This window comes from Mesorhizobium shonense (genome assembly GCF_040545255.1).
Lineage (GTDB): Bacteria > Pseudomonadota > Alphaproteobacteria > Rhizobiales > Rhizobiaceae > Mesorhizobium > Mesorhizobium shonense.
The window spans coordinates 57672-115066 of record NZ_JBEPLM010000018.1; the positions used below are offsets into that span (position 1 = coordinate 57672).

The 57395-nt window shown below is 59.3% G+C and carries 51 protein-coding genes and 8 pseudogenes (2 of these 59 cut by a window edge); 36 read left to right on the forward strand and 23 right to left on the reverse strand.

Annotated features, from left to right (window positions below; translation table 11 throughout):
- A protein-coding gene (locus ABID26_RS31065) for a cytochrome-c peroxidase (protein WP_354417459.1) crosses the window boundary here: on the forward strand, positions 1-965 show its 3' portion. It extends 118 nt beyond the left edge of the window; the window shows 965 of its 1083 coding nt (coding positions 119-1083); its start codon lies off the left edge, out of view; the stop codon is at positions 963-965.
- Positions 966-1021: 56 nt separating this feature from the next.
- Here the strand turns inward: ABID26_RS31065 and rpoN are convergent, their stop codons facing one another.
- Positions 1022-2470, reverse strand: coding sequence for an RNA polymerase factor sigma-54 (gene rpoN / locus ABID26_RS31070; RefSeq protein WP_354417461.1), 1449 nt, complete (start codon positions 2468-2470; stop codon positions 1022-1024).
- A 70-nt stretch (positions 2471-2540) separates the two neighbouring features.
- Entirely contained in the window at positions 2541-3074 is a 534-nt protein-coding gene (locus tag ABID26_RS31075; protein WP_128371851.1) for a peroxiredoxin, read from the reverse strand.
- Between the two features lie 1625 nt (positions 3075-4699).
- Here ABID26_RS31075 and ABID26_RS31080 point away from each other — a divergent pair.
- The 4 genes from ABID26_RS31080 (at position 4700) to ABID26_RS31095 (ending at position 6867) form a co-directional block, all read left to right on the forward strand.
- Complete coding sequence (locus ABID26_RS31080) at positions 4700-5041, forward strand: hypothetical protein (RefSeq protein ID WP_189407090.1); 342 nt, start codon at positions 4700-4702, stop codon at positions 5039-5041.
- Entirely contained in the window at positions 5013-5693 is a 681-nt protein-coding gene (locus tag ABID26_RS31085; protein ID WP_354417464.1) for a nucleotidyl transferase AbiEii/AbiGii toxin family protein, read from the forward strand. The genes ABID26_RS31080 and ABID26_RS31085 overlap by 29 nt, the downstream gene beginning before the upstream one ends.
- An 869-nt stretch (positions 5694-6562) precedes the next feature.
- Positions 6563-6775 carry a DNA-processing protein DprA gene (locus tag ABID26_RS31090; protein WP_354417544.1) on the forward strand — a complete coding sequence of 71 codons (213 nt, stop codon included), beginning with the start codon at positions 6563-6565 and terminating at the stop codon, positions 6773-6775.
- A 2-nt stretch (positions 6776-6777) separates the two neighbouring features.
- Positions 6778-6867, forward strand: coding sequence for a hypothetical protein (locus ABID26_RS31095; RefSeq protein WP_354417465.1), 90 nt, complete (start codon positions 6778-6780; stop codon positions 6865-6867).
- 311 nt (positions 6868-7178) lie between these two features.
- On the opposite strand, the gene ABID26_RS31100 is transcribed toward ABID26_RS31095, so the two are convergent.
- Complete coding sequence (locus ABID26_RS31100) at positions 7179-8093, reverse strand: nucleotidyl transferase AbiEii/AbiGii toxin family protein (protein ID WP_354417545.1); 915 nt, start codon at positions 8091-8093, stop codon at positions 7179-7181.
- Positions 8083-8709 carry a type IV toxin-antitoxin system AbiEi family antitoxin domain-containing protein gene (locus ABID26_RS31105; protein ID WP_354417467.1) on the reverse strand — a complete coding sequence of 209 codons (627 nt, stop codon included), beginning with the start codon at positions 8707-8709 and terminating at the stop codon, positions 8083-8085. The genes ABID26_RS31100 and ABID26_RS31105 overlap by 11 nt, the downstream gene beginning before the upstream one ends.
- A 547-nt stretch (positions 8710-9256) precedes the next feature.
- On the opposite strand from ABID26_RS31105, the gene nifH reads away from it, so the two are divergent.
- The 18 genes and pseudogenes from nifH to ABID26_RS31195 all read left to right on the forward strand — a co-directional run bounded on the left by nifH (position 9257) and on the right by ABID26_RS31195 (position 28082).
- A complete protein-coding gene (gene nifH / locus ABID26_RS31110; RefSeq protein WP_040971496.1) occupies positions 9257-10150 on the forward strand; it encodes a nitrogenase iron protein in 894 nt (297 codons plus the stop codon).
- Between the two features lie 98 nt (positions 10151-10248).
- Positions 10249-11751 carry a nitrogenase molybdenum-iron protein alpha chain gene (nifD, locus tag ABID26_RS31115; protein WP_354417469.1) on the forward strand — a complete coding sequence of 501 codons (1503 nt, stop codon included), beginning with the start codon at positions 10249-10251 and terminating at the stop codon, positions 11749-11751.
- A gap of 134 nt (positions 11752-11885) precedes the next feature.
- On the forward strand, positions 11886-13427 hold the full coding sequence (gene nifK / locus ABID26_RS31120; RefSeq protein WP_354417470.1) for a nitrogenase molybdenum-iron protein subunit beta: 1542 nt from the start codon (positions 11886-11888) through the stop codon (positions 13425-13427).
- Positions 13428-13487: 60 nt separating this feature from the next.
- Complete coding sequence (gene nifE, locus ABID26_RS31125) at positions 13488-14978, forward strand: nitrogenase iron-molybdenum cofactor biosynthesis protein NifE (protein WP_354417472.1); 1491 nt, start codon at positions 13488-13490, stop codon at positions 14976-14978.
- Positions 14979-14987: 9 nt separating this feature from the next.
- Positions 14988-16370: a nitrogenase iron-molybdenum cofactor biosynthesis protein NifN gene (gene nifN, locus ABID26_RS31130; protein WP_354417474.1), complete on the forward strand. Its 1383-nt coding sequence runs from the start codon at positions 14988-14990 to the stop codon at positions 16368-16370.
- Positions 16336-16839 (forward strand): nitrogen fixation protein NifX, encoded by a 504-nt coding sequence (gene nifX / locus ABID26_RS31135; protein ID WP_354417476.1) that lies wholly within the window; start codon positions 16336-16338, stop codon positions 16837-16839. Before nifN ends, nifX begins: the two co-directional genes overlap by 35 nt.
- 12 nt (positions 16840-16851) lie before the next feature.
- The gene (locus ABID26_RS31140) at positions 16852-17331 is read left to right on the forward strand and encodes a NifX-associated nitrogen fixation protein (protein WP_354417478.1); all 480 of its coding nucleotides are present in this window, start codon (positions 16852-16854) and stop codon (positions 17329-17331) included.
- Positions 17332-17439: 108 nt separating this feature from the next.
- Positions 17440-18126, forward strand: a complete 687-nt coding sequence (locus ABID26_RS31145) for a response regulator transcription factor (protein WP_435528622.1) — start codon at positions 17440-17442, stop codon at positions 18124-18126.
- A gap of 98 nt (positions 18127-18224) precedes the next feature.
- Positions 18225-19091, forward strand: a complete 867-nt coding sequence (locus ABID26_RS31150) for a universal stress protein (protein WP_354417482.1) — start codon at positions 18225-18227, stop codon at positions 19089-19091.
- A 1369-nt stretch (positions 19092-20460) separates the two neighbouring features.
- On the forward strand, positions 20461-21687 hold the full coding sequence (locus ABID26_RS31155) for a TlpA disulfide reductase family protein (RefSeq protein WP_354417484.1): 1227 nt from the start codon (positions 20461-20463) through the stop codon (positions 21685-21687).
- 277 nt (positions 21688-21964) lie between these two features.
- On the forward strand, positions 21965-22435 hold the full coding sequence (locus ABID26_RS31160) for a DUF269 domain-containing protein (RefSeq protein WP_435528623.1): 471 nt from the start codon (positions 21965-21967) through the stop codon (positions 22433-22435).
- 26 nt (positions 22436-22461) lie between these two features.
- Positions 22462-22665, forward strand: coding sequence for a CCE_0567 family metalloprotein (locus tag ABID26_RS31165; protein ID WP_112101695.1), 204 nt, complete (start codon positions 22462-22464; stop codon positions 22663-22665).
- Positions 22662-22979, forward strand: a complete 318-nt coding sequence (gene fdxB, locus ABID26_RS31170; RefSeq protein WP_354417488.1) for a ferredoxin III, nif-specific — start codon at positions 22662-22664, stop codon at positions 22977-22979. The genes ABID26_RS31165 and fdxB overlap by 4 nt, the downstream gene beginning before the upstream one ends.
- A 27-nt stretch (positions 22980-23006) precedes the next feature.
- The gene (locus tag ABID26_RS31175) at positions 23007-23330 is read left to right on the forward strand and encodes an exopolysaccharide production repressor protein (RefSeq protein ID WP_354417490.1); all 324 of its coding nucleotides are present in this window, start codon (positions 23007-23009) and stop codon (positions 23328-23330) included.
- A 326-nt stretch (positions 23331-23656) separates the two neighbouring features.
- Positions 23657-24670 (forward strand): 1-aminocyclopropane-1-carboxylate deaminase, encoded by a 1014-nt coding sequence (locus ABID26_RS31180; RefSeq protein WP_354417491.1) that lies wholly within the window; start codon positions 23657-23659, stop codon positions 24668-24670.
- A gap of 966 nt (positions 24671-25636) precedes the next feature.
- Positions 25637-26326, forward strand: a complete 690-nt coding sequence (locus ABID26_RS31185) for an OmpW/AlkL family protein (protein WP_354417547.1) — start codon at positions 25637-25639, stop codon at positions 26324-26326.
- A 145-nt stretch (positions 26327-26471) separates the two neighbouring features.
- A pseudogene (locus ABID26_RS31190) lies at positions 26472-26773 on the forward strand (HoxN/HupN/NixA family nickel/cobalt transporter); the annotation flags it as partial.
- Positions 26774-26861: 88 nt separating this feature from the next.
- Positions 26862-28082, forward strand: coding sequence for a metal-dependent hydrolase family protein (locus ABID26_RS31195; protein WP_354417493.1), 1221 nt, complete (start codon positions 26862-26864; stop codon positions 28080-28082).
- Between the two features lie 190 nt (positions 28083-28272).
- Here ABID26_RS31195 and larB read toward each other — a convergent pair whose 3' ends face one another.
- From larB to ABID26_RS31220, 5 genes are read right to left on the reverse strand one after another with little or no spacing between them, the layout of a single operon-like run.
- Complete coding sequence (gene larB, locus ABID26_RS31200; protein WP_354417495.1) at positions 28273-28956, reverse strand: nickel pincer cofactor biosynthesis protein LarB; 684 nt, start codon at positions 28954-28956, stop codon at positions 28273-28275.
- A complete protein-coding gene (larE, locus tag ABID26_RS31205) occupies positions 28953-29759 on the reverse strand; it encodes an ATP-dependent sacrificial sulfur transferase LarE (protein WP_354417497.1) in 807 nt (268 codons plus the stop codon). The genes larB and larE overlap by 4 nt, the downstream gene beginning before the upstream one ends.
- Positions 29746-31068 carry a nickel pincer cofactor biosynthesis protein LarC gene (gene larC, locus ABID26_RS31210; protein ID WP_354417499.1) on the reverse strand — a complete coding sequence of 441 codons (1323 nt, stop codon included), beginning with the start codon at positions 31066-31068 and terminating at the stop codon, positions 29746-29748. The genes larE and larC overlap by 14 nt, the downstream gene beginning before the upstream one ends.
- Before the next feature lie 3 nt (positions 31069-31071).
- Positions 31072-31602 (reverse strand): nickel pincer cofactor biosynthesis protein LarC2, encoded by a 531-nt coding sequence (larC2, locus tag ABID26_RS31215; protein ID WP_354417501.1) that lies wholly within the window; start codon positions 31600-31602, stop codon positions 31072-31074.
- Positions 31602-33386 carry a hypothetical protein gene (locus ABID26_RS31220; protein ID WP_354417503.1) on the reverse strand — a complete coding sequence of 595 codons (1785 nt, stop codon included), beginning with the start codon at positions 33384-33386 and terminating at the stop codon, positions 31602-31604. Before ABID26_RS31220 ends, larC2 begins: the two co-directional genes overlap by 1 nt.
- A gap of 88 nt (positions 33387-33474) precedes the next feature.
- Here ABID26_RS31220 and ABID26_RS31225 point away from each other — a divergent pair, with 88 nt between their 5' ends.
- Positions 33475-33633 carry a hypothetical protein gene (locus ABID26_RS31225; protein WP_354417505.1) on the forward strand — a complete coding sequence of 53 codons (159 nt, stop codon included), beginning with the start codon at positions 33475-33477 and terminating at the stop codon, positions 33631-33633.
- A 266-nt stretch (positions 33634-33899) separates the two neighbouring features.
- Entirely contained in the window at positions 33900-34238 is a 339-nt protein-coding gene (locus ABID26_RS31230) for a carboxymuconolactone decarboxylase family protein (RefSeq protein ID WP_354417549.1), read from the forward strand.
- Positions 34239-34564: 326 nt separating this feature from the next.
- Here the strand turns inward: ABID26_RS31230 and ABID26_RS31235 are convergent, their stop codons facing one another.
- From ABID26_RS31235 to ABID26_RS31260, 6 genes are all read right to left on the reverse strand, one after another.
- Positions 34565-35356 (reverse strand): amino acid ABC transporter ATP-binding protein, encoded by a 792-nt coding sequence (locus ABID26_RS31235; RefSeq protein ID WP_435528624.1) that lies wholly within the window; start codon positions 35354-35356, stop codon positions 34565-34567.
- A gap of 5 nt (positions 35357-35361) precedes the next feature.
- A complete protein-coding gene (locus tag ABID26_RS31240; protein WP_354417509.1) occupies positions 35362-36651 on the reverse strand; it encodes an amino acid ABC transporter permease in 1290 nt (429 codons plus the stop codon).
- Position 36652: 1 nt separating this feature from the next.
- Positions 36653-37894, reverse strand: a complete 1242-nt coding sequence (locus tag ABID26_RS31245) for an amino acid ABC transporter permease (protein ID WP_354417511.1) — start codon at positions 37892-37894, stop codon at positions 36653-36655.
- 115 nt (positions 37895-38009) lie between these two features.
- Positions 38010-39026 (reverse strand): amino acid ABC transporter substrate-binding protein, encoded by a 1017-nt coding sequence (locus ABID26_RS31250; protein ID WP_354417513.1) that lies wholly within the window; start codon positions 39024-39026, stop codon positions 38010-38012.
- Positions 39027-39134: 108 nt separating this feature from the next.
- Entirely contained in the window at positions 39135-39608 is a 474-nt protein-coding gene (locus ABID26_RS31255; protein ID WP_354417514.1) for a RidA family protein, read from the reverse strand.
- Positions 39609-39618: 10 nt separating this feature from the next.
- Entirely contained in the window at positions 39619-40857 is a 1239-nt protein-coding gene (locus ABID26_RS31260) for a MalY/PatB family protein (RefSeq protein ID WP_354417516.1), read from the reverse strand.
- Positions 40858-40975: 118 nt separating this feature from the next.
- Between ABID26_RS31260 and ABID26_RS31265 the strand changes: the two genes are divergently transcribed.
- The gene (locus tag ABID26_RS31265; RefSeq protein WP_354417518.1) at positions 40976-41863 is read left to right on the forward strand and encodes a LysR family transcriptional regulator; all 888 of its coding nucleotides are present in this window, start codon (positions 40976-40978) and stop codon (positions 41861-41863) included.
- Positions 41864-41951: 88 nt separating this feature from the next.
- On the opposite strand, the gene ABID26_RS31270 is transcribed toward ABID26_RS31265, so the two are convergent.
- The 3 genes from ABID26_RS31270 to ABID26_RS31280 all read right to left on the reverse strand — a co-directional run bounded on the left by ABID26_RS31270 (position 41952) and on the right by ABID26_RS31280 (position 43260).
- Positions 41952-42632 carry a cupin domain-containing protein gene (locus ABID26_RS31270; RefSeq protein WP_354417520.1) on the reverse strand — a complete coding sequence of 227 codons (681 nt, stop codon included), beginning with the start codon at positions 42630-42632 and terminating at the stop codon, positions 41952-41954.
- Positions 42619-42831, reverse strand: coding sequence for a hypothetical protein (locus ABID26_RS31275; RefSeq protein ID WP_354417522.1), 213 nt, complete (start codon positions 42829-42831; stop codon positions 42619-42621). Before ABID26_RS31275 ends, ABID26_RS31270 begins: the two co-directional genes overlap by 14 nt.
- A 147-nt stretch (positions 42832-42978) precedes the next feature.
- Positions 42979-43260, reverse strand: coding sequence for a hypothetical protein (locus ABID26_RS31280; protein ID WP_354417524.1), 282 nt, complete (start codon positions 43258-43260; stop codon positions 42979-42981).
- Positions 43261-43472: 212 nt separating this feature from the next.
- Here ABID26_RS31280 and ABID26_RS31285 point away from each other — a divergent pair, with 212 nt between their 5' ends.
- Together ABID26_RS31285 and ABID26_RS31290 are read left to right on the forward strand one after the other, a co-directional pair.
- A complete protein-coding gene (locus ABID26_RS31285; protein WP_354417526.1) occupies positions 43473-46190 on the forward strand; it encodes a molybdopterin-dependent oxidoreductase in 2718 nt (905 codons plus the stop codon).
- A 245-nt stretch (positions 46191-46435) separates the two neighbouring features.
- On the forward strand, positions 46436-46792 hold the full coding sequence (locus ABID26_RS31290; protein WP_354417551.1) for a 2Fe-2S iron-sulfur cluster-binding protein: 357 nt from the start codon (positions 46436-46438) through the stop codon (positions 46790-46792).
- A 681-nt stretch (positions 46793-47473) separates the two neighbouring features.
- Here ABID26_RS31290 and ABID26_RS31295 read toward each other — a convergent pair.
- Positions 47474-47696, reverse strand: a pseudogene (locus tag ABID26_RS31295) (RNA polymerase factor sigma-54); the annotation flags it as partial.
- A gap of 89 nt (positions 47697-47785) precedes the next feature.
- Positions 47786-48517, reverse strand: coding sequence for a methyltransferase (locus ABID26_RS31300; protein WP_354417527.1), 732 nt, complete (start codon positions 48515-48517; stop codon positions 47786-47788).
- Positions 48518-48702: 185 nt separating this feature from the next.
- On the opposite strand from ABID26_RS31300, the pseudogene ABID26_RS31305 reads away from it, so the two are divergent.
- The 6 genes and pseudogenes from ABID26_RS31305 to ABID26_RS31330 all read left to right on the forward strand — a co-directional run.
- Positions 48703-48886: pseudogene (locus ABID26_RS31305) on the forward strand (IS630 family transposase); the annotation flags it as partial.
- A 316-nt stretch (positions 48887-49202) separates the two neighbouring features.
- Positions 49203-50182: pseudogene (locus ABID26_RS31310) on the forward strand (IS110 family RNA-guided transposase).
- 232 nt (positions 50183-50414) lie between these two features.
- Positions 50415-50678 (forward strand): annotated as a pseudogene (locus ABID26_RS31315) (transposase); the annotation flags it as partial.
- 581 nt (positions 50679-51259) lie between these two features.
- Positions 51260-52342, forward strand: coding sequence for a D-alanine--D-alanine ligase family protein (locus tag ABID26_RS31320; protein WP_354417529.1), 1083 nt, complete (start codon positions 51260-51262; stop codon positions 52340-52342).
- A complete protein-coding gene (locus tag ABID26_RS31325) occupies positions 52339-53247 on the forward strand; it encodes a LysR family transcriptional regulator (RefSeq protein ID WP_354417531.1) in 909 nt (302 codons plus the stop codon). The genes ABID26_RS31320 and ABID26_RS31325 overlap by 4 nt, the downstream gene beginning before the upstream one ends.
- Positions 53248-53447: 200 nt before the next feature.
- Positions 53448-53606: a hypothetical protein gene (locus ABID26_RS31330; RefSeq protein ID WP_354417533.1), complete on the forward strand. Its 159-nt coding sequence runs from the start codon at positions 53448-53450 to the stop codon at positions 53604-53606.
- 268 nt (positions 53607-53874) lie between these two features.
- Here ABID26_RS31330 and ABID26_RS31335 read toward each other — a convergent pair.
- Positions 53875-54953, reverse strand: a pseudogene (locus ABID26_RS31335) (IS1380 family transposase); the annotation flags it as partial.
- Between the two features lie 37 nt (positions 54954-54990).
- Here ABID26_RS31335 and ABID26_RS31340 point away from each other — a divergent pair.
- Positions 54991-55243 (forward strand): annotated as a pseudogene (locus tag ABID26_RS31340) (transposase); the annotation flags it as partial.
- Positions 55236-55502: pseudogene (gene tnpA / locus ABID26_RS31345) on the forward strand (IS200/IS605 family transposase); the annotation flags it as partial. The pseudogenes ABID26_RS31340 and tnpA, both read left to right, overlap by 8 nt.
- A gap of 76 nt (positions 55503-55578) precedes the next feature.
- Here tnpA and alr read toward each other — a convergent pair.
- Together alr and ABID26_RS31355 are read right to left on the reverse strand one after the other, a co-directional pair.
- Positions 55579-56697 carry an alanine racemase gene (gene alr / locus ABID26_RS31350; protein WP_354417535.1) on the reverse strand — a complete coding sequence of 373 codons (1119 nt, stop codon included), beginning with the start codon at positions 56695-56697 and terminating at the stop codon, positions 55579-55581.
- Between the two features lie 331 nt (positions 56698-57028).
- On the reverse strand, positions 57029-57395 hold the 3' portion of the coding sequence (locus ABID26_RS31355; protein ID WP_354417552.1) for an arginine deiminase. The gene runs 851 nt beyond the window's last position; only the last 367 of its 1218 coding nucleotides appear in the window; the start codon falls outside the window, past its right edge — the gene reads right to left on this strand; the stop codon is at positions 57029-57031.

Consider the following 57395-nt stretch of genomic DNA (forward strand, 5'->3'; position numbering starts at 1 on the left):
TGCTGGATGTTGCGAGATCGCTGTTTAGCCCCATTCCCAAGCGTGCTGCAGACCTGGACGGCAATCCGGCGACCTTAGAGAAGCTCGAGTTGGGCAAGATGCTCTATTTCGAACCGCGGCTCTCGCAAGCTCACAACATCAGCTGCAACACCTGCCATCAAATCGGCCGTGCTGGCGGCGATGGCCGCTCCACCTCTATTGGCCATAACTGGCAGCGCGGCGGCCGCAATGCGCCAACTGTATTCAACGCGGTGTTCAACATCGCTCAGTTTTGGGACGGACGGGCAGCGGATCTGACGGAGCAGGCCGGCGGCCCGATTTCCAACCCGACGGAGATGGGGACCACTCCCGGGCACGCCGTCGAAGAGCTCAAGAGCATTCCTGGGTACGTTGAGGCGTTCGGCAAAGCCTTCCCTGATGAAATCGATCCCCTCAGATATGACAACATCGCGAGAGCCATCGCCGTGTTCGAGGCGACGCTGATCACGCCTAACGCACCCTTCGACAGGTATCTCGAGGGTAACGAGAACGCACTCACCACTGAACAGAAGGAGGGGCTCAGGCTTTTCACCGACAAAGGATGCTCGTCTTGCCACAACGGCATCAACCTCGGTGGGAGCATGTACGCTCCTTTTGGGGTGGTCGAAAAGCCCGGCTGGGAGTTCCTGCCGCCTGACGACAAGGGACGCGTCGAGGTGACACGGAAGGTGGATGACGACTATGTCTTCAAGGTCCCTACGTTGAGGAACGTCGCACTCACCGCCCCCTACTTTCACAGCGGCCATGCATGGGATCTAGAGCAGGCCGTGGCGGTGATGGGCACGACCCAGCTTGGTACGCAGCTGAGCCCTGAGGAAGTCGACAAGATCACCGCTTTCCTACAGGCGCTCACCGGGGACCAGCCGAAGGTAACCTATCCAACCTTGCCGCCGAGCGTCGCGACGACACCCCGGCCGGCGCCGTGACCGCATAATCCTGAAAGGGCGGCTAATAGACGCCGAGAAGGGGCCGGACGCCTGCTTCAATCTTGATCGCCAATGAGCCATAGCCGCTTTTCCCGGCGCCGTCCCACGGAGGAGGGGATGTTCATCGCCTCGCGATATTTTGTGACGGTGCGGCGCGCAACATTGATGCCGGTTTCCTTCAGTCGGACGGCGATCTCGTCGTCGGAAAGCACGTCACCGGGCGATTCTTGAGCAATTATCGCTTTGATCCGATGGCGGACAGCTTCGGCGGAGTGCGCGTCGCCGCCCTGGCAGGAGGCAATCGCGACTGTGAAAAAATACTTCAGTTCGAACACCCCGCGCGGGGTAAGCATATACTTGTTCGAGGTCACCCGGCTCACCGTCGACTCATGCACATTGATCGCCTCAGCGACAGTCCTGAGATTGAGAGGCCGCAGATGAGCCACGCCATGTTGGAAAAAGGCATCCTGTTGGCGCACGATTTCAGTCGCAACTTTAAGAATCGTCTTGGCACGCTGATCCAGGCTGCGGATTAACCAATTCGCGTTTTGCAGGCATTCGTTCAGAAACGCTTGATCTTTCGGATTCTGGACGGCGTGGCGCGAGATTTCGGCGAAATAGGTTTGGTTGATCAAAACCTTGGGCAATGCGTCCGGATCTAGTTCGATCTGCCATCCACCTCCGGGCGAGGGCGTGACCCAGACGTCGGGTATGATGGATTCCGGCGCTCCGGATTGGAATCGGTTGCCAGGCTTGGGATCGAGCGCACGGATTTCATGCAACATCTCGAGAAGGTCTTCTTCATCGACGCAGCAGTGCTGCTTCAACGCCTGGAAATCGCGTCTGGCAACCATCTCAAGGTTCGCAACCAAGGCGGCCATTGCCGGGTCGAACCGGTCTCGCTGACGCAACTGGATCTCGAGACATTCGCTGAGAGTGCGAGCAAAAATTCCCGGTGGATCAAACTGCTGCAAGGTTGCGAGAACCCGTTCCACATCCGTCTCGCGGGCGTTCAGTTTGCCGGCCAGTTCCACAAGGTCCACCCGAAGATAGCCCGTATCGTCCAGATGGGCTGCGAGCTCGCCGGCAATCAGCCGCTCCTGTGGTGTGAATGCAGTGAGCGCGATCTGACCAGCGACGTGGTCGTGCAATGTTTCGGTGCAGGCGGCAAACTCGTCCAGGGCAGGGCGACTATCCGCAGGGGTGTTCGTCGTGTTGCGCAGCGATTTCCATTCCCCCGGTCGCTCTGCGGCCGCCGCGCTCGTCGGCCTATCCATGTCTTTTTCGCGTGCGCTGGTGGACTGGTCTGCCGAAATCGGCACGTCGCCAAGAGCCTCACCGTCGTTTGAAGCTGGCTCCAAAAGCGGATTTTTCTCGAGTTCCTGCTCCACGAATTGATGCAGTTCGGCGCGCGCCAGTTGCAACAGGCGAATCGACTCAATGAGCTGAGGCGATGCCACCATAGATTGCTTCTGGCGTTGAAGCAGCCTTGCCGAGGACAGCATGTTGAGCGCGAAACTCCGATCGAGGAGGCTCTTGGCCGTGCGTTAATGGGATTGCCAGACGCTCACTTGATCATGCGGCGGCCTGCAGTGTTTCAAGAACGTTCTGCGGGGATGAGACGGCATAGGGATCGCTCTCGCAGTTGTCGGAGAATCCTTCTTCCTCAAACCATTGCTCCACCGCACCGTCGTTGATCAGGGCGGCGTAGCGCCAGGAGCGCATTCCGAAGCCGAGATTGTCCTTCGCAACCAGCATACCCATTTTGCGCGTGAACTCGCCTGAGCCGTCCGGGATAAGCTCGACCTTCTGCAGCCCCAAGGCCTTGCCCCACGCATTCATGACGAAGGCATCGTTGACGGAGATGCAGTAGATTGCGTCAATGCCTTCCTTCTTGAACTCGTCATAGAGCTTTTCGAAATCGGGCAGTTGGTAGGTCGAGCAGGTCGGGGTGAAGGCGCCAGGCAGCGAGAACAGGATGACGCACTTGCCATCGAAATAGTCGTCGGATGTCTTGTCTTGCCAGCGGTATGGATTTGGCCCCTCGACGGACTCATCGCGAACACGCGTGCGAAAGGTAACGAAGGGGACCTTCTTCGTGACGGTCATCAAATAGCTCCTTTTACAAGAAAACTGGCATGGCTTCTCGGTTTGGGCCGACGCAACGTCGACTCGGCAGGCATGCCGGACATGAGATGAAGGCCTTCGCGGCTTCCAAATCGCTCTTCCATCCGGTGGTACGGGAAGGCCTTGGCCCACCCTCTTCGTCATCCGAATGGCCGGCCCAATATGAGTGATTTGGGCGGGATCAAGCAACCCCTTGGCGGCAAGTGGCGCTGGAAGGGATGTCAATGACCGCCTGGCTGTCCCCGAAGAGAAAGTGGTGGCGATCGACAGTGTCAGTGTCGAAATAGGCGTGTGGCGCCGCAACGTTGCGGTTGCGCAAGAATCTCGCTTCACGAAAGTGCTTCTGCGTATTGTAGGTTGCCCATGGCGCGCCGACGTCGGTTGGGTGACCCTTCGATGCGGTGCTTCGGCATTCACATGCTGATGAGGACCGGCAAGCAGCATTTGGGCGCATGCCGCGCTGTCGGATGTCGGCCTCCAACAACACCTGCGCAGAAAAGCTAGCGAGCACTGACGTCTGGAGGGGACGACCTCCCGATGTTTATCCGCAATTGTCACCGTCGCCTCAAGCGCTTGTCTGGAGTCACCAATGATTCACTCGTCGCTTTGTTGGTGGTTCGATGGTTCTAATGAGCCGTCGCAAATGCCGTGCCATCTGACTTGCAGCAGGGATGGAAGCGATTTTTACCTTGAGTAGAGAGACCTGCTTTCGGGGTCGCCATGGAGGAACGGCTTCCGTCTAAGACGGCGATCTCATCGGGCTGAACTTGTAACATCTCAAGCAGCTAATGCTCGGGAAACATACAAGGCGTTTTCACGTGACGTCTCGACGAACCTTCTTGTGTCAGAAGGTGGACGAAAATGTCGGAAGCTCTACCAAGGACAGGCTGGGCCGCGAGAAGGAAGAAGTGGTGGAACGGAGACGATACTCATGCTGAACCCGAAGCGCAGCTTCTTCCTCCTCGTCAATCCGACGAGGTCCTGTGTCCGTCCGCGCGTAGCCGAATGGGAAAGGGCCGAAATAAGCTCGTTCATGTCAATGAACTCTGCGCTCTTTTCGGCACGTCTGTAGGAACTCGCGGCGGCAGCCGGAGCACTTGAAAGCGCGCCTGAGCGCGTAGCAGCCGAGAAGGCCGCGGCAGACGGGCTCGCCATTCGTCTTTGGCCAGCGGAAATGGCAGAGCGTCGTGTAGGCGCGGCATGCCGGGAACATCAGGAAATGCTGCCCGTTCGGATTTCACAATCCCGCGTCTCGTGTCGGATCGCGACGGCTATATTCCAACCACTCCGGACGCTCCAGAAACGTGGAGGGCAGGCGGTGCGAGGAAGATTGAGAGTCCTGGGGTTCATGTTCAGGCTCCTGGGCTGGCAGTCGTCGATACGCAATGGCGAAGCGGCGGCCCGTGGGAGGCCCAACCAGCGTCATGTGCTTATCCCCTCAACATTGGGTGGGCCCTTGGTGGCTATTTCCGCGGGAGTCGATCGGTCCCTCACATTGGGGCTGACAGGCGGAACGGGCCGTTGCGCTGCGGTGAATTCTATTATGAGGCGCGATGCCAAATTGCCCGTGGGTCGACTCTGTCGGGCGAAAGAACTATATACCCAGAATGGTTCGCGCGATTACGAAAACCCATATCATTGGCGCTGCTGAAGGTTTTTCAGCAGTGGACGGGCTTGTATTGGCTACGGTCAACGCGCCCTACAAGCGGGATATCAGCGTAGCGGCGCTGCGGGAGTGTATTGCCAAGGCCAAACTGGACGATTGGCCCGTCCATGTCGCCACTTTCTTCACAGACGTGGAGCCTTTTCTCGTTTTTCAATTTGCAAGCGCTCACGGTATCTCTAAATCCAAGCTCGCCAAGGCTTACATGGCAACGAAGGCCGCGACGGGCGAGTACAATCCGGATTTGGAGAGCGAACTTGTCTCACTGGCTCCTTCTCCTCGATAGAGCAGTAGCAGGCCTCGATCGACTCCGCGCGAAAGGGCAACCCGTCCCCGATTGGGTGCTCGGGGGCGGTACCGCTCTGATGGTCCACACTGGTCATCGCCTGAGCAAGGACATCGACGCTTTCATCGATGACCCCCAGTATTTGTCGATACTTTCACCCCGATTGGGTGGCGAAGGCATCTGGGAACATCAGGCATACGATGAGGCGCCAAACTACCTCAAACTGATCTACCCAGAAGGCGAGATCGATTTTATCGTCGCTTCTTACATTACTAATGTGCCAACGGCGCGCAAAATCATTGACCTGAGGGAGCTTAGTCCGGAACTTTCCCATTCGATTGAAATAGAACATCCAGTGGAGATAGCCTTAAAGAAGCTTAATTATCGTGGCACTTTGTTGAAGGTCCGCGACATATTCGATATCGCAGTAGTGGACCATCTATTCCCGGATTTGCTGCAGGACAACTTACGCTTCGTGTCGCATTTGAAAGCGGCTATTGGCACCAGGTTGATCAACCTCCAAGAGGGTCATGTTCGCAGTGAATTGCAAGAACTCGATATTGCTGAAGAATGGAGACCCTTTGCCGCTATCTGCCTCGATCGCGTGAGGGAGATTGCGGAGGCTATTCCTGAGCCGATATCCACGCCATAGCCAAAGCTTCCAGGTAACTGGCCCTTCGAAGGAGACGCGTTGCCTGCGGCTGAATAATGCCGATAAGGGATTTGGTGGCGTTGCTACCGAATAGCGCGAATTCCTAGGGTCTGCCGCTCATTAAGGAGCTGAAAATTATTGTATTTTCCGGCGAACCTCATCTTGCCTTGAGCGATATCTCCGCCGAGAGGGCTTCGGTGTACAGCGTAACGCCGGAGTTCAATAACTGCCGGATCGCCAGAAATTCAACTCGAAATTCTGCGCTCGAATTGACGGCGGCACCGTGATTGGCCAAGAGGCAGCCTTGGAGAGAAAAGGCCCGCTGCCGGGAGGAGGTGGCAACGGGCCCGATTCGAAAACGGCACTAGAGGGGGTGTGCCGCATTCAAGGTCGGCATCGCATCTAGAGAGTTGATGGCCGACACCCTCATAGTAGCTTCCACGTCAGATATTGCAACGCACAAATGTCATTCCGCAACGCAAGACCGGCATCTGCCTGCCACAAAAGAGCCCGCAATCGGGGCGACCATGACCTTATCCCACAAGACACCGACAGGTGAAAATCGAGCCGCAGCAGGCGACCCGTGCCGACAGGTGACGCTCTTCCAGTCACGTTACCGGTTGTAACAAAGCGCGCTTGACTGTGCCTCCTATCCGCAAAAGCTGCGAGACGCCAAGCGTCCAATCGAGCTTTTGTATTCCAAGGCATCTGGGAACTCACGGTGACGCGCTGCATAGCCATGGTCGGCGCCCACGAAGCGACCGACGACGAAAAGCAGGGATGCAAGACAGCTGGCGCGCGACCTCACCGTCCGCAAGCGCGCGCTTCGGAAGGACGGCTTCACTATCGTTTCGGGCCTAGCCGCCGGAATCGATCGTGTCGCCCACGAACCGGCCATCACTAACGGCGGACGCACGATTGCGGTAATCGGTACGCCTCTCAGCACCTACCATCCGAATGAAAACAGAGACCTCCAGGAGCGCATCCCCAAGGAGTTTCTGCTGATTTCGCAAATTCTGCTTTTACGCGATGCCGCTCAGGCCGGTCCGCAAATCTGCTCTTCTTCCCTCAACGAAACGTGACAATGAGCGCTCTCACCGAGGCCACGATAATTGTCGAGGCAAGCGATACGTCAGGCACGCTCACGCAGTCGCATCACCCAATTCTATCTTAGCAACTTAACTTAATTCAAAAAAGGAATAGTTTTTCAAACTTTTTAAGGCAAGCCAGAAAGACAATCAAAAACTTAACCATTTGAAAAATAAGGTTCATGCTTCAAAAGTTCTGGAATTGACGTCTCTATATCCATCATATTCCATGATCGCGAAGAGTACAGCGAAAAAATGGCTAAAAATGCGCTTCGAAGTGCTATGTCGACAGGTCGACACCTCCGCGCCCTAAGCTGATCCGCTGCCGTGGCAGACGACCGATCCGCAACGATTTCGAGAGCCGTGATCCGCCCATGGAGCAAAGCAAGTCAGAGCTTTACGTCCAAGGGCCGCCGGCCGGCCAATGACGCTCGAAACCGTCGCCTAAGGCTGCAGCCTGGAGCGGCGGAAAAACGAACTTGCCAATCGCGACGATCACGGCCGGGAGATTCGATGGCTGCAAGAGAAGCGGTTCCCTTCCGACGAACGCCGTCCATTGCCTTGCCTTCTCGATGTCCTCGGCAAAAGCGGCACTGAGTCCAAGCGGAGTCTCTGTTGGCAGTAGCGTGTCACGGCGCTCAAATGTCGCTCGGATTGCCTGGACCAGCGATCCACCTTCGAACGCGAACAGCCGCGACAGCGCCAGCAGGTCGTAAAAATCCTTCATGCGACTGTTCGCCTGGCCAAGCACGACGATTGCCTGGAGTTTTTCGGCAACCACGGTTTCCCTGGGATAGGCTCTCAGTCGAGGACCCTCGGCCGACAGAAGCGACGGAAACTCCAGCTCCTGCGCCGTCGGCGTAACAGCGTCACCAAAGCCGATGTCAACTTGTACCGGGATCCGGGTCCTCCCGAGAGACGCTGTCGTCTGCACCCTGACGCCGCCATATTGCTGGCCTTCACGGATCGCCTCGACGCTTAGGCCGTTCGCATCGTACGCCAGTCCGTCTTCTTCGGCCTCGATCCGGCAGATCGTTTCGAAAACGGATCGGATCGCCGCTACGGCCGGATTGCCGAATCCGAGAAGATCGAGGTCCTGCGTAGGGCGAAACGGATCGTTGAGCCACGCTGTGAAGAGCATCGCGCCCTTCAGGATGAACTGATCGCGATGCGGGGAGATGCTCAGCCGATAAAGCAGCCTCTCGATGGCGTATCGCCTCAGGATGAGCTGATTGTCCGTCTGCTTGTCCCGCGCGATGTTGCGGAGCCGAGCAAGAATCGATGCTGGAAGATTCGCCGGCCTATCTTTCATCAGCAACTGTGCTTTCAAGATAAGGACGAACGACACTCCAGATGCGAAGGGCCTGCGCATATCGGGCAATGTCGTCGGGCCTGACCTTTCTGGCCCGCCAGCCCATGCGGAGCGCTTCCATTGCAACGTCGAGGCCGACGGCCTTGCGGAAGCGGAAGCAGTCCACGATCGACTTGGCCGGATCAAAGATCCGGACAGGCACCGAATCGATGGTGTAGGTCTTGACGCCAATGGTGAGCGCCTTTTCGCCGAAGCGAGCAACCCGGATCGGCGGATAGTCGATCGTCGGCTTGCGGTCCTTGGAGCCGATTGCGATCCAGACGCTGCGCGGAAGCTGCAGCGTGATCTCATGAAACTGGAGCGCCGATACGAGGCAGATCACGCCTTTCGGAACTCGAGTTGCGATCTCGGCCAGGGAATGAGAAATGTCGACGTCGGCATCCGCGCGTTCGTAGAGCCCACGTGAGGGGCGATGGAGGATGCCCTCGTCTACCAGACGCGCAAGTGTAGCCGGATTGATGCCTCGGCGTTTCAGATCCGACAGGCGCATGATCCCGTGGTGCTCAATCAGACTGACGGCAAGGTCGCGCTGAGAGGTTTCAAGGGATTCGATCATGTATCAAAATGTCGGCAATTACAGGTAAGTTACGACATTCTATTACACCGGAGAGGGGAAGTCGGCAAGCAGCCCTTCCACCGTTCTGTAAACGTGGCGCGAGACATCGGCGCGTCAGCATCGTAGCGCGATGAGAACATAGCGTTCCCGGCGCATGTCCTGCGTTAGCTTCCGAAAAAAGACCGTCATCGGCCGAATTGGGCTGACGGTATTGCGATTTTGGGCGCTCGGACACAATCCTGCATGGCGAGAAAGTGCCAAACCCGGCCGAAGATGTTGGTCCGGCCTCGATCGGTTAATGGCTGTCATATTTAACGCTGTCTGACATGTTTCGTTGGTCTTGTCAGGTTCGCGACATAGGCTCGGCTAGCCATTCCTTTATTTTGCTCAGGTCAAATATCTGAAAAGGAAGAACAAAAAACTTTCTTCGATCGGTCAATAAAATTGGCATGAGTTTTGAGCCTTGCTTTACGAGGCGGCGAAAGCTGCCGACCGGCATTCATATCGCGGGCAGCCGCGATGAATGGAACGAAGGAAGGAAAGCTACATGTCAGGTCTGCGTCAGATCGCCTTTTACGGCAAGGGCGGCATCGGCAAGTCCACCACCTCCCAAAATACGCTCGCCGCCCTTGTCGATCTTGGGCAGAGGATACTCATCGTCGGCTGCGACCCCAAGGCCGACTCCACCCGCCTGATCCTGAACTCGAAGGCGCAGGATACCGTGCTGCACCTTGCTGCAAAGGAAGGTTCGGTGGAAGACCTCGAACTCGAGGACGTGCTCAAGATCGGCTACAAAGGCATCAAGTGCGTGGAGTCGGGCGGCCCCGAGCCGGGTGTAGGCTGCGCCGGCCGCGGCGTCATCACCTCAATCAACTTCCTCGAGGAGAACGGCGCCTACGATGATGTCGACTATGTTTCCTACGACGTCCTCGGGGACGTGGTGTGCGGCGGTTTTGCAATGCCGATCCGCGAGAACAAGGCCCAGGAAATCTACATCGTCATGTCCGGCGAAATGATGGCGCTCTATGCCGCCAACAACATCGCCAAGGGCATTTTGAAATACGCCCATTCAGGCGGCGTGCGGCTCGGCGGCCTGATCTGCAACGAGCGCCAAACCGACCGCGAGCTCGATCTCGCCGAAGCACTGGCTTCCAAGCTCAATTCCAAGCTCATCCATTTCGTGCCGCGCGACAATATCGTCCAGCACGCCGAGCTCAGGAAGATGTCGGTGATCCAGTATGCGCCGGACTCGAAGCAGGCCGGAGAATACCGTGCGCTGGCCGAGAAGATCCATGCCAATTCGCGCCAGGGCACCATCCCGACCCCGATCACCATGGAGGAGCTCGAGGACATGCTGCTCGACTTCGGCATCATGAAGACAGACGAGCAGATGCTTGCCGAACTCCAAGCCAAGGAAACGCCGAAGGCGGCCGCACTGTAACGAGCGTTGTCGACTTGAGGCGCGGCCTTGACCAAGCGTGCCTTTCGAATAACGGCGCCTCGCCAGTGAGGCGTCACACGAACCTTGAAAGGGGTCCCATGAGCCTGGAATACGAAAATGACGGTGCTCTCCATGCGAAGCTTATCGAGGAGGTGTTGTCGCAATATCCCGACAAAACGGCGAAGCGCCGCAAAAAGCACCTCAACGTCGCAAAGAGCGGGGAGGAGGCCGGCGAGGAAGGGGAGGTCCTTTCCGAATGCGACGTCAAATCGAATATCAAGTCCATTCCCGGCGTGATGACCATTCGCGGCTGCGCCTATGCCGGCTCAAAAGGCGTGGTGTGGGGCCCGGTCAAGGACATGGTCCATATCTCGCATGGCCCCGTCGGCTGCGGGCAATACTCCTGGTCGCAGCGCCGCAACTACTACGTCGGCACGACCGGTATCGATACGTTCGGGACAATGCAGTTCACCTCCGATTTCCAGGAGAAAGACATTGTTTTCGGCGGCGACAAAAAGCTGGAACAGATCATCGATGAGATTGAAGACCTTTTTCCGTTGAACAAGGGCATCACCGTGCAGTCCGAGTGTCCGATCGGCCTCATAGGCGACGACACCGAAGCTGTTTCGCGCAAGAAGGCCAAGGAGATCGAAAAGACGATCGTGCCGGTGCGCTGCGAGGGCTTCCGCGGGGTCTCGCAGTCGCTCGGCCACCACATCGCCAATGATGCGATCCGCGACTGGGTGTTCGAGAAGAAGGCCGTCGAGTTCGAGGGTGGCCCGTACGATGTCAACGTGGTCGGCGACTACAATATCGGCGGTGACGCCTGGGCTTCGCGAATCCTACTTGAGGAGATCGGCCTGCGCGTCGTCGGCAACTGGTCGGGCGACGCCACGCTCGCCGAGATAGAGCGTGCGCCGAAGGCCAAGCTCAATCTCATCCATTGCTACAGGTCTATGAACTACATCTGTCGGCACATGGAGGAAAAGTACGGCATCGCTTGGATGGAGTACAATTTCTTCGGTCCCTCCCAGATCGAAGCCTCCCTGCGCAAGATTGCCAAGCATTTTGGGCCGGAAATCGAGGAGAAGACCGAAAAGGTGATCGCCAAGTACCGCCCCTTGGTCGAAGAGGTAATCGCCAAATACCGACCGCGCCTCGAAGGCAATACGGTGATGCTCTATGTCGGCGGCCTGCGCCCCCGCCACGTCATCACAGCCTACGAGGACCTCGGCATGGTGATCGTCGGCACGGGTTACGAGTTTGGCCACAACGACGATTATCAACGCACCGCCCACTACGTGAAGAACGGCACGCTGATCTATGACGACGTGACCGGTTATGAGTTGGAGAAGTTCATCGAGGGCGTCCGACCTAATCTCGTAGGCTCGGGGATCAAGGAAAAATACCCCGTGCAAAAGATGGGCATACCGTTCCGTCAGATGCACTCCTGGGATTATTCGGGGCCCTATCATGGCTATGACGGCTTTGCCGTTTTCGCCCGTGATGTGGATCTTGCCATCAACAACCCGGTCTGGGGCCTATTCGAGGCGCCTTGGAAAAGACGTCCGAGCCATGGACGGGCGATGGCTGCCGAATAAATGCCAGGCCCTCAGCCTGGCCTCCCCCAAGGAGACGATAAACCCCGCGACCCCGTGATCCGCGGAAGACCAGAAACGTTTGATGTTCCTGTCCCGCCGTATGGCGCGATCAGATAGAAAAAGAGGTAACCACCATGCCGCAGTCGGCCGAAAAAATTCTCGACCATGCGCCCCTCTTCCGCGAGCCGGAATACAGGCAGATGCTGGCCGAGAAGAAGCTGAATTTCGAATGTCCGCACCAGGATCAGGTCGTTACCGATCAACGCGAGTTCACCGAGACCTGGGAATACCGGGAAAAAAACTTCGCTCGCGAAGCGCTTGTCATCAACCCCGCCAAGGCCTGCCAGCCGCTCGGCGCGGTGTTCGCGGCCACGGGCTTCGAGCGAACTATGCCCTTCGTGCACGGTAGTCAGGGTTGCGTGGCCTACTACCGCTCGCACCTGTCGCGCCATTTCAAGGAACCTGCTTCGGCGGTTTCTTCCTCAATGACCGAGGACGCGGCAGTGTTTGGGGGCTTGAAGAACATGGTCGACGGGCTCGCCAACACGTATAAACTCTATGACCCGAAAATGATCGCCGTATCGACCACTTGTATGGCCGAGGTCATCGGCGACGACCTGCACAGCTTCATCGAGAACGCCAAGGAAGAAGGCTCGGTCCCGCGCGACTTCGACGTGCCCTTCGCACACACGCCGGCCTTCGTCGGCAGCCACGTCGACGGCTATGATGTTACGGTCAAGGGCATTTTGGAGCACTTCTGGAAAGGCGAGGAGCGAACGGAAGCCCCAGGAACGATCAACATCATTCCGGGCTTCGACGGCTTTTGCGTTGGCAACAACCGGGAACTCAAACGCCTGCTCGATCTGATGGGCGTGTCCTACACGTTCATCCAAGATGCCTCCGACCAGTTCGACACACCATCGGACGGTGAATACCGCATGTATGACGGCGGCACGAAAGTCCAAGACGTGAAGAATGCACTCAACGCCGAGGCGACACTTTCGCTACAGCATTACAACACCCGAAAGACGCTGGAATATTGCGAGGAGGTCGGCCAGGCCACAGCCTCGTTCCATTACCCGCTGGGTGTCCAGGCGACCGACGAATTCCTGGTGGAGGTCTCCGCGATCTCCGGCAAGGAAATCCCCGAGGCAATCCGACTGGAGCGTGGCCGACTTGTTGACGCCATGGCGGACAGCCAATCCTGGCTGCACGGCAAGAAATACGCACTCTACGGCGACCCGGACTTTGTCCACGCCATGGCCCGCTTCATCATGGAGACAGGCGGCGAGCCGACTCACTGCCTCGCCACCAACGGCACGAAGGCGTGGGAAGACGAGATGAAGGAGCTGCTTGCATCCTCGCCCTTCGGCAAGGGGGCTCAAGTCTGGGCGGGCAAGGACCTGTGGGCGATGCGATCGCTGCTCTTCACCGAGCCCGTGGACCTGTTGATCGGCAATTCCTATGGCAAGTATCTGGAGCGCGACACCGGCACGCCGTTGATCCGGCTGATGTTTCCGATCTTCGACCGGCACCATCACCATCGCTTTGCGCTCATGGGCTATCAAGGCGGGTTGCGCGTACTGACGACAATCCTCGACAAGATATTCGACAAGCTCGATCGCGAGACAAGCGAGACGGGGGTGACGGACTATTCTTATGACCTCACCCGCTAGGAGCGGCGGCCGGCTTTTAGGGCCGGTCCGTCTTCTCGATGGACTTTGGAGACCGACGCAATGTCCTCGCTCAATGCCAAAATCCAAGATGTCTTCAACGAGCCTGCCTGCGAAAACAACCGCGGCAAGGATGCCAAGGCGCGCAAACAGGGCTGCTCCAAGCCGCTGACCCCCGGGGCGGCAGCCGGCGGCTGTGCCTTCGACGGCGCAAAAATCGTGCTGCAGCCGATCACCGATGTCGCGCATCTGGTCCATGCACCGCTCGCCTGCGAGGGCAATTCCTGGGACAACCGCGGCACGGCTTCGTCCGGGCCAACGCTATGGCGTACAAGCTTCACGACCGATCTCACCGAACTCGACGTGATGATGGGGCAGGGCGAGCGGAAGCTTTTCAAAGCGATCCGCGAGATCAAGGAAGCTTACGCGCCGCCCGCGATCTTCGTCTATTCGACCTGTGTGACGGCGCTGATCGGCGATGACATCGAGGCCGTGTGCAAACGCGCGGCCGAAAAGTTCGACCTGCCGGTGGTGCCGATCAATGCGCCGGGCTTCGTCGGGTCCAAGAATCTCGGCAACAAGCTTGCCGGCGAGGCGTTGCTCGACCATGTCATCGGCACGGCGGAGCCCGACGATGCCGGCCCTTACGACATCAATATCCTTGGCGAATTCAACCTCTCGGGCGAATTTTGGCTGGTGAAGCCGCTCCTCGATCGGCTCGGCATCCGGGTGCGCGCCTCGATTCCGGGCGACGCGCGCTACCTCGACGTTGCATCAGCGCACCGCGCCCGGGCCACCATGATCGTGTGCTCGACCGCCCTCATCAATCTGGCGCGCAAGATGGAGCAGCGCTGGGACATCCCGTTTTTCGAAGGCTCCTTCTACGGCATCACCGACACTTCTGAGGCGCTCCGGCAGATAACTCGACTGCTCGTGCAAAAGGGCGCCGATCCGGAGATCCTCGGCCGCACCGAGGCATTGATTGCTGAAGAGGAGGCGATTGCCTGGAAGAAGCTCGCGGCCTACCGGCCGAGGCTCGAAGGCAAGCGCGTGCTTCTCAACACTGGCGGTGTGAAGTCCTGGTCGGTCGCCCACGCACTGATGGAGATCGGCATCGAGATCGTCGGCACCTCGGTCAAGAAATCAACGCCCGAAGACAAGGAGCGCATCAAGAAGATGCTCAAGGACGAGAACCACATGTTCGAGTCTATGGCACCGCGGGACCTTTATGCCATGCTCTCGCAACGCAAGGCCGACATCATGTTGTCGGGCGGGCGCACGCAATTCATTGCACTGAAGGCAATGACTCCCTGGCTCGATATCAACCAGGAGCGTCACCAGCCCTATGCCGGCTATGACGGCATGGTGGAACTCGTACGCCAGATCGACCTCGCCATCCACAACCCGATCTGGCGCCAGGTGCGGGAGCCACCACCGTGGGAGTGCCAGCTCGCCACAGGGGACGAACCGCCGAGCACAAAGAGTGAGACCGCGATCGTCCAAGGTTTTAAGAAATTCGCCGGCACGACGGCCGACGATTTCGGCGAGTGTTGAGGAAAGCCGATGGTCCGCATCCTTCCCCAGACAAAAGCCGCGGCGGTCAATCCACTGAAGTCTTCGCAGCCGCTGGGTGCAGCCTTGGCCTTTCTTGGGATCGATGGTGCGATGCCGTTGTTCCACGGCAGCCAGGGGTGCACCAGCTTCGCGCTCGTGCTCTTCGTGCGGCATTTCAAAGAAGCCATCCCCCTGCAGACTACCGCGATGGACGAAGTGGCGACGATCCTGGGCGGAGCGGATCATTTGGAAGAGGCGATCCTCAATCTCAAGACTCGCACAAAGCCAAAGCTGATCGGGGTCTGCACGACGGCGCTAACAGAAACCCGAAGCGAGGATTTCGCAGGGGATGTCACCAATATCAGGCAGAAGCGCGCGGAAGAACTCGCGGGTACGGAGGTCGTGCTGGCCAACACGCCGGATTTCGAGGGGGCGATCGAAGAGGGCTGGGCCAAGGCTGTCACGGCGATAATCGGAAGGATCACGCGGCCCGGCGAGCAGGCGCGGCAATCGAAGAAGATCGCGATCCTGCCTGGCTGGCATCTCACTGTGGCCGATATCGAGCATTTGCGTGACATGGTCGAAAGCTTTGGTGTCGAGCCGGTGATTGTGCCGGACGTCTCCGGCTCGCTCGACGGCACAGTGCCAGACCGCTGGATCACGACCACCTATGGCGGTACCAGCGTCGAGGACATCCGCGAGCTCGGCACGGCCGAACGATGCATTGTCGTCGGTGAGCATATGCGCCGCCCGGCCGAGCTGCTGCACAGGTTGACCGGCGTGCCTTACACAATCTTCCAGTCACTGGCTGGATTGAAGGCCGCAGACCGGTTCGTCTCGCTGCTATCAGCGATTTCGGGCGCGCCGGTGCCGGCCGGGGTCCGCCGGCGCCGGGCGCAGTTGCAGGACGCGTTGCTCGACGGACATTTCCATTTCGGAGGTAAGAAAATTGCGATCGCTGCCGAACCAGACCAGCTCTACCAGCTCGCGACTTTCTTCGTCGACATGGGCTCCGAAATCGCGGCGGCGGTCACCACGACCAATATGTCGAAAATTCTGGAAAAAGTACCGGCGGACTCGGTCCAGATCGGCGATCTCGGCGATTTGGAAGCTCTTGGCGCTGGCGCTGATCTCCTCGTCACCCATTCCCACGGCCGCCAGGCGGCGCAGCACCTTGGCATCCCGCTCATGCGCGTCGGCTTCCCGATCTTTGACCGGCTCGGCAGCCAACACAAGCTCACAATCCTCCATCAAGGTACCCGCGATCTGATCTTCGAGGTTGCCAACATCTTCCAGGCCAAACGGCATGCGCCGACGCCTGAGGCGCTTGATCCATTCACCCACCGAGAAATGCCAGATGAGCTCCGTTCGTCGCCTCTCGCTCGTCTCTGACGAGGTTCACGCATCGATGCCTCTACGGCAAGCCGGCGCTTTGCGCGTGGCGATCGCTACGCAAGACATGAAGAACCTCAATGCCCATTTCGGGTCGGCCAAGCGCTTTGCTGTCTACGACGTGACGCGCGAGGAATGGCAACTTGTGGAAGCCGTGGCCTTCGACGACGTTTCCGATGAGAGCGGGACGCATCGCAGCGAGGGCGACGATCGCATCACTCCGAAGGTGGAGGCGCTGACGGGCTGTCACCTCCTGTTTTGCCTGGCTATTGGTGGACCTTCGGCAGCCAAGGTTATTTCGGCGAAAATCCATCCGATCAAAGTGCCGCAGCCCCAAACCATCCAAGAGGTGCTGTTGCGCACGCAGACGATGCTCAGGAAGGCTCCTCCCCCCTGGCTGCGCAAGGTGCTGGGCCAGGCCGGCGTTGCCGAAAAGAAACCGTGCTTCGAAGACGAGGACTTCAAATGAGGAGTAGGCGAAATGCTTGACGCCGTGGTCAGCCCTGATGTCGCCGAGGATGAGGCGGCCCTTGCCACCCCGTTCGTCAAATGCCTCGTGCGGCTCATCCGTGCCCAGGATTCCTACGGGTCGTGGGAAGGCAAATCGGACGCCGAGCTCCTGGGCGACTTCATCATCTCAAAGGAACAGCGCCGTGCGATCCCGATTATCGGCGATCCCGATCCTGACCTCCTGTGGAGGCTCGACATGTTTTACACCGCCGTCGGGCTCGCGATCGAGGAGCGCTCCGGCCTGATGGCATCGCCGATGATGGAGATAAGCCATGAGGGCTTCGGGCGCGTGCTTTTCACGGCCGGGCGTTTGGTCGTTCTGTCGAAGACGCTGCGCGACGTCCACCGCTTCGGCTTCGAGACGTTCTGGAAACTCGCGGCGGCGGGTACGAAACTGGCCGGTGATGCGATCGCGGCCATTGAAGCCTATCCCGAGGTGGCGCGGGCGTGATGACCGCGATTTTCGAGCAAGGGGATCATGCCGGGCGTTGAAGACATACCATGGCCAGCCCACCCAACCGAGGCGGTCGATGCCGATTTGCTTCTTGGGGTAGCGCCGATGAAGCCATTGATCCTGATCTGTTCGCAAGATGCGGAGTTGTATCTGTTCCTGAGCCACATTCTGGGGGTGGACGGCTTCACGAGTGAGCCGGCAGGCGGCGTGAAGGAAGCACTTGCAGCGGCCGATGAACGAGAGCTCCAGGCGGTGGTGCTGGATTGCGGGCCAGCAAGCGCGACGGCCTCCACAATTTGCGCCAGGCTCAAGAGAGAGCCCCGGACCGGCGACCTTCCCGTGATTGCCCTGATCGCCCACGGCGCCGAGAACCAGCAACTCGATCTCTTGAAGGCAGGTATTGACCAGAGCTTTGTGCGGCCGATCGCGCCGGCCACGCTGCTTGACTGTCTGCGCACGAAGCTGGCGCTACCGAAGCCGAACGGCAGCTGGCTCTGCTGCGGCGGCCTTGAGATGAAGCTCGATGCCTACCGAGTTCGCGGTAATGGCCAAGACATCCATCTCGGACCGCTCGAGTTCAACCTGCTGCGCCATTTGCTTGAGGCTCCGGGCAAGGTCTTTAGCCGAGACGAGCTGATCGACGCGGCCTGGCCCGACAATATCCATATCGGTGCGCGCACCGTCGACGTCCATATCAGCCGGATCAGAAAGGCGCTGAAGGCGGCCTCGCCCGACAGCGTCATTCGTACCGTCAGATCGGCAGGTTACTCGCTGGAGAAGCCGGATGGTTGAATGGCAAGCCGGTTTGCCATTTCCCATCTCCCTCGCGAGGGCAAGTCTTGCGGCTTCGAAACGCCTGCAGGCACAACATACTCGAAAAGAAGCAGTCCATGGCCTTCAAAAGCGTACTCAGTGTGACGGGAGCTGACCACTCCGATAAGGACGTCACAATAGCTGCCGGCTTGTGTGCTGAGGGCGGTGCGAACCTTTCGGTACTTATTATGGCGTCTCCGCCGCTAGGCGGTTCCATCCCCGAGTGGCCAAAACGACGTGCAGCGGCCATTGCCAGACTGGAAAAGCGGTACAGGCAAATCGAGAAATTTTCACACGACATGGCCATTCTGGAAAAGACGTCCAGGGATATTCAAAAACTGCTGGCAGCCCTGTGGACTTGCTATGACGTCGACACCGAATACTGCGATCAGGCCAGCGTCGGCGACGCGGTGCGACAGCGGGCGCTCTGCAGTGACCTGACCATCCTCGGCCCCGCACTTCTCAACGACATCGACCTCGGACCTCTTGTTATCAACGGCAGCTTGTTTGATACCGGAAAGCCGGTGCTCGTCGTACCGAAAGGTGCCGAGGCGACTCTGTCGCCGCGGCGCGTGCTGGTCGGCTGGGATTCGCGCGTCGAGGCGTCCCGCGCGGTTCGGGAAGCGCTGGATTTGCTATCCGGAGCCGAGGAAGTTCGCGTCACCTTAGTCGATCCGGAGGTGACCTGCACCGGAAACGGCACCGAGCCGGGAGCCGACGTCGCTGCCTATCTGACCCGGCATGGTGCTCGGGTATCGGTCGACCGGCTGCCGAGCGCCGGCAAGCCGGCGGCAACGGTGCTCGCGCAGCACGCAATCGACACGTCTGCCGACATGATTGTCATGGGCGCTTATGGAAGCCGGCGGCTGCGGGAGCGGCTCTTCGGTGGCGTGAGGAGATGGATAGAAGCAAAGCCGCCATTGCCGCTGTTTTTGGCGCGGTGACGATTCCGAAGACGCACCGATGCTGTTCGAAGCTCTGCTTCCCTGGGTCGCCTATCCTGATGCCAAGTCGGCCAAGGTCGCGGCAAACGCGCAGGTTTTCGCGGAGCGCCTCGAGACAATTTACAAGCGCCTCGGCCCGAGGCATACCGCACGTCTCCAGTGTGCCCTTAGGATGGCTTCTGCTCGCTCGAGAAGATCCGTGAGCGGAACTTAAAGGCCGCGCCGACGTACTGGGCTTCTCAATGCAGTCAAAACTCAAGGGTTGCAGGTCGGCGTCAGGTCGAAAAAGAGAATCCTTTCGACGCGGCACGCCGTTCGGACCCGCATTGGCACCCGCATGGGCGAAATCACGGATCGCCCTCACTACTGGCTTGGGGCTGAACAACGCAATCATAGTGCCGCGGCCAAGACCCTCGACTTCGAGTCTGGACAGTCGGGCCCTTGCCGGATTGGGCGGCAAGCGATGGCATCAATCATAATGTCATTGGCTGAGATAGTAGAGCGGCGAGGACGGCCGCATCTTCAGTATATTCAGTCGGTCCGGCCCGATCCGCGAGGCGGTCGAATGGTTGTGGGCTGATCAAATCCGACAACGCTCGCATTCGCACCCCGGACGCGGGCGCCGCAGCGCCCGGGCGCTGGAAACACACAAGGTAACACAAGGCAGGAATGCCGCAGAGTTCACCGGCCGGCACCAATCACTCCCGGCCAGTCCGCCATGATCGTCATAGTCAATCTGACAATGGTGGCATTGGCGATGGCGGTAGTGGCGGGCCGCAGTTGGACAGGCGTCGTCGTGCAGGACGGCCATGTCACCAGCCGGGAAATTCAATCGCAAGGCGGGCGAGGGGGCACAGCGGCACGGGCTTCGAGCGGCCCCTTGCAATCGCAAATGCCGAGTTCCGCTACCGCTTGAGGGGCCGAACGGCACAAAGCTCAACCCAATGGGCGCAAAGCGGACGAACGATGATGACGAGCCTGGCGATAGCCGACGCAGTCATGATGTCCATCTGCTCATCCCTATGTTGAGTGGTCCGTGGCCAGGCTCTGCTGGCCGCGCACAGCGCGACGCATGTTCGAAACCCGACAACGGCGGCAAACATGTCGGGTTCAATACAACCGGCCGTCTTCGTCGCATGGTGGGTTTCAAACGAAATCACCCCTTACAGCACGCTGAGCACACTGGCACAGCCTTTGCTGGTGGAGATTCGGCAACACTGGATGCGGCAAGACTGAGTAAACGCTCAAGGCGCGCAGATGCGCGAGACGAGTGATGCTCGCTTTCCTTGAAACCGTGTGCCCCTCGCTTAGAGGGAAACAAGCTCGCGCGCAAAGTCGCGCAACCTTTGGCAATAGCCTGGAGAGCAACATGGCATTGCAGATGGAGTCACAGGCTCCCCCGATCAAGGTCGAGACCTGGCTGCGTGGCGAGCCGCTTGCGAGTTTCCAGCCCGGCAAAGTGTACGTCGTCGAGTTTTGGGCGACTTGGTGCGGACCATGTGCAGCGACGGCACTCCAACTGGTGCAACTGCAGGAGAAATACAAGGACGCCGGACTTGAGGTCGTCGGAGTCGCGGCCGATGAAGACGATCTCTCGCCAGTTGAGGCCCGAGCCAAGTTGGGCGCGTGGTTGGCCGAAAAGTGCCCGGATCTGAACTATCGGATCGCGTTCGACCCTATAGGCGAAATGAACAAGCTTTGGAGGGAGCCCAGCTTTTCGATCGGAATTCCGACCTCGTTCGTGATCGACCGGGACGGTCACATCGCCTTTATCGGCCATCCGAGGCACCTCGACGAGGTTTTGCCGAAGGTGCTGAACGGCAGCTGGCGCGCCAGCGATGAAGCGAAGAGCGCCGACACTGCGAGGATCGCCAGAAGCGGCGCACTAGCGCGCGAACAGGCCTTGAAGAAGCCGATCAATGACAGATTCTGGGCGGCGATAAAGGCAGAACATTGGGCGATGGCGCTCTCGGCGATCGAAGAGGGCATCGCCTTGGTTCCGGACGATATCAATTTTCGCCTGGCTCATGTTCATCTGTTACTTCACAGAATGCACGACATGCAAAAAGGCATGCCCGTCATGCGCCAATTGGTTCGCGACGCAATCGATAGAAACTCCGAGAACTGGATGCTTGCAGCGCTAGGCCAGCTCTTCGGTCCGGCGTACGACCATTCGCACTTTCCATCTGCTGAGCGCTTCGCGATGGGCAAAAAACTGTCCGAACACATCCTGGCACTCAATCCCCCGCAAGGCGACGGCGCTAAGTCCCGGTCCTATCCGGCGGTCGCTAGGTACTATTACGACAGCGGCAATAAGGATCGCGCGATCGAGTTGCTCAGGTTGGCACTGAAGTCGCTTGACGGTCCGGAGCTTATTCCAGACGACCTGAAACAGCACCTTCTACCGGATTTGCTGCAGGCCCTAGCCAGCTACAAGGGTGGGAGGGCCGTTACAGCGCTCTCTACGCGGCTCCGCAAAACATTTTCCGGACGGCACCAAAGCGCAATCGGCCGGGGAAAATACATAAAAAGGGGCGTCAATCTGAATGTTTACTGGCCAATTCGCCCATTTACCTGGCGTGACCGCAGCAAGTAGGCCCCATGCAGCACCGGGTGGATCGTTTGCGGCAGGTTCAAAGCTCGAATTTTGCGATGACCCGCGGCCGCGCAGCGGCGCAAGTGATGTTGGACGCGAATTCTCGCCGTGGTGGAAGGCCTCGCGGTCGAAGACGCGTCCAAGGCCGCTCACCGGGACATCGATTGCTTGGAATTGCCCGCTCCGAGCCGGGCATCGGCCGCGCACGTGCGCCCGAGCCAGGCGTTGCCGAAAAAAGAAATTCGAGGAAGAGGCCTGAACTGGGGAGAATATGAAATTGCCCGAAGCCGCGATCTGCGCTGCTATCAACGAGGACGAGGCGGCCCTTGCCACCCCGTTCGTCCAATGCCTCGTGCGGCTGATCCGTGCTGAGGAGTCCTACTGCTTATGGGAAGGCAAATCGGACGCAGCGCTGCTGGCCGGCTTCATCGTCACCAGAAAAACGCGCCGCGCGATCCCTGGCATAGGCTATGCCGATCCCCACGCGCTGTGGAGGCTCGACATGTTTTACAGCGCCGTCGGGCTTGCGATCGCGGAGCGTTTCCGCCTGGTGACATCGCCAATTGTGGAGGCCAAATCCGTGAGGCCTCTGGGCGCGGGCTTTTCGGTGCCAGGCGTTGGGTCGTTCTGTCCGGACATCTACCGGTTCGGCTTCGAGACGTTCCGACAACTGGCGGAAGCCGGTACGAAACTGGTCGACGATGCGACCGCAGACACCGAAGTCAGTCCCGACGTCGCGCTGGTGTGATGGAAGCCGTTTTCGAGGAAGGATTAATGTCAAACCATGAGGAATTGCGGAAGAAGGTCCGCAAGCTGCAGTCACGTGCGGGAACCGCGAAGATGGAGTTGCACGACCTTGCCGAAGACCTCCCGGTCAACTGGACCGAGATTAAGGTGATTGCCGAGAGAACGTTCACCGTTTTTGCCGAGTGGGACGCTGCCAAGAGAGATCTCGCTGCATCGGAGAATGCGCGATGACGAGCGCCTTCGTCACCCGCGACGGCTCCAAATGGATGCCGCAATATCTCACCGTTATCGATGGCACGACCTGCATCGGCTGCGGACGCTGCTTTAAGGTTTGCTCGCGCGAGGTCATGCACCTTTACGGGGTCGATGACGCAGGCGAAATCCTCGGCCCCTGCAACGGCGAAGACGACGACTTCGATGGCGAGCTCAATCGCATGATCATGGTCGTCGATCATGCCGGCCGCTGCGTCGGCTGCGGAGCCTGCGCCCGCGTATGCCCGAAGAACTGCCAGACACATGCTGCCGCCGACAAGGTCGCTGCATGATGTGGCGAGAAAACCAGGAGAACGGCGTTGCCCTTCAGAATCTTTTATCGCGCTTTTTGGGTGGTCCTGTGCAGCAACGCTTTGGCTGTCTATTTTGCTTCTCATTCCATCCGCACGGTAGTCGTCACAACGCTGGCTTGTTCGCTGCTCCTCCAAATAGTCTATTTCGCAAGCGTGCTCTTTCTGATCTGGCGATCTGGCGGCGCTAGCAAATCTGGCCAAAGGACTGAACATTTCGGAGTTGCGACGCCGTTGGAATATCAGCCGCCAGACGATGATGAGGTGGTGAGGACCAAATCTTCCGATGTGCCTCCGGTCTTTCCGATGGGCGGCATATCGCTGCTCCACTGAGGCGCGATGACGAGATCAAAGCCAGATTCATGCCACTTCGGATCAACCGTGACATCCGGGTGGATCTTTCAAGGAATCCTATGCTTGGTGCGGTCGACGGCGACCGCATTCCGTCGTTCCAATCCCGGCGATGCAGTTTTCGGTGCGACAGGCATTGGTAGGGACGCCGGCGTGGCCGCTGCGGGCCGGGACGGCGAATGAGGCGCTGGAATAGTGACGAAGCTCTTCTAAGACGTCGGACAACGCAGCTGACCGCAGACCAAACACGCCCCTTAAGCTGATGTGCATAGCTAGCCTCGGCTCATTCACGCATCGCCGGAGAGAACATGCTGGAAAAGTTCGAACGCTATCCGCTTACTTTTGGACCGACGCACATCGAGAAGCTCGACCGGCTCAGCAAGCATCTAGGTGGAAAGGTGGAAATCTACGCCAAACGCGAGGACTGCAACTCCGGACTCGCGTTTGGCGGAAACAAGCTGCGCAAGCTCGAATATATCATCCCCGACGCCATCGCCTCAGATGCCGATACGCTTGTCTCCATCGGCGGCGTGCAGTCCAACCACACGCGAATGGTCGCCGCGGTCGCCGCCAGGATCGGCATGAAATGCCTCCTAGTTCAGGAGAGCTGGGTTCCACATGAGGATGCCGTCTACGATCGGGTCGGCAACATTCTCTTAAGCCGCCTCATGGGCGCAGAAGTGCATCTGGTCGACGAGGGCTTTGACATCGGCATCCGCCGCAGTTGGGAAAAGGCGCTCTACGAGGTCAAGGCAAGGGGCGGCCGACCCTATGCGATACCAGCTGGCGCGTCCGTTCACCCGTATGGTGGTCTCGGCTACGTGGGGTTCGCAGAGGAGTTGCGCGCTCAGGAGAAACAGCTTGGGTTTGCATTTGACTTCATCGTCGTTTGCACCGTCACGGGCTCGACGCATGCCGGCATGCTCGTCGGATTTGCCAATGACGGTCGACATCGCAACGTCATCGGTATCGATGCCTCTGCCACTCCCTCGCAAACCAAGGCGCAAGTGCTGGATATTGCCCAACATACAGCGGAGCTCGTCGATCTCGGAATGGAACTGGTCGAGGATGATGTGGTGTTGCTCGAGGAGTACGCTTACCCATGTTATGGCATACCGTCCCCGGAAACTAAGGATGCCATCCGTCTGTGCGCGCGGCTCGAAGGTATGATCATCGATCCCGTTTACGAAGGCAAATCGATGCAAGGAATGATCGACCTGGTCCAGAAAGGCTTTTTTGCCGAGGGATCGAGGGTTCTTTTCACGCATCTCGGCGGTGCGCCGGCGATCAACGGCTACGGTTACACCTTTCGAAACGGCTGACCCGTACGGGCCGTGCCAGCAGCGACCCGGCTGGGAGTCGCCGCGACGGCTGCCGAGTGCGGAGTTAGTGCATCTGGAGCGGTTGGCGCAGCCGCCTATTGATATCGCCACGAACCGCAAACACTTGGCGACGCTGGCGGGCAGCGCCCAAATTCCAGGACCGCTTTGGGCCCGGCATCTGGGCGGTTACTCGACGGCGGTCACTCGGCCGGAGCGGGCTGGCCCGCTCCGCCCGCGTCGGCCGCGGCGGGTTTGTCGATCATGAAGGCAAGAAGAGCGCTGGCTAGGATGTCCCGTGAATAAATATGTTTCCGAGTTTCCATCGCCCGAGTGCGGGTGGATGATCGCGCGGCTCAAGCCATGTGAGAAATCCAGCGCCAGCCGGTGCTGGAGAGTTCGCTGCGTGGGCGATCTCCGGCGAGAGCCAGCGCATCGAATCCGACGTGCGGCCTTATCTTCTCGATCGCATTCGAAGAGAGTTTCCAGCCTGGCGTGACCCGCTGGGAGAAAGATCACATGCTCGATATGACCATGCTGGGCCGGATCAGCGATAGCGCGCTAACGCGAGAGATTGCGATCACCTCAAGCCTGATTGGCAGGCCAAACACTGTCGCATGAGACATCGAAGTTGTGGATGGAAGAGTCCGCCTCGCATGACCAGCGTCGCGACCACTTCGAGAGGTATTGTCTCCTTCATCCTCTGCCCAATGTGTCAGAGACAGCTCTCGCGTGCTTTCGGTCGTTAGTCCGTTTGTGCAAAACACGACAATATCAGTTCGAACACGACAGCATCAGCTCCGAGACACGAGTGTGTCGGAGCGAATCTTGCGGTTTCCCAATGTTCTTCTCGTTGGCACGACAAATGCAGCGCTCTTTGCAGAGCGTCTGTACCAGCGAGTGATGAGAAATCATCCCGCGCGCACAAACGACAGAGTCTACAGTTATCAGATACCAGGAGAGAACATGATGACAAAAGTGCGGATGGTTGCGGCGCATGGTGCGATAGCGCTCATCGTCCTTATGGGGGTGGGTCAGCAGGCTTTGGCGGCAGACCCTGCGCAACGCTACATCGCACAGGACCAGGGGACAGTGGAGGCGTCGAGCCCGTGGCAGATCCGCGTGCGCGCGTTGGGAGTGAAAACCAACGATTCAGGTTACGTCGGTGGAATTGCCGGTTCCAATCTCTCCTATTCAGACACCGTGACGCCAGAATTCGACATCTCCTATTTTTTCACCGAAAACATTGCTGCCGAACTCATACTCGCCACTACCTACGCCAACGTTGATGGCACCGGAGCAATCGGCGCGCTGGGGAATGTCGGCAAGGTATGGATACTGCCACCCACGCTCACGCTGCAGTATCATATCACCGACCTCGGGGCCTTCCGACCCTATGTCGGCGCCGGCCTGAACTACACCATCTTTTACAATCAAAGTGTCGGCAGCGCCGATGCTCTCCATGTGAAGAACACGTTTGGTGCCGCGCTGCAGGTCGGCTTCGACTACATGCTGGATCAGCACTGGGGGGTCAACGTCGATGTCAAGAAGCTTTTCCTGGAACCAGATTTTACCGTCAAAGTGGCCGGCACCGATCTGAAAGGCAAGGCCAAGCTAGACCCCTGGTTGATTGGTGCAGGCGTCACTTACCGCTTCTAACGGGTCGGCGATCCTTCGGCTCGATTTTAAAAGCGGCGGAAACGCCCAATGAAAGACTTGAGGCAAGACCGAATCCTGCCACGCTGTTGCTCAACCTTACGCCGTGCAATATGGGCGAGCACCTCATTCGTAGGTGCTAGGCCCGGCCTATATGTTCGGCCTTCGACATGCATTTGACGCAGACAATATTGCGGCAATAGACAATGTCGTGCGCAAGCTCACACACGAAGGCAAACATCCGTTTTCGGTCGGCTTCTTCTTTTTGCTGGGCGCAGCATCGTCGTTGTGGGTTACGTGGTCATCGCAGCCACCGGGAACCAGCTTCACGTCTCCCACGACATTGGCGGCGTCATCGGCACATCGATTTCTGCACTGTTCCTGCTGGTGACTGGATTTGACAACCTGCTTGTCCTGACAGGCATTTGGGCGGCGTTCTCGCGAGAGCGTCCGCCACACGCATATCTCGTTCACACCCAGCCAGCACAAAGAATGAGGAACTATGCCCGCGGATGATTTGATCCTGGCCAATGCTAGGATGCTTGACGGAAACGGCTTCGCCGGGGCGTCGGAATCGTGGCTGCGCATCGCGGATGGCGTGATCGCGGAAATCTCCGAGAAGCCGATCTCCTCAAAGGCGGCGCGCACCATCGACCTGAAGGGCCGCACCCTGATGCCAGGGCTTATCGACTGCCACGTCCATGTGACGGCGATCACCGTCGACCCTGGCCGCACGGCGATGCTTCCGGACGTGACGGTCGCCTTCGGCGCGGCGCGCATTATGAAGCAGATGCTGATGCGCGGCTTCACGACGGTGCGTGACGTCGGCGGGGCGACGCGGCCGCTGGCCCAGGCTGAGGAAGCCGGCCAGATCGAGGGACCGCGTCTCGTCTTCTGCGGCAAGTCGCTCTCCCAAACCGGCGGTCACAGCGACTATCGCGGCTTCGTCGACAACCGCAGGGCCGAGTCCCAGACCTACCGTCTCGGCGCGATGGGCCGGGTCTGCGACGGCATCGACGCCGTTCGTCACTCTGCCCGCGACGAAATCCGCCAGGGGGCTCAGTTCATTAAGGCGATGGCTAATGGCGGCGTGTCGTCGCCGACGGATCCCATCAACTTCCAGCAGTTCTCGATATCAGAGCTGGAGGCCATCGTCGAAGAGGCGGCGAACGCTCAGACCTATGTCTCCGCGCATCTCTACACCGACGAGGCGATCTCGCGTGCGGTGCGGTGCGGTGTGCGCTCGGTTGAACATGCCAACTTGATCGAGCCGGCGACAGCGCGCCTCATGAAGGAACGCGGCGCTATCGCCTGCCCCACACTGGTGGCCTACGAAGCGCTGCACAAGAATGCCAAGGCGCTGGGCCTGCCGGACGTGTCCGTCGCGAAGCTCGACGACGTCCGGCTGCGCAGCCGAGGCTCGCTCGAAATTCTCCAGAAGGCCGGGGCGACGATGGCGTTGGGCACCGATCTCCTGGGCGAACTGCACAAGTACCAGTCCGACGAATTCACCATACGCGCCGAGGTGCTGCCGCCGATCGAGGTGATCAGGTCCACGACGTGCTATGCGGCCGAGTTGCTGCGCATGACCGGCAAGGTCGGATCGCTCCAGGTCGGCGTCTTCGCCGACCTTATCGCCGTCGACGGTGACCCGCTGGAGAACATGTCGCTGCTCGGCGGCCAGGGCGACCACCTATCCCTCATCGTGAGGGCCGGACGCGTGGTAAAGAACACCATCGACGACAATGGCTGTCCCTAGTAGAACCGGCTGGCCGTTGACAACATTCCAAGCCCAGATTCAGGCCACGATAGTTGCGATGATCAGAAAACCATAAACGGTGGCGATCTTTGCCTTGGCGCGAAAAGTTGGTCGTCGAAAAGACTGCAGGAGAGACCTCCCTGAGCTCCTGGACAAATTCACAGTCGGATCATGCAACGGCGCAACCTCGTCACCCAGTCGGAGCGGCTGCGGCTCGCCGGATCATATTTAGAGCCCGGAATGCGGCACACGCCGCGCCGTACCCGTTGTCGATGTTTACGACCGCAAGTCCGGGTGCGCAGGAAGCCAGCGCTGCGTGAAGGGCGGTTTCTCCTCCGTTCGAAACCCCATACCCGGTCGAGGTGGGCAGGCAGATGATCACGCCGGGCACGAGCCCGCCCAGAACGCTTGGAAGGGCGCCATCCATTCCGGCGACCGCCACAATGACCGGAAAGGTCCGCAATTCGTCGACACTCTCCAACAACCGCCACAGGCCGGCCACGCCGACGTCGATGAATTGCTTCGTCGCGGCGCCGAGATAGGTGAGCGTTCGTGTGACTTCGGCCGCCTGCGGCATGTCCGAGCTGCCAGCCGACACCACCGCGATTCGAGGCGGTTCCAGTTCGGCAGGAGGGGTCCAGTTCAGGTAAGCCGTCCGCGAGACGGGATCGTAATCCATCGTTTCGCGATATGTGGGCGCCATGCGGGCGAAGACATCGGGTTCGAGGCGGGTCATCAGGCACCGGGCGCCGTGCGCCAACACCCGGTCCATGATTACGGTAAGCTGGGGATCGGACTTCCGAGCGCAAAGGATGGCCTCATCGAAGTCCAGCCGCTCAGGACGCTGAAAGTCCAATCTAATCTGTTCGTTCATGCGCTTTGTTCCCGCAAGAAGGCGCTGCCCCGGACGTAGGCCTCGAAATGGACAGGTCGCGAACCGCCGAAAGCCTCAGCGATTCTGCGGGCCAATTGAACGCGCCCCTGGTCGGACAGGCGCGACAGGGTAGTTGCGTCTAGTTCGACAACAACCCCCGTCTGACGGACGCGGCAACGAACGGTGTCCGGCGAGAGCTCGCGCCTGACCAGCATCTCGACCTGATCGACGGCGCGCAACACCTGAGGTTCGATCCGGAGGGCCGTTTCGATGCGGCTTGAAAGGCAGGGTGCCGAAGGCAATTCGGCGAGGTCGTTCAAGCCATGCGCTGCCGCCATCGCCCTCACGTCGGCCTTGGACATGCCGGCCTCGACAAAGGGGTGGCGTACGCTATTGGCCTCGGCTGCCTTGAGACCGGGTCGCCAGTCGCCCAGATCGTCTGTATTCGTGCCGGAAAAGAGCTGCGCTTTCGAGAGGGACGACAGCGCGCCGTAGAGATTCGATTTGCAAAAGAAGCAGCGATTTGAAGGGTTGGTCAGATAGCGTTCGTCCCTAAATTCCCCTGCGTCGATGACCCGCAGGTCCCAACCATGGCGCGCCGCATAGTCCCTGACCCGTTCGGTCGCGCTGACCGGGACCGCGGCCGAGGCGGCGTGGAACATGGTCAGGGCTGCGCCCAACCTAAGGTGCGCCACGAAAGCCAGAGTCATGCTGTCGACGCCGCCAGAGATGGCCACAGCCGCGGGACGGGCACTGTCGAACACCGCGTCGAGACGGCGCAAGAACGCTTCAGTGGTGGTCATGGCTTTTCTCCAGCGCCTCTGCCTCCGCGCTGCGGCGCAACTCAGACCGGGCTTTGTGACTCTGACGAAAGGCTTCCACGTCATCCATCTCTGCCTTGGCAGTCGGCCCGCCGGGGCGATCGGCTAGCTTCACCCTCATCCCATCGCTGGTCGTGACTGCCTGCCGCGGCAGGATGGTGCGCGCCTCCGTGCGGCTGCGCAGGCCAAGTGTCGTGGTCTGTCGGAAGCACAGCTCACCGATTGCCTCGATCGCATCCGGCCGTGTGAGAACCTGAACAGAGGCCATCATCCGTCCCTTCTTGCCGAAGACCGGCGACTGGGTCACGTCGATGACCCCTTCGGCTGCACGAATATGATCAAGGGCTACGGCCAGTTCCTCGCCGGTCTGGTCATCGATTTCAAACTGGATGACACCGACCCGTTCCTGCACTGCGGCTTCACCCGTGAAGGCCAGAACGCGAAGCACGTTGCTCATACCGGGGAAGCGCCGCGTGCCAAAGCCGATGCCGGTGCGGTCCAGCATGCGCGGCAATGAACCGATACCGCTCGAGGGGCTGAGATAGCGCAGGATCGCCGCTCCCGTCGGCGTGATGCGTTCACCTAGGCGCCCGTCGTCATGGAAGGCGAACCCGCGCAGCAAGAGGGTCGTAGCAGGAGCCGGAACGGGCAGCCGGCCATGGTCAGTCTCCACCCAGCCGCGCCCGAGCGGGAGCGATCCGACCGACCAGCTTGCCTCGCCCACTGCATCGATCAGTGTCGCAGCGGCCACGATGTCAGCAATCGAATCCCAGTTGCCGACTTCATGAAAGACTACATCATCCACATGCCTGCCATGGACAGCGGCTTCGGCCAGGGCGAGCTCATGGAAGATCGCAATGGCTACGCGCTTGACGGCCCCATCCAAGCTGCCTGCCTCAAGCGTCGAACGAAGGTCGCGCCAATGGGTGTGACGGTGGTGGCCGTCGTGTTCGTCTCGGATGTGGTCATGGTTGTGTTGGCCATGCGCCCCGTCATGATCGTCACGTTCATGGGCATGCCCGTGTGGGAGCCCCTGAGCATGGTGACCGGCATGAGGTCGGATGGCCTCCTGTTCGGAGCCTGTCTTCTTGACGTCGAAGCGGCTGCCGGTCAGCACGCCATCGTCATGCGGCAGCACCACGGCCTCTACGTCGTCTTCCAGACCGGCAAGACGAAGGTTTTCTTGCACGGTTTCAGCCAGATTGGGCCAAGCGTCCAACATTGCGGCGACAAACATATCGCCGGCAACGCCGCCCAGGACATCAAGATGAATATGCGTCGGGCCCGCCATCCTTCATCCTTCCGTAAGTTGCAGACCGGATAGATCGACGCGCAAGGTCTCCCCCGGCTCAATCGATCCGACTGTGGTCTCGATTGCTGCCTTCAGCACCGCCACCGACACCGGCAGAAGGTCTCTCATCTGCGCGGATATGGCGACAAGATCGTCATGTTCGGTCTTTGCCCGCATGAACATTCCGTCGTTAAGGATGCGTTTGAGGCGCAGCGGGAAACTAACCTCTCCTCCCGCCCATTTCAGTTCGAGTCGCGTCTTGTAGCGCCGAATGTCGAAGTGCCTGTGCTGGGATTCGAGAACCCGGTAGCCCCAAATCCCCAGATCGCCAACGAGAAGGGAGGCGAATTCCTGCTCGTCCTCGGCGTTGATGTCGACCAACAGCACGTAAGCTGGACGGCCTTTCTTGCCGAGACTGGAAAGGAGCTGGACATTCTTGGCGCCCATGTCCGTCATCTTGTCGATGACATGCCCGAGCAACTCGCCGGGCGCATCATCGATCTGGGCCATAAGGAGAATGACGCCGCCTGCCATCAAAGCCTCATGGATTCGACAGCGACCAGGGCGGCGGCCTCGGCTTTAGCTTTCGTGCCCGGAATGCCGGCGGAAATCAGGCCTGCCGATTGGGCCTCGCTGGCGGCGTCCGAAGCGCTCATTTTGCCCATCGCGGCAGCGACCACGGCGGGGATTGTGACGTTCATGATCACATTGCCAGCGAGCAACAGTTCGCTTGCGATCGGCGCGAGCGCGGTCAGGAACGGCGCGCGTTCCTTACCGATCCCCTGCGCCACTTCCGGAATGACGGCGTTGATGATGCCTTCCATGTGAATCGTCTCGTCGCCGACGGTCACTTCGGCATCAAGCGCCGGATCGAAGGCAAGCCAACGTGCAGCCATCTTGCTCGAGCGCCGTGCCCCCTTGTCGATCCTGGTGAAATGAACCTTGATATTGGTGCCCTTTACCTTGCTCAGGAATTGCGAGCCGCGCGCTTCCACTAGAAGCTGACGTTCTTCGTCCATCGCACGGACGATTTCACCGACGCTTCTGCCGGCCATAAGATCGTCATAGCTGCGCGCCGCACGGGCATGAAGCGCCTTGGTGACCGTAGGGGTGGAGGACATGATCAGCGCCTCGGTCACCGGCCCGTTGCAAATCTGGGTCGCTTTTCGGGCAACGATGTTCATCGCCATCATTGCGGTCTCCGGGTCGAAGCTGAAGCCGAGCCGTCGATCACGCAAGGCTCGCGCCACGCTCTGTTCTGTCGATCCGTCCTGCAACAGGCACATCAGCGCGATGACCGCATCGCCGCAGACGTGGCCGAGCGGCGGATTGACCGGACCGGCGCCGGCGCCGCAAATTCCCTCTTCGAATACTGACATGATTTCATCGAGCGCCATGATGCCGATCACGGTCGGACCGCCGATGTCCTTCAGGATCAGACCAAGATCGCCGATCAGCCTTGCGGTCTCGACTTCCTTGCCTGTGATGCGGACATGCACTTTCTCCGGCAGGCCGGCAGTACGTGCGGCCGATCGTCCGGCCACAAACGCACTGGTGACCTTGCCATAGGGGCCGTACTCCTCTGCCACGTCGGCGTCCGGGTGGATGATCTCCAGGATTGCTGCCGCGCCGAAAAGTGCTGACAGGAATTTCTGGCTGGGCATGCCGGCACCGGACATAGCATCCATCATCGCCTTGGTTCCGATAGCTGCGCCTTTTTCGGCCATGCCCGGGAAGATGAAATCTTCACCGAGGGCTCCGTGACCTACCATCACACCGCCGCCAACGCCTTCCGGGATGTCGCGGCCTTGAATCGGCGACAGTTCTCCCTTCATCATGGCATCATAAACCGCAGCAACAGCCGCGAATCCCGAGATCTTGTTGTTCATCTTGGCTGTGGGCACCGCCGCAAGGCCTGAACGGCTCACCCCCGCGATCATCCGTGCAGACGAACCGAGCTTGCGATTGCCTGCTGGGATGCCAACCTGTGCATTGGCGCCGCACAGATAAAGGAGCGTTGCCGCGATCAGCGCTGCATTCGCGCCGTCGGCACCCGCTGCCTTTGCAACCGCAATGCTCTTCGCCAGTAGGTCGTCAATAGGCTGGCGAACCGCATCGGCGAATTTGACCTCTGGGCTCACGCCACGGCGAAGTTCGGCGGCGATGACGTTGCATGCAGCAACGACCGGAATGTTGAGCATTCCGTGCCCGCCGGTCAGCGCCTCGACCCGGTCGCTGGTCAGCCAGCCGGGGTTGGCATTCGCCGCCATGACCGAAGCCAGGATAACCTTTTCCCTTTGCGCAGGCGCATCCGTCATTGTTTCGTCTCTCCCTTATGAGCGGGCCGGACGAGTAGCTGTCACGGGCCTTTGCAAGCTGGCAATTTGAACCGATTGGGAGCTCCCTTTGGTCCAGAAGGACCATCCGCTCACCGTGCCACCGCCGCTCGACAACATTGCACTTGGCATCGCCGGTGGTCATGCGGCGTTGCCAAGAAGAGGATATCACGGCCCCGTTATGACCTTAAGAGGCAATATTTCATGGGTGCATGAGCAATATTCATAATGCTTGAATTTACGCCATGACGGGCGCGCATCGCTCTCGACGTGGCGGGCGCACCGCCAAAGTTGATGCGCAGCACTCCTACAGGAGTCGAGAAGCGCACATGTGAGGTGCGCTATTGAATGACGCCTTCTCATGAATCCGTGAAAACATACCATTTCTGCTCGTGGAGCTTCACCGGATATGCCTGCACTGCTGCGGGCGGTATCTGCATGTTTTGCTTGGAAATTGCCTGGTTGCTCGGTCCCAATTTTATGGAGAAGTTTCGAATGCTCGAGTGGGCAAAATACCGGAAGCAACTGTCGTTACGGGTAGGTGAGCTGGGACAACTGTCGCCCGCCACGCTTGAGGGTGTTCGAACTCTCGGCGGCGCGGGCCAGAAGACCGGCCGCCTGGACGCCAAGACCCGCGAGTTGATAGCGCTTGCAGTCGCGGTCACGACGCGCTGCGATGGCTGCATTGCGAGCCACACCGCCGAAGCTGCAAAAGTTGGCGCAACGCGCGAGGAAATCGCTGAAGCGCTTGGTGTTGCCATCGCTTTAAACGCGGGAGCGGCCCTGGTCTATTCCTCGCGTGTCCTTGACGCCTTCGACACCGTTAACGGCTGATATCATCAACTCGCAAACAGGCGGGGAACGGACGCAGACTGTCCTTCCCCGCCAGTGTCTGCAGGAGTTCACCCAAAATCGCAGTTGCCGAAGCGCGCACGTTTCCCGATCTTCGGAACCCAGGAGGTCTTCTTCCCCTCTTGGAGGAGGCCGGTGGTCTATCTGCAGCGAATCTTCGTTCGCCGCCTCGCTCCTCGTATTCCGACAAGCACCAAGCCTCTGCAATGCCGGCCGGAATAGATATCCGAGCAATGTTGACATCGCCGTTGAGGCCCGAGGCCTCAGCAACGTGTGGCTCCGACGCTCCAGGGCGCTGACGCTGTGGCTCAGTGGCCTAGGATCTGCCCGAGGAAGGTGCGCGTGCGTTCGGACTGAGGCGCGCTGAAGAATGCCTTCGGTTCGTTCTGCTCCACGATCTGGCCCTGATCCATGAAGATAACACGGTCCGCCACCGCCTGGGCAAAACCCATTTCGTGTGTCACGCAGAGCATCGTCATGCCCTCTTCAGCTAGCGTAACCATCGTGTCGAGCACTTCCTTGATCATCTCCGGATCGAGAGCCGAAGTCGGTTCATCGAACAGCATTATGCGTGGCTTCATGCACAGAGACCGCGCGATCGCTACGCGCTGCTGCTGACCGCCCGAGAGCTGCCCCGGATGCTTATGCGCCTGATCCGGTATCCTGACCTTCTCGAGGAAGTGCATGGCGATCTCTCGGGCTTGCCTTTCTGGTATCTTGCGGACCCAGATCGGGGCGAGGGTGCAGTTCTCGAGGATCGTCAGGTGTGGAAAGAGATTGAAGTGCTGGAACACCATCCCGACTTCGCGGCGGACTTCCTCGATCTTCTTCAGGTCGCTTATCAATTCGATCCCATCGACGACGATCTTGCCTGACTGATGTTCCTCGAGCCGGTTGATACAACGGATCATGGTCGATTTGCCGGAGCCGGACGGCCCGCAAATGACGATCCGCTCTCCACGGCGCACGGTCAGATCGATATCTTTCAGCGCATGGAAATCACCATACCACTTGTTCATGGACGTGATCTCGACGGCCGTTTCTGAAAGTCCGCTGCCGTCTTCGCGCGATAGGCCGCGTAGCGTCTTGGTCATGCCCATTTCTCCTAACGATGGTCCGTCTTCAGCCGGCGCTCGAGATGCATCGAGTAGCGCGACATGCCGAAGCAGAAGATGAAGAACACAGCTGCGATGAAGATGAAGAGTTCCCAGTAGATGCCTTGCCACTCCGTGTTGGCGCGGATGGCCGCGGCAAGAGCGATTGGATCGAGAAGCCCAATGAACATGACAAGTGTCGTGTCCTTGAAGAGACCGATGAAAGTATTCACGATCCCGGGAATTGAGATCCTGAGAGCCTGCGGCAGGATGATGAGGCGCTGGGCCTTCCAGTAATCCAGGCCCAGAGCTTCCGCGGCCTCATACTGGCCGCGTGGCAGGCCCGCCAAGCCGCCGCGGATGACCTCGGCCATGTAGGCGCTGGCAAAGAGCGTCACCATGATCACGACGCGCAGAACGAGGTCGAAGTTGGTGCCGGGCGGCAGGAAGTAGTTCAACAGCAGCGATGCGGTGAACAGCAGCGTGATCAGCGGCACGCCGCGAATGAATTCGATGAACACGACGCTGAGCATCTGGATGAGCGGCAGACTGGAGCGACGGCCAAGCGCGAGCAGGATCCCGAGCGGCAATGACATGGCGATCCCCGTCACGCCGATGATAATCGACAGCAGAAACCCGCCGATCTCGCGCGACGGGACGGCCTCGAGAGCGAACGGAATGACGCTATTTACGCCTGACGAAAAAGGCTGGACAGCATAAATCCACCAAACTGCCGCGCCGAGGATGGCAACGCTCACGGCAAGCCCTTGACTGATACGCGCTGTCGGCGCGAACAGACCAGCGGCGACAGCGAAACCGAGGTAGACCGCAACCGGGAGCCAAAAGCTTCCGCCCCAGATCAGCCAACACGCAATGCCCGGGTAGGCTGCGCTGAACCAGAGCGCGCGAGGCGGCAGGACACGGAACAGAACCGGCGCCAGCGCCGCGAACAGCAGCGCGAAGGCGAGAACCGGCCGCCAATAAAGCTGCGCAGGATAGAAGCCGAACAGAAGTTGCGGCCAGCGGTCGCGGATGACGCCCCAGCAGGCGCCTGGCGCTCCGTCGAGGAGTTGCCGGCATTCGGTGAGCGAGTTGGCTTTCCAGATGGAATTGCCTAGCCAAGGGGCGATGGCCATGGCGAGCCATACGATTGCGGTTACCGACGCCACGGTCAGGAACGTGCTGAGCCAGCCGTCGAAGAGATTCTTCCTTATCCACTTCAGCGGACCATTTTGGCCTGTAGGCCTTGCTGAGGGGAGAACCATCTCCTGGCGCACCCAGGATACGTTGTGCAGGTTCATCTTAGCGCTCCTGCAGCCTGACGCGACTGTTGTAGAGGTTCATGACGCCCGAGATGATCAGGCTGATGCTGACGTAGATCAGCGTCATCAGCAGCATTGCCTCCAGTTCTCGACCCGTCTGGTTGATGGTGATGCCGCCGAGCGTTGAGCGCAGATCCATGTAGCCGACCGCCAGGCCCAGCGACGTGTTCTTGGTGATGTCGAGGTATTGCGAAATGAGCGGAGGTACGATGATCCGCAAAGCCTGCGGCAGGATCACAAGCCGCATCGTACGACTTGGAGAAAGCCCAAGCGCATGAGCGGCTTCCGTCTGCCCGCTGGAAATAGCAAGAATTCCGGAGCGAACGTTTTCGGCGATGAAGGCGCCGCTATAGACACTGAGCCCGATCCAGAGCGCAATGAAGGAATTGCGCAGCAACAGGCCACCAGTGAAGTTCAGCCCCTTCAGGGCGGGATACTCAAGATGGAAACCCAGCGCGTAAAGCAGAGTGATCATTGGCAGCGCGAAAACGAGCAGGGTCTTCCACCAGGTCGCCGGACGCTGTCCGCTCGCACTTTGGATGCTTTGAGCGCGTTTGACGAGGCTCCGGTGGAGGACAAGCGAAAGGGCGACCGTGCCAAGGATTGCTGTGTAGTTCAGGTCAAGCTCGCCGAATGCGCCCAGGCTGCGGGAGAAATCGGGAACTGGCAGATAGATGCCGCGGTTTGTGACAGCGACACTGCCCCACAGCATCATGGAAGCCGTGGGATTCTCGCCGCGGAATGCGCTGGGCGTCGGCATGGCCTCCGACATGATCGCTGCGACAACGACGATCCAAAGCAGGGCCGGCACGTTGCGGAAGCTCTCCACATAGACGGTCATCAGACGAGCGACGATCCAGTTGTTGGAAAGTCTGAGCACGCCCGCCAAGACGCCGAGCACAGTTGCGGTGACGCAGGCCATTGCGGCAACGATCAGCGTGTTCAACAAACCGACGACGGCGGCACGAGCGTGGGTGCTCGTGCTCGAATACTCGATGGCGTGCGGCGAGATGTCATAACCTGCCGTGCTCCAGAGAAATCCAAACGAGAAGTTCTTTCCAAGGGCAGCCAGATTGTGGATTGTGTTGTCGACGAGCCAGGCAGCCGCAAGGACAAGCAGGATGAACGCGATGACCTGGATCGATCGGGCTCTGTAACGAGTGTCATTGAAGAGCATGCTCAGGTGAAAGGGCTCGCGGGAAGCCGCGCTTTTCACTGCCATGAGTGATCTCCCTAAAGGTTCGCTGTGCTACCTTCGGCGTACGATTAGTGTTTGGGCTATGATTTGCCGGAAAACGAAAGGCGCGGGAGTAAGCCCGCGCCTCGAGAAGAAGTTTTCAACGGAACGGCAGCGGATACATCAGACCGCCTTGCGTCCACAGAGCGTTCTGGCCGCGGGCCAAACCAATCGAGGTTTTGTCGCCAACATTCCTGGCGAAAATTTCGCCGTAGTTGCCAACGGACGCGATTGCCCGTTTGGCCCAAGCCGGGTCCAGCCCCAGCATTTCGCCCAGCTTGTCCTCTTTGCCCAGCAGGCGATTGACTTCGGGATTGTCCGTGCCCGCGGACAGCTTCTCCACGTTCTCGGACGTTATGTCGAGCTCCTCAGCCGCAAGGAGCGCGTTCAAGGTCCAGCGCGCCACGTCGGCCCACTGGTCGTCGCCCTGGCGGACAAGCGGACCCAACGGTTCCTTCGAGATGACTTCCGGAAGAATGATGTGGTCCTGCGGGTCCTTGAAGCTCGACCGGGTTGATGCAAGATCGGACCCGTCACTCGTAATCACATCACAGGCACCGGCAAGATATTTCTGCTGGACGTCGCCATTGTTCTCGACGGGGACCGGATCATATTTCATGTTGTTCTTGCGGAAATATTCCGCAAGGTTCAGCTCGGTGGTCGTCCCGGTCTGAATGCAAACCGTGGCGCCGTTCAGATCCTTTGCGCTCTTCGCGCCGAGAGATTTCGGCACCATGAAAGCCTGACCGTCGTAGTAGTTCACACCCGCGAAAGTGAACTTCAGGTCCACATCGCGCGAAAATGTCCAGGTCGTGGTGCGGGACAGAATGTCGATCTCGCCGGAGGCAAGCGCCGTGAACCGCGTTTGCCCAGTCGTGGGAACGAAGGTCACCGCATTGGGGTCTTTCAGGACCGCAGCCGCGACAGCCCGGCAGTAGTCCACGTCCATGCCATGCCAGGCCCCGGACGCATCCGGAGCGGAGAAGCCGGCCTGACCGCCGGTCACACCGCAATTCAGCTTACCACGCGCTTGAACGTCGGCCATCGTGCCGGCCGAAGCGATACCGGCCGTCAGCGTTGCCGCTGCAATCGTGGCAAGAGCGATTGTCATTTTCATTTTCATTCTCCCGGTTGTGATCCGGCAGCGGTGGCTTTTTTTGCCCAATTCTCCGCCCCTCGGATCGGTTGAGTTCCCACTTGTTCGGCCTTGTCGGACCGAAGACGCTTATTGTTCTGGAGTAATCTCGATGATGGCTTCGATTTCGACGGGCGCATTCATCGGAAGCGCCGCTACACCGACGGCGGAGCGAGCGTGCCTGCCCTTTTCGCCAAAGACGGCGACGAGAAGATCAGAGGCGCCGTTGGCGACGAGATGTTGCTCGGTGAAATCTGCAGCCGAGGCGACAAAGACGGTGATCTTGACGATCCTGGCGATCCTCTCGAGGCTGCCAAGACAGGCCTTTACTTGGGCGAGGATGTTCAAGGCACACTGTTTCGCGGCGAGCGTACCGGCCGCCACGTCGAGCTCCCTTGCGAGCAGACCTTTCGCAGTCAATTCGCCGGCGGCGAGCGGCAACTGGCCCGACGTGAGAACGATGCTTCCGGTCTCAGCCGCCGGGAGGTAGTTCGCTACGGACTTTGCCGCTGCCGGCAATTCGATCCCGAGTTCATTCAGGCGCTCTTCGATCGTTTGCGACATCCGATCGTCCTTAAACCTCGGCGACGGCGGCGGTTATGCGCCCGATCGCCTCGTCGACGACCGAGCGCGCGCAGCCGAGATTGACGCGCATGAACCCGTGCCCCTCGATCCCGAACTTCTGGCCCTTGTCGAGCCAGACGCGCGCCTTGGTCAGCATGAATCTGTTCAGGGCTTCGGCATCCATTCCGAGACCGCGGCAATCCATCCACGCCAGGTAGAGGGAATCGGTCGGAAGGACCTTGAGGCGTGGATCCGCATCGTTGATCGCCTTGGCGAAGTGCGCGTGATTGGCCCGCACATAGGCCAGCATGTCCTCCAGCCACGGCTCGCCGTGAGCATAGGCGGCTTCGGCGGCAACCATCCCCAACAGGTTGACCAGCTCGAAGACGTTACGCTCGTACTGTCGGCGCAGCTCTTCCCGCAATCTCGTGTTCGGAACGAAGACATTGGCGCTCTGCAGACCGGGCAGGTTGAATGTCTTGCTCGGCGCCGTGCAGGTGATGCTGTTTTGGGCGAACGCTTCGCCGAGCGAGGCGAACGGGATGTGCTTTTTGGCCGGGTCGAGAATGAGATCCTCGTGGATTTCATCGGAAATGACCAAGACACCGTTGCGGGCGCAGATTTCGCCCATGGACCGCAGTTCACTTTCGGACCAGACGTTTCCGGTGGGATTGTGCGGATGGCTCAGGATAAAGATCTTCGTGTTGGCGCGGATGGCGGCCTCGAAAGCCCTCTCGTTGAAGCGGTAGCCATCGCCTGTGAATTCGAGCGGCGCATAGGCCAGGTGGCGGCCGTTCAACAGGACATCGTTGTGGAAATGCGCGTAGACCGGCGGCTGGATCAAAACGGTGTCGCCCGGCGCTGAGAAAGCCTGCACCGCGGTCTTCAGCGTGGTGATGATGCCGGATGTCTGGAGGATCCATTCCTTGGCGACGTCCCAACCGAACCGTCGCTGCTGCCAGCCGACGACAGCGTCAACGTAGGACGCGGTCGCGCCGCCCGGATAGCCGAAGACGCCATGATCGATTGCCGCACGGAGCGCATCGATGACGGCTTGAGGCGCCTTGAAGTCGGTGTCGGCCACCCACATCGGCAAGGGATTGGCGGCAGCTTCGTCCGGCGCCAGCAGCTTGCTGGCGCAGGCCCATTTCATGGAGTTGCTGTTCTTGCGATCGACAACCTCGTCGAAAATCGACGCGGCCCGCGCATGCTCCGGACGGAGTTGATGGGCAAGTGCCAGCTTCGTCACAGCGGTTCCTTCCTTGGTGTTGGGTCGGCCCTCGGCAGGGCTGATTGACGGAAGGTTAACGGGATTGCATTATGAGCGGAAATGGTATGATTTCATTTAGTGATGAGCGTGGATCATAATGATTGATCGGCAGCATCTTGCGATCCTGAGGGAGGTAAGCCGTAGAGGCAGCGTGACCGCGGCTGCGGAGAAGCTGAACGTCACCCAGTCGGCCTTGAGCCATACGATCGCCAAGTTCGAAGAACGGCACGGCATCAAGATCTGGATGAAGACCGGAAGAGGCCTGCGGTTGACGCAGGCGGGCGAGTACCTGCTGAGCGTTGCCGAGCGGGTCTTGCCGCAGATGGAGCACGCGCAGCGTGTTCTGACGGACTTCGCGCTGGGGAGGAGGGGAGCGCTTCGCGTCGGCATGGAGTGTCATCCCTGCCAGCGATGGCTGACCAGAATTGCAACTCCGTATCTGATACAGTGGCCAGACGTTGACTTCGACGTGCGTACCGCCTTCCGCTTCGACGGGGTTGAGGCGCTACTGGGTTATGAGATTGACCTGTTGATAACGCCGGATCCGGTGGAGACACCGGAGTTACTGTTCACTCCCGTCTTTGATTACGAGCTAGTGCTCATGGTGCACGAGGCGCATCCACTCGCCGGGCGAACACGCGTGCAGCCGCAAGACCTTCTGGACGAAGAGTTGATTACGGTGCCCGTCACGTTGGAGCGCCTGGACATCTACACCCGATTCCTTGTTCCGGCGAACTGCAGACCCGGTCAGCATCGCACTGCTGAAACCATCGACCTGATGCTGCAACTGGTATGCGCTGGCAGGGGCGTGACGGTTCTTCCCGATTGGCTCCTGCAGGAGGATGCATCCGGACTGCCGATATGCGCGTTGCGCCTGGGAGATAGCGGCATCCGGAAGAGCATCAACCTAGGTGTGCGGCGCGGCGAGGAGACGACCTCCTACATCGACGGTTTCCTGAAGCTTGCCATGGAAATGGGACGCTAAAACCCCTTGCCGGTAAATTGCTCAAATGCAGTTCCGAAATGCAGCCGCAACGTTGACCTTCCGGCGGATAAACATCCCGCCGCAGGCATCAACCTGGCATCGGGAACACGTCAGCGTGCTGAAGAGGGGCGTCCTTGATCCAGATCTGCGCGCCGTTCGGCCCAGTCATCGCCTCGAGCGGCTCGCCCACAGGCAAGCGACCCCAACTCTGCGGTTCCAATTGCTCGCCCCCGACGGCGAGGCGGCCCGACAGCACGAGGAACTCGAGACCCCGGAGATTTTGGGCCTTTATGGCGGAGCCGGGCCGCCAAACCTCGGTTGAGACACGCTCCTCACCGTCGTCGAACAGGACACGGGCTTCTTTGGCCCCCTCGCGCAGCGTTGCTGCTTCACCCTCGCCGGGCCGGCGGACGATCTGCACGTCGTCGCCCTTCCGGAATTGCCAGAGACGGACAAAGATCGTGCAGCCATCTTCCGCCGCTGGCACGTGCGAGGTGCCTGGCGGGTTGCGGAAATAGGTTCCCGCCGGATAGTCACCATGCTCGTCCTGGAAGGTGCCCTCCAGTACGAGAATTTCTTCGCCGCCGGCATGGACATGGCGCGGAAAGGCACTCCCGGGAGCGTAGCGAACGATCGAAGTCGCCCGGGCGACTTCGCCGCCAACGCGATAGAGCATGCGGCGCTCGACGCCCGGGGCGGGACTTGGCATCCAGTCGAGCCTTGCGGCGTGAACGATTACCGGCTTCGTCAGGTCATCATTGATGCGCATTGGATTGGTCTCCTATCGCCAGGACTATCCGAAACTTCACGTCGCCGGACCTCATTTTTTGGACCGCTTCCGCGGCTCGCTTCAGCGGCATGGTTTCGATCATTGATCGCACTCCCGTCAGAACGCTGAAATCCAGTGTCTTCTCTTTTTCGAGCGGCGATCCCGTAATCGAGCCGATAATGCCACGTTCGGCGCCCACCAGATATCCCCGTCGAGGCGGGTAGCGGATCCTTGCCGACGCTGAGCACGATCAGACGCCCCTCCGGCGCAAGCGCATGCATCAGCGCGATGACCACCGCTGAATTGCCAGTCGTCGCAAGGATGGCTTTCACTCCGCCCATGCCGTTCAGTCGTCGGCCGCGTTTTCCTTGTTCGCGTCGATGTGGCGGTGGGCGCCGAGCTTTCTCGCATCCGCGGCGATATCCTCGCCGCGCACGACCGCCACCACGCGGAGCCCTATCTTACGAGAATACTGAAGCACCTCGGAGCGAGCCGATTTCGCGCTTTCATTCTCGTGACGATGCCCAGTATCCAAAACGGTGGACGCAGCCGGCGCGATCTTTGCTTTCGTGGTCTTCGTCGGAGAGGTGAACGCGACGCTCTTCCTGGTCGGGCCAGGATTGGCCACACTACCGATCCATGTGGTTAGCCAATCCAGTTTCGGCGCGGAGCAGGTGGTCGTTGCCGGCCTCGACGGTTCAGATGGCTTTGATGATCGCGTTGATTTTTGTGCTCGAAAAGATCGGACCGTCGGTCGCTACGCGATAGTCGTGAAGCCGCGGTTCGCCCTGCTCTCTTGTTGCCGGCGATGGTCGCACGACGTTCGGAGACCCGCCTACCATGATGGAAGAAAAAGTCGGTTTTTGTACGCTGTGTAAGTCACGGTGTGGCACCATCAATATCGTCGAAGACGGCTGGCTCAAAAAGGTGGTGCCAAATCCCGATCATCCGACCGGAAAGGCAATATGCCTCAAGGGGCGATCGGCACCAGAAGTTGTCCACAATTCAAGGCGTCTTACGGCGCCGCTCCGGCGCACGACACCGAAGAGCGACTCAGATCCGCAGTGGGTGGAGGTTTCTTGGGACGAAGCACTCGATGAGATCGCTGATCGGTTGAAGGGCCATGTTGCCCGAGGCGGTCCGGAGTCCGTCGCCTTCGCGGTAACCTCGGGATCGTCATCCCCGTTGTCGGACAGCACCGATTGGATCCTGCGATTGATCCGCGGGTTCGGCAGTCCAAATCTGTGCTACGCGGCGGAGATTTGCACCTGGCACAAAGATTACGCTCATGCCTTCACTTTTGGATCAGGAATCCCCGCTGCCGACTATCCCAATTCCGAGCTTATTCTGTTGTGGGGACACAATCCTTCAAATGTCTGGCTCGCGCAGGCGGAAGCTATCGCGGCTGCGCAGGCGCGGGGAGCGGAGCTTGCCGTCATCGACCCTCGTCGCACACCCTTTGCCGGCCGCGCCGATCATTGGTTGCAGGTTCGGCCTGGGACCGACGCTGCTTTGGCGATGGGGCTCGCCAGAGAGCTTATTGAACGCGTGGCGTTCGATTGGGATTTTGTGCGCGATTGGACGAATGCTCCATTTCTTGTCAGGTCGGACAACGCCAGATTTCTGCGCTCGCGTGATCTCTTGCACGACGACGCGGTAAAATGTGAGCAAGACTACCTGGTGTGGGATGACGAAACCGAGGGGTTGCTGCCAGCGGCGCTCAAATCGAAGTCGGCCGCACTATCTGCGTCCCATGTCGTCGCGACGAAGACCGGAAAGGTTCTGTGCCGCACAGCCTTTGACCTCTACCGCGATGCGGTGACGCCATTCGATCCGGACACGGTGGAACGACTAACGGGCGTTGCATCAACCACGTTCGCGGCATTCGCGCAGGCGCTCGGCTCTGCGAAAAAAATCAGTTACCACACCTGGACCGGCACCGGACAGCATCGAAACGCCACTCAAACCGAGCGGGCGATTGCCACGCTTTACGCGCTTACCGGATCCTTCGATGTAGAGGGGGGGAATGTCCAGATAACGCCACTGCCGACGCCGGTTCTGCACAGCATGGCTTTGATGCCGGAAGAGCAACGCGCCAAGGCACTGGGATTGGCCGATCGCCCGCTTGGCCCGCCGCTTAATGGCTGGATGACGTCCACCGACCTTTATGATGCCATCATCGATCGCCGACCGTATGGAGTTGAAGCGCTCGTAACCTTCGGAACCAACCTTCTTGTCTCGCATCCCGCGCCGGGACGCGGCAAGCAAGCGCTGCAAGACCTGGACTTCTACGTACATTGCGATTTGTTCCACAATCCAACCTCGGACTTTGCCGATATCCTGCTTCCCGTCTCAACGCCCTGGGAATACGAGGCACTTCGAATAGGCTTCGAGATATCCTTCGAGGCACAGGAACTTGTTCAGTTGCGCCAACAAATGGTCCCTCGCCAAGGAGACACCAGATCAGACGTTTGGATCGTTTTCGAGTTGGCGAAAAGGCTCGGAATGGGCGAGCTATTCTTCGATGGAGACATCGAAGCTGCCTGGAAATATCAGCTCGCCCCGCTCAATTTGGACCTCGAGACGCTGCGCGCGAACCCGCAAGGGGTGAGGGTCCCGATCGCGCGACGCTATCAAAAATACCGTGAGCAAGGGTTTCCGACCGAGACGGGCCGGGCCGAACTCTATTCGGAGAAATTGTTGCGTCACGGCTATGGTCCAGTTCCAGAATTCGTGCCGTCTCCTGACAGCGGTGATCAGTCTTTTCCCCTGGTGCTGATGGCTGCCAGCAGCGGCTACTTCCGCCACAGCCAAGACCGCGGCATGTCGTCCCTGAGACGGAAACGGCCAGAGCCGCTGGTGGAAATGCATCCCGATCTGGCCGCAGCTTACGGCATTGATCAGGGAGATCAGGTTCGCGTTTCGACGCGCATTGGATCGATCGTCTTGAAAGCTTCGCTGGATGACGGCCTTGCCCCAGACGTCGTGGTTAGCGATTATGGCTGGTGGCAGTCTGCGCCGGATCTCGGGTTGCCGGGGTATGGTCTAGAAGCAGACGGTGAAGGTGCGAACTACAACGCGTTGGTGCCGGAGCGTGACCGGGACCCAATCAGCGGCTCGCTACCAATGCGCTCGCTTGCCTGCAGCATTGAGCTTGTTCGGAGTTCCCCCAAGCGGGCGGTGCGCGATTTCCAGGTTGTTTCCCGGCGAGCCGAAGCAAACGAGATCGTTTCCCTCGAGTTCAAATCTGTCGACGGACTGCCCCTGTCCGGGTTCAAACCTGGCCAGCATGTGGCAATCAGGTTCGATGGCAACGAGCGCTGCTATTCCTTGATCGGCGGCAGCAGCGAGAGTCCGCATTCTTACTCTATCGCGGTCACGCGAATCTTGGACGGCCCAGTTTCTGACTACGTCACATCCGTCGTCAAAAAGGGTGACGTGATCTCTCTGAAGCCTCCGGCTGGCAACTTTATCTTGCCACTCATCAACGAATTCCCCGTGGTTTTGATCGCGGCAGGCATCGGCATAACGCCTTTCTGTCGCTCCTGGAAAGCCTGACCGGAGCCCCCGGCGAGCCCGAAGTTACTCTCTACTATACCTGCCGCGATGCCCAATCTCGGCCGTTCCACGCACGTATCTGCCATCACGCGCGCCGCCTGAGTAATCTCCATGTCGTGAATTATCTAAGTCGGCCGGCGGAGCCTGTTGGAGATTCTCGAAGAGGTAGGTTCACCGTCGATGAGATACCTGAAAGCTTGCTCCTGCGCCGGCCACGGTTTTATCTGTGCGCGGGCAATGAGATGATGGATGAGGTCGCCAAAGACCTGTTAGCTCGCAAGGTGCCCAAATTCGAAATATTTTCCGAGCGGTTCCGCGCGCCGACCAGGCCGCTGACCAGTGAGTCCGTTGCGTGCGACATCCGCTTTTCCCGATCTGGCCGAACATTGCGATGGCAACCGGACTCAGGTTCGCTTTTGGACTTTGCGGAGAAGAAGGGCGAGCAACTGCCCAGCGGCTGCCGCGTCGGGCAGTGTGAAAGCTGTGCGGTTAGGGTCCTGCAAGGTCGCGTCCGGCATCTGATCACAGAACCGGAATTGGAGGAGGGCGTGTGTCTGGCTTGCCAGGCCGTGCCCCTATCCGACCTCGTTCTTGAGGCCTGATGCCCCGCAGTGCCGGGCGCCGTTCCTCGCTGCCTGGGTTCGAACTGCGGGCATCTTGCCGTCCTGTTTCCGCGCCATTCCTATTGTGTGTCCGGCAGGTTGCTCCTGGCGCCCCGAAATGCGGTACAATTTCCAATCTGATGGAGCGCTACGCCCACCGCCCCGAGCGCAGAGGCATCGCCACCAAAGCTGGCCATCAACAACTCTGTCGTAGGACCCATTTCCGATTCGTCGAGGCGAATTAACGTGTGGCGTGAGATCGCTTCACGAAGCGGCTGCACGAAGAGTTCGCCCGCTGAAAGGAAGCGGCCGGCTATGACCTCTGGGTTAAGGATATTCCATGTACCCGCGATCGCTCGACCGAGAATGCCGGCCACATCCGCAAGGATATGGCGGCGGCCTATGTCCCCTCTTTCGCGCGCGCGATGAAGTTGTCGATCCTAAAATCCCCGCCATAAGCCGGACGTAAAAGACATAAGACCCTTGGCCTGGAAGACGGGCTAACGCCCGAATGCCGAAGCCGGATTGCCAACCCCGTACCCTCGCACCGTTCCTGCGTCGGTATAAACTGAAACAGGTTCAACGGGTCACTGCGCGCGATAGCAGTATCTCAGCAACTGGAGCTGAGGAGAGCACCTCCATGGCGACCACATCGGCCGCGCCCGTTGATCCCGATCGCAATCAGGCTGACGCGCGCATTTGCCGGCGGCGTTGTACCGAGGGGGAATGTTCATCGCTTCGCGATATTTCGTAACAGTGCGACGCGCAATATCGCTGCCGATTTCCTTGAGCCTGAAGGCAATGTGGTCGTCGGAGAGTACATCATCCGGCGATTCCGTCGACAGCATTGCCTTGATCTGGGGCGAACGGCTTCAGAGGAGTGCGCCGTGCCGCCTTGGTAGGAAGCCGCGCGCGGTTTCTGGCGACGATGCGCGCGAGCGTCTCTCGGGTGACCGGCTCGCCTGCCGCGAAAATCGTCGCCTCGACGCGATATCACGCAAAGCTTAGTTCAGAATCGTTGCCCTGAGTGCGTGTGTGCAGCTGCACTTTTGAATCGTCGCGCATGATGAATAGATAATAGAGGAAATTAGATCGCTGCGACCACTGCCATCCAGATATCTTAAGCCCCGACGATTCGATCATAGGTCTGAAAGTGTCGATATGTGAGCCTCTGCCATTTTCAATCAAAACGATGAGGCCATCGCGCTCAAGATGCTTGCGAATTCCCGAAAAAAAATCACGATGCAAAAGCCACTTATCGTCCACATATATACGCGGCTCCGTATCAAGGTTGTTCATATTGCGCTCAACATAGTGGGGCGGATTGCCAACGACGAGATCAAACTTCTCAGAATCTGGCAACGCCAGAAGTCCGTCGCCATGATAAATTGTCACACGATCTTCGATATCATTTTGGCATGCGGTATATTTTGCGGCGTCAATTGCAGGAAGATAGAAGTCCGCTAGACAAAGATGCTCAGAAATGTCGCAAGCCAACATCGAATATCCGATAAATCCAGGGCCACTGCACCATTCGAACATACGCTGGAAGCGAGGTTTGTTTTTGAAGCGATTGAAAAGATCACGGTAATCGTCAGCGAATTCGAGGCCGCCGCCATCTAAGTTGTCGGTATAATAGACAGAAATGCCGTTCCAGGTTTTGGACTTGTAGTCGGCCCGAAGAGCTTCAGAAGCGGGCGTTGTGGGGGTGGCGCGAGACATCATCGGGTGTGTATCCTTAAGTTGCTACCTCTCTGAAAGTGAAATCAGGGTTATCTATTTGCAACTACAACAATTGGTAGTTGCAAATAGAGCCGAAAGCTAGAGCACGATTCCCTTTCGATGAGTCGAATGCGATGTGACTGAACTGCCCGCTGGTAATTCAACATCCGTCTCAACGGAGGTGGACGATGGGAAAGGCACTGAGCGGCGACCCTCGGTCGCGTGTGGTGAAGGTTGGACGAAGGCATGTCGGCACGGCAGGCTGCGGCGCGGTTCGGGGCTGGGGTATCGAGCGCGATACGATGGATTGCGCGGGCAAAGATCGGCGAACGGATGCCGCGGCGGCAGGGTCACCGGGCCGACGAGGCCTTGGTACTCGGCGTTCAGCGCAAACTCTATCAGTGGACTAAGGCAAATCCCGAAGACGCGTGGCGAGAAATGTGGGCTTGGGTGATCTGCGTGTGCTGCGTCACGCCTGGCAGGGCGTAGCCTCCAACGGTCAAGCAGCATATGCTCGCCTGGACCCCCGTTTGCCGCTTCCGTCTTCGCATGGAGGGATATGCCTGACTTTGCCACGTCTTCTGGAGAGCTGGGTGCGTAACGAAAGGCGCATGCCCGGTTCGGGGAGAGGCGGTGGGAAACCGGCCGCTGAAAGGCGGCGGGGCGCTTACCGCCTACTCTACTGTCGATGAAAGAGACGGCAGTCTCGATCGGCCGAGCAGGTCAACGGATCTGGCGAGGCAAGTGCGCATCTGATCCCAGCATCATCGCCGAGCTCATCCGCAAGCGGGCGCCAACCGTGAAGTGTGTGGTGTTCGAGACCGGACCGCTGTCGGTATGGTTCTATCATTCTCTGCGCACCCCAGGGGTTGCCGGCGATCTGCATCGATGCGTGCCATGCTAAGGCGGCGAACAAGACGGACGCGAACGACGCCGATGGTCTGGCGCAGCTAGCGGAAGTCGGGTTCTTTCCTGAGGTCCGCGTGAAGGGATTCGACAGCATGCTGACCGCACGCTTGTCGCAGCGCGCACGCGGTTGGTTCGAGTCACTACCGAGCTTTCCAACCAGATCGCGGTGTCATGAAAACCTTTGGTCTGCTCGTTCCCGCAGGAAAGGAAAGCACCTTCGAGAAGAACGTCCCAAGCCTTCTTGCCGATCAGGACGGACTGCATCGAACGTGCTTCCGATACTGGAAGCCTGGCGTGGCATTCGCATCCGCGCCGCCGAACTCGGACGCCAGTTGGTCCGGGACGCGCGGCAGAGTCAGGCTTGCCGCATCCTCATGTCGATTTCCGGCATCGGTGCCATCACCGCAACCTCCTTCATCACAGCCGTTGAGGAGCCGGACAACTCAGGAAATCCCGATCGGTTGGCGCGTGGATCGGCCTGGCGACACGCCGCTACCAATCCGGAGAAGTCGATTACGACGGCCATATATCCCGACGTGGCGATCGCCATTTGCGGGGGCTTCTCTACGAAGCGGCGGCGGTCATTCTGACGCGCAGCTCAATCGACAGCACTCTGCGCACGTGGGGTCTGCAGCTCCGGGAGAGGATCGGCTTCAAAAGAGCTGCCGTGTCTGTGGCGCGCAAACTGGCGGTTATAATGCATACGATGCGCTTAAGACCGGCGAGCTCTTTAACCCGAATCCTGGAGCCCCCGCATAAATGCGAATAGCTTCAGAACCTGAACGCTTAAGGTTCCCCTGCCGGGACGTGAGCCGAGCCATTCCGGTGATGGGGTTGCACCGCCGACTCAGCGAAGTGCGTCGTCCACATTGGAGGTTCGACCCGCGAAGCTCCATGATGCGGCGGCTAATGTCGACCGCGAAGACAACCATGCACCCGGCAGCTCAACGAATTATGCTTGACGCCCCAGCAGCGATTAGACAACCCCATCAACCTGCCTGCCCATAAGGCCGCAGGCGTGCGCGACGCGATCGAGGCCGTCGGCGCGAGCCTGCTCTACCTGCCGCCCTACAGTTCCCGATTTCAATCCCATCGACCTTTGCCAGGCTCAAGGCACTTCTGCGCGCAAAGGCCGAACGGACAATCGCCGCGCTTTGGAACGCCGTCGGCACGGTCCCCGACCTGTTCACCCCGAACGAATGCGCCAACTACTTCAGCAGCCGGTTATGAACCAATTAAACAGCACGCGCTCTAGCTGATAAACCATGCGGCGGTGCGGCCGGCCTTGGTTGATCGATTTTGGTGTTTTCGGCGCGGGTCAAGAGGAGTGCGGTCTTTTGCTTCCACATGCTATCGCTTGGAGCACGATGCGTTGGGCGTTGTGCACGATCCGGTCGAGAATGGCGTCGGCGACGGCTCCTCGACTGTCTCACCCATCATTTCGAGATCATCCATCCTGGCGCTTTAAGAACCGCTTGATCACCCCATCAGTTGCCAAGCGCGATCCGCGCCCGCCCGGACTGCGCAACCCTAACCAGCTCCGCCCGGGCGAACGCTGACCGTCGCGCATTACGGGGGATGCCAATTTGGAGTTTTGCAAGCCGTTTGCGCGCAATGCGACCGTCCAATTGAAGAGGTCTTTGTCTGAGATACGACACACTGAGCCGCCAGTATTACACAGCCCGGCGCGAAAAACAGGCTTCCCCTTTGTTTTCACACTATCGTCAGTGGCACGCCGATTGCATTGGGCCGGGAAGGCGCGGAGTTTAGCCATCAAATCAATCAGGAGTAATCCGGGCCAATGGACTGATAGCGGGAAAATCCAAGGAGTAGCTCATGCGGGTTGCCGTAGTTTGGAACCATGATCATACAGGCGTAATCAACCGATTCGGTCGGCCTCGTCCGGGGTTTTACGACCGCGAGACATTCGACAACGTGGTGGCGGCACTGCAAGAGGGCGGCCACGAGACCCTGCTGTGCGAAGGCGATAAAGGACTGTTCAGTACTCTCGAGCAGTTCATGCCACCCGATCCGCTGGCCCGCCCCTCGGGAATGGTTTTCAATATGGCGTACGGAATTCAGGGCGAATGCTATTATGGCCATGTTCCGTCCATGCTGGAGATGGCTGGCGTTCCGTACACCGGATCGACTCCGCTCGGGCATGGGCTGGCGGATGATAAGGTCATCGCCAAAAGGCTCTTCCGCGATTGCGGCGTCCCGACGCCGAACTTTCGGGTCATGCGTCGCGGCAGCGAGAGTACCGGGGACCTGCGCTTCCCAGTGGTAGTGAAGCCGCGCCACGAAGACGATAGCTGCGGATTACAGCTCGTGCACGAGCCCGCTCAGTTGAGTCGGGCTGTGGAAGCGATTGTCGCGCAGTATGCGCAGGATGCGCTTGTGGAAGAATACATCGACGGTCGTGAAATCTGCGTCGCGCTGCTTGGAAACGGAAAGCTCGATGTATTTCCATCGGTGGAGATCGACCTCGGCGAAACGGGTCTTTATACTTGGGAAGCGAAGTACCAGGCGGCCGCGAGTCGGCCGAAAGTTTGCCCGGCGGAAATTGGGAGCGGCCTTGCGACTTTGCTGCAGGATATTTCGGTTGCATCCTTCCGTGCGTGCCAGTGCCGGGACTATGCCCGCGTCGACCTCCGGATCGATCGCGCCGGCCAGCCGTTCGTCCTGGAGATTAACTCGATGCCGGGGCTCAGCGTCCACTCTACTTTTGCTATAGCCGCAATGACTGCCGGACACAGTTACTCAAGCTTGATAAATCGAATCCTGCATGTCGCCCACATGCGCTGCTTCGGAATTGGCATCCCCCGGCCATGTTGCACACCTTTTCAATGGCGGGGTGGGTGTGAATGCCCAGGAGACAAACCAAGCGCCCTCTTGGGCAATCTAGGGGCCAAAACGTGAGCTGGGATCTCCTGCGCAGTTTTTGCACCATCGCTGAAGAGAGGAGCATCACGGGCGCCGCAAAACGTCTTCACATGAGCCCGCCCTGCGTGAGCCTTGCGCTGCAAAAACTCGAAGATCAACTCGACTGCAAGCTCGTCTTCCGCGAGCCTCGCCATTTTGCGCTGACATTGCGTGGCGAACAGATCTATCAGGAATGTTCCGAGATGTCCCGGTGCGTTGACCGAATCGGCATCCTCTCTCTCGACGGGAGCGATGACGAGTTCGGAGAGCTGAAACTCAGCATGGTTACTCGGCTACAGTCCACGCTCGTAGACGAAGCACTCCGGCTATACCACCAGCGATACCCGTCGGTCACATGCCATATCGATATCAAAACCTCGCTCGACATCGTGCGACAGATTTCAATGGACGAGGCTGGCATCGGCATCTGTCTTTTGACAAAAAAAATGCCGACGCTACGATGCCGTCACTTATTCCGCGAGGATTTTGGCATATTTTGTGGCGCCGAGCACCCTCTATTCGGAGTTCAGGAGGTAGATGTCCGCAGGCTTCAACAAGAGCCCTTCATTGCCTTCGATTGCACCAATGATGGGAGCGGATTCGAGCCGATGATCTTTCTGCGAGAGGGCCTTGGTCTCGGACGTCGGGTTAGCGGATGGAGCCACGACCTCAACGAGGTGCGCCGCATGCTGATATCGGGTCTGGGCATTGGCCTTTTGCCCGTTCTCGCCGCCCATGATGACGTGGCCCAGGGGCGACTGTGGCCGTTGCGGCTGTTCGATGAGCCGCTCGGCGCGGATGTCTACCTCATCTCTTCCAACTTGAGCTCGCTGACTCCTCCGGAGCAAAAATTTGCCGACCTGATTGACGAGCTTCTGGGCCTTTATCCCGAGATGACCTGAAGGTGTAGCTCCCAGCATTACATCAACCAGCGTCTCATCAACGTCGAATGACCTTCATGTATGGACTGGGGACATTGCGAACAGTTTCGTGCGTTTTGCGCGGGGAGGTTCGGGGTGCAACTCGAGGCCAGGAGCGTGATGAGCCAGACGGAAGAGTTTGTGAGGTTGGGGCTGGCGCAGGGGGCGAATGTGAGCGCGCTGTGCCGTCGCTTCGGGATCGGGCGAACCTGCGGGCACAAATTGATCGCGCGGTTTCGTGCGGCGTGGCCGGGCTGGCGGAGCGCAACATCGCCGGCGTGCTCGAGCGCGACGGCATCGGCGGCGTCCCCCGCGACGGTGAGCGGCATCTTGCGGCGTAACGGTGTCGAGTTGGGCGCGGCCGTGCAGAACTTGTCCCATAGTGCATCCTTCCATTCGGCGGAAAAGATCGCACCATCAAAGCCAGGGATCAAACACCTGGCCCGCTTGTTGCACGGCGGTGAGCTTTCGACGGCCTGAGGCGGCGCCCTGGTCACCATTGCGGTACGTTTTGACAAGCCTCGTCGGGCGCCGGGTTGATCCGTCGGCGATGGCAGGCGGGGTTTTGCGGCGGTCAGCGGTTCGTTCGGGGCGTCTGCGCCCCATCGTTTATGTCGCGAGTTGCGGGATCCGACGCAGGACGATGCGCAGGATGCGCTGGTTCGGGCAGGATGTCGGCAGGTGCAGGCGAATTTGGGTCTTCATCTCGACCACGCGCGGCGATCTTGATGAGGCGCAATCGCAACGTGTCGAATTGGGCCACGGCAAAGCTCGATCGTTTCGGCATCGCGGCGCGCAGGCCCTAGATTAGTCAGTAGGCGCCGGCATGCAGGAACAGCCGGAACTGGTTGGCCGTCGCTCTTGCGCAGGAGGTGCGATCGTCAGCGAGATGCGTCTTCCAGGACCTGATGTGGTTCTCGGCCGCGCCGGCCGTAGACACCCTCGTAGAGCGCCTTGGCCTTGCCACCGGCAAGGTTGGTGACGATGAAGTGGGTATCGGCACCTTGGGCGCCGACCTCGACCCGCGCGCTGATGCGTTCCACGCGGCTCCAGCTGGCGGTCCCATCCAGGAACTCCGTGCAGCGGCGGACCTTGCCCGTCTTAGCCGACTCTTCAAAGCGCGCCATCGTGCGGGTCTCCAGCTCCGCGACATGCTTGCGCAAGGTCGTGGTGGGCGCCACGCCGAGGATGAAGTCGATACCGTTGGCGCGGCACCAGTCGATGACCTGTGGACTGCAATAGTGGCTGTCAGCCCGGATCAGGATCCGGGTGTTCGGCCAGTTGCTCCGGATCGCCCGCACCGGGCGGCGCAGTTGGGGGCGGATTTCTGCCCCACTCGGCCGCCTCGCCGGTCGCAGGACCGCACCGACGAAGCGGCCATCGCGGTCGAACACCACGATCGGCTGGAAGCCGTACTCGTGGTGATGGGCATTGAACAGACGAAGCTGCTGGCCGCCGTGCACGGCATCAAAGGTGTCGTCGATGTCGAGCACGATCCGCTTCGGAATCTGCCGGACGGAGGCACAGTAAAGATCAACCATCGCCCGGTCCATCGGGACCACTTCCCGCACGCCGGGCAGGTTCTCCAGCCGGCACATTGTCGATTGCGACGCCAGATCCCGACCCGAAGGGGGTGCATCCTGGGCCATCTTGAAGATCGGATCGGAACGCAGCCGGTTGGCATCATCGCGCCAATCCTAATCATTTCCAGAGACCACACCCGCCATAAACGATCCTACGCTGCCGCTGAGCGGTTTGTCATCTGTCGGAGGCAAGTCCGTCGTCGCCCGTTTCGACGGCGGCATGCTGTCGTCCAACAGTAGCGTTCTGGCTCTGGCCAAGGTGGAGAAGCGGGCTGCGGGTGGCTGAGCCTCTGGCACGCTGCATCGATGATCCGCGCTGCCCGGACCAGGTCGTCTATATGATCGGCTTCCGCATGAAGATGATTGCCGCCGGTTATGAGGATGGCGATGATGCCCGACCATGTGCACATGCTGATATCGATTCCACCGAAATACTCGGTGGCGGAGGTTATCGGGTATCTGAAGGGGAAAAGCTCGATCTGGATTGCGCAGAAGTGGAACGCAAGCTGCGCAATTTCCTGGGGCACAAATTCTGGGCGAGGGGCTACTTCGTCTCGACCGTCGGGCGGGATGAGGAGACGATCCTACATCAGGAACCAGGAATTGGCGGACAGGCAGTTGGACCAGATGCAACTCAAGCTAGCATCCTCATAACGGTCCCATCACTTGTCCCAGAATCCCTTATAACCGCCTATGGCCGTTCCCCTTCAAACCCCCAGCTTAGCTGGGGTTATTGGCTCTTGACGATCAGTGCAGAGGGCACATTCAAGTATCGTCTTGCGCAACCGGCGGCGACGCGCATAAGCACTTCCGGAGCATAAGCGTCAGCGGCCGCTGCGAGATCATTCACGGTGAAACTCTCACCCAGCAATTCGACCGAGACGGTCGGAAGACAAACTGCCTCAGGAATGTCCGTTATATCAATCGCGGTGGAGTCCATCGACGTTCTTCCGACCAGAGGAGCCGAATATCCAGCAAACCGGGCGGATATCTTGTTTCCGCAGGCCCATGGAAGGCCATGCTTGTAACCGATGCCCAAGATCGCTATGCGGCTGTCTCGAACCGTACGAAATGTCGCGCCATAACCGACCGCCTCGCCCTTGGGCACATTGCGCACATCGAGTATATTTGCCTGAAGTTTTACGACGGGCAGAAGAGGGTTCGGTTGAATGCCGGCGTTGTTGAGACCAAAAAGCGCTGAACCCACCCGGACGATATCGAAATGAAAATTCTTCCCGAGCCAAACACCGGCGGATGCCGCTAGACTGCAACGGGCAGGTTTAAGCAGATTGGAGATCGCCCGAAAGCGATTACTCTGCAACACATTCATTGCGTCGGCAACGCGATTGCTACAAGCGAGGTGACTGAGGACGACAGAGGGGGGGTGCCGCTTAAAAGTGCCGGAAAGATAATGTCTGCGTACGTCGTCAGAAGTAAGCCCGAAGCGAGAGAAACCGGTTTCCACATTGAGAAAATATGTTTCCGGCTCGCCCGCAGCGCTAATAGCGTCCAGTTCACTGGGATTATTCACCACAGGTGTAATGCGGCTGGATCTATAGTATTTCCTCAACGTTGTAAATTGATCGCAGAGAACCGCAACCGTCGCGCCTATCTTGGAACTTCTTATGGCCATCGCTTCGTGGAGATCTCCAGCGAAAAATAAATCGCATCCGGCGGCGGCCAACGCCCTTGTGACCTCAATAATACCGAGCCCGTAGGCATCATTTTTCACGACTGCGGCCACCCTTACATGTGGTCCGACCATGACCGATACGGTCTTGAAATTTGCCTGAATTGCCGCCAGATTGACTTCTAGCACAGCATCCGCGCGCTGCGGGATGGACAACATCTTTTATCCCCTTTGCAGGTTGTTCGAGAAGCATCGTATTCTCGGAATGGATACAACTCACCGGAATGCGGGCAGGCTCAGGCGACACCCTAAGTTCCACTCGTGATTCGATCGCGCGGACACGTTTCTGCTTTTTAATTTGAAATGCGGAACAGGCGATTTGCGATCATAAACTGTCTTCAACTTTGCCCCTTTATTAGTTGGCGATCCGAGGGAGAACACGGGCGAGCAACAATTTTTGCGGCGCCCGCTTGGCTAATGAATTAAAAGGTCGCCTTTCGCCGTGCGGTTGGCGACTTGGGAATGGGGTCGTCATTGGGAGTACTTCCCTCTAGCTGGGATCGCGTGCTAGCGGGCAAGTCATGCAATGGCCGCCACCTCGTCCACGGCTGAGTTCTGCGCCCGCGACCGCTATCACTTCAACGCCGGCGCGACTCAGCAATGAATTCGTGTTGACGTTGTGGTCGTAAGTAACGACAACGCCCGGCTCGACCGCAATTACGTTATTTGCGTCGGCCCATTGCTCTCGCTCCGCCTCATAGTGATCGCCGCCGGTAGGCACTATGCGGAGAGCCTTAAGTCCCAGAGCTTCGGCCACCACAGACAAGAAGGGTTCATCCTCTTCAGTGACATCGACCGTATCCTCAGAATTGCCCGGACGGAGACTGAACGTTCGCAGCCCCTCCACCACGGGCGGG

Excerpts from the sequence above, each read along its gene's own strand:
- rpoN (WP_354417461.1), bottom strand. The coding sequence starts at position 2,470 with ATGCTGTCCTCGGCAAGGCTGCTTCAACGCCAGAAGCAATCTATGGTG.
- ABID26_RS31075 (WP_128371851.1), bottom strand. The coding sequence starts at position 3,074 with ATGACCGTCACGAAGAAGGTCCCCTTCGTTACCTTTCGCACGCGTGTT.
- ABID26_RS31080 (WP_189407090.1), top strand. The coding sequence starts at position 4,700 with ATGGTTCGCGCGATTACGAAAACCCATATCATTGGCGCTGCTGAAGGT.
- ABID26_RS31095 (WP_354417465.1), top strand. The coding sequence starts at position 6,778 with ATGAGCGCTCTCACCGAGGCCACGATAATTGTCGAGGCAAGCGATACG.
- ABID26_RS31100 (WP_354417545.1), bottom strand. The coding sequence starts at position 8,093 with ATGAAAGATAGGCCGGCGAATCTTCCAGCATCGATTCTTGCTCGGCTC.
- ABID26_RS31105 (WP_354417467.1), bottom strand. The coding sequence starts at position 8,709 with ATGATCGAATCCCTTGAAACCTCTCAGCGCGACCTTGCCGTCAGTCTG.
- nifH (WP_040971496.1), top strand. The coding sequence starts at position 9,257 with ATGTCAGGTCTGCGTCAGATCGCCTTTTACGGCAAGGGCGGCATCGGC.
- nifD (WP_354417469.1), top strand. The coding sequence starts at position 10,249 with ATGAGCCTGGAATACGAAAATGACGGTGCTCTCCATGCGAAGCTTATC.
- nifK (WP_354417470.1), top strand. The coding sequence starts at position 11,886 with ATGCCGCAGTCGGCCGAAAAAATTCTCGACCATGCGCCCCTCTTCCGC.
- nifE (WP_354417472.1), top strand. The coding sequence starts at position 13,488 with ATGTCCTCGCTCAATGCCAAAATCCAAGATGTCTTCAACGAGCCTGCC.
- nifN (WP_354417474.1), top strand. The coding sequence starts at position 14,988 with ATGGTCCGCATCCTTCCCCAGACAAAAGCCGCGGCGGTCAATCCACTG.
- nifX (WP_354417476.1), top strand. The coding sequence starts at position 16,336 with ATGAGCTCCGTTCGTCGCCTCTCGCTCGTCTCTGACGAGGTTCACGCA.
- ABID26_RS31140 (WP_354417478.1), top strand. The coding sequence starts at position 16,852 with ATGCTTGACGCCGTGGTCAGCCCTGATGTCGCCGAGGATGAGGCGGCC.
- ABID26_RS31145 (WP_435528622.1), top strand. The coding sequence starts at position 17,440 with ATGAAGCCATTGATCCTGATCTGTTCGCAAGATGCGGAGTTGTATCTG.
- ABID26_RS31150 (WP_354417482.1), top strand. The coding sequence starts at position 18,225 with ATGGCCTTCAAAAGCGTACTCAGTGTGACGGGAGCTGACCACTCCGAT.
- ABID26_RS31155 (WP_354417484.1), top strand. The coding sequence starts at position 20,461 with ATGGCATTGCAGATGGAGTCACAGGCTCCCCCGATCAAGGTCGAGACC.
- ABID26_RS31165 (WP_112101695.1), top strand. The coding sequence starts at position 22,462 with ATGTCAAACCATGAGGAATTGCGGAAGAAGGTCCGCAAGCTGCAGTCA.
- fdxB (WP_354417488.1), top strand. The coding sequence starts at position 22,662 with ATGACGAGCGCCTTCGTCACCCGCGACGGCTCCAAATGGATGCCGCAA.
- ABID26_RS31180 (WP_354417491.1), top strand. The coding sequence starts at position 23,657 with ATGCTGGAAAAGTTCGAACGCTATCCGCTTACTTTTGGACCGACGCAC.
- ABID26_RS31185 (WP_354417547.1), top strand. The coding sequence starts at position 25,637 with ATGACAAAAGTGCGGATGGTTGCGGCGCATGGTGCGATAGCGCTCATC.
- ABID26_RS31195 (WP_354417493.1), top strand. The coding sequence starts at position 26,862 with ATGCTTGACGGAAACGGCTTCGCCGGGGCGTCGGAATCGTGGCTGCGC.
- larB (WP_354417495.1), bottom strand. The coding sequence starts at position 28,956 with ATGAACGAACAGATTAGATTGGACTTTCAGCGTCCTGAGCGGCTGGAC.
- larE (WP_354417497.1), bottom strand. The coding sequence starts at position 29,759 with ATGACCACCACTGAAGCGTTCTTGCGCCGTCTCGACGCGGTGTTCGAC.
- larC (WP_354417499.1), bottom strand. The coding sequence starts at position 31,068 with ATGGCGGGCCCGACGCATATTCATCTTGATGTCCTGGGCGGCGTTGCC.
- larC2 (WP_354417501.1), bottom strand. The coding sequence starts at position 31,602 with ATGGCAGGCGGCGTCATTCTCCTTATGGCCCAGATCGATGATGCGCCC.
- ABID26_RS31220 (WP_354417503.1), bottom strand. The coding sequence starts at position 33,386 with ATGACGGATGCGCCTGCGCAAAGGGAAAAGGTTATCCTGGCTTCGGTC.
- ABID26_RS31230 (WP_354417549.1), top strand. The coding sequence starts at position 33,900 with ATGCTCGAGTGGGCAAAATACCGGAAGCAACTGTCGTTACGGGTAGGT.
- ABID26_RS31235 (WP_435528624.1), bottom strand. The coding sequence starts at position 35,356 with ATGGGCATGACCAAGACGCTACGCGGCCTATCGCGCGAAGACGGCAGC.
- ABID26_RS31240 (WP_354417509.1), bottom strand. The coding sequence starts at position 36,651 with ATGAACCTGCACAACGTATCCTGGGTGCGCCAGGAGATGGTTCTCCCC.
- ABID26_RS31245 (WP_354417511.1), bottom strand. The coding sequence starts at position 37,894 with ATGGCAGTGAAAAGCGCGGCTTCCCGCGAGCCCTTTCACCTGAGCATG.
- ABID26_RS31250 (WP_354417513.1), bottom strand. The coding sequence starts at position 39,026 with ATGAAAATGACAATCGCTCTTGCCACGATTGCAGCGGCAACGCTGACG.
- ABID26_RS31255 (WP_354417514.1), bottom strand. The coding sequence starts at position 39,608 with ATGTCGCAAACGATCGAAGAGCGCCTGAATGAACTCGGGATCGAATTG.
- ABID26_RS31265 (WP_354417518.1), top strand. The coding sequence starts at position 40,976 with ATGATTGATCGGCAGCATCTTGCGATCCTGAGGGAGGTAAGCCGTAGA.
- ABID26_RS31270 (WP_354417520.1), bottom strand. The coding sequence starts at position 42,632 with ATGCGCATCAATGATGACCTGACGAAGCCGGTAATCGTTCACGCCGCA.
- ABID26_RS31285 (WP_354417526.1), top strand. The coding sequence starts at position 43,473 with ATGATGGAAGAAAAAGTCGGTTTTTGTACGCTGTGTAAGTCACGGTGT.
- ABID26_RS31290 (WP_354417551.1), top strand. The coding sequence starts at position 46,436 with ATGGATGAGGTCGCCAAAGACCTGTTAGCTCGCAAGGTGCCCAAATTC.
- ABID26_RS31300 (WP_354417527.1), bottom strand. The coding sequence starts at position 48,517 with ATGATGTCTCGCGCCACCCCCACAACGCCCGCTTCTGAAGCTCTTCGG.
- ABID26_RS31320 (WP_354417529.1), top strand. The coding sequence starts at position 51,260 with ATGCGGGTTGCCGTAGTTTGGAACCATGATCATACAGGCGTAATCAAC.
- alr (WP_354417535.1), bottom strand. The coding sequence starts at position 56,697 with ATGTTGTCCATCCCGCAGCGCGCGGATGCTGTGCTAGAAGTCAATCTG.